This window comes from Actinophytocola sp., assembly GCF_050699935.1.
GTDB lineage: Bacteria > Actinomycetota > Actinomycetes > Mycobacteriales > Pseudonocardiaceae > Actinophytocola.
This window is the reverse complement of record NZ_JBOHGB010000017.1, coordinates 1-57,671: the sequence shown is the minus strand read 5'-3', so window position 1 is coordinate 57,671 and position 57,671 is coordinate 1. Positions and strand designations below refer to the sequence as shown.

The window sequence follows — 57,671 nt, the reverse complement described above, 5'->3', positions numbered from 1 at the left end:
GTTCGGCTGCGGGCTCGGCTACCGGCCGGTCGAGTTCGACATGTTCGAGACCAGCCTGCGCCACCGCGCGGCCAGGTTCACCGAGGCGCTCGAGGTGATGCGTCGACTGTGGACCGAGGACACGGTCACCCACCACGGCCGGTTCTTCCACCTCGACGAGGTGCGCCCGGGAGTCCGGCCGGTGCAGGACCCGCACCCGCCGGTCTGGATCGCCACCAACTCCGAGCCGGCCACCCGGCGCGCGGCCACGGTCGGCGACGCCCCGTTCTGGAGCCCGTTCCTCGGCGGCGAGGCGCTGCGCCGCCACCACGAGCTGCACGAGCGGACCCGGCGCGAGCACGGCCGACCGGCACCGGCCGAGGTGCCGATCGCCAGGGAGTTCTCCATCGGGCGGACCAGAGCCCAGGCGATCGAGGACGGCCGGGCCGGCATGATCCGCAAGTGGGAGGTCTACGCCGAGCACGGCCTGCAGGGCTCGCTGTCGGAGAAGGACAAGCAGCTGACCGGCGACTTCGAGGAGATGGCCAGGGAGACGTTCGTCCTCGGCGATCCCGGTGAGTGCGCCGAGGAGATCGCCAGGTACGGCGAGGAGTTCGGGATCACCCACATGAAGCTGCGGGTGCAGTACCCGGGCATGCCGCACGACAAGGTGATGGAACGCATCGCGCTGACCGGCGCGGTCATCGAGCGGCTGCGTTGAGGAGGCGTGAGCGAGAGCGACGGAGCGTTCGCCGTCTGGACTGACGCTCGCGCGCAGGCGCGCCAGCGCCGAGCACGGAGGAGGGAAGCCGGCGAGTAGCGGAGGAGCGAAGCGAACTTAGGAGGCGGTATGCGGATCGCGGTGGTGCTCTCCGACGGCCATCGAACCGGCGTCGACCCCGATGCCGCGCTGGCCGCCGACCTGGCGCTGCTGGCCGCGGCGCGGGACCGGCTGGACGGTGTCACCCTGCGGCACGGATGGGGCACCGCGCCGCGGTGGAACCCGCAGGCGCTGACCACCGGCGCGTACCTGTCCGCGACCGCCGGACAGCTCGCGGTCACCGTGCGCGGGCTACCGCTGGGCGTGCGCAACCCGATCGAGCTGGCCGAGCAACTCGCCACGGTCGACCACGCCTGGGGCGGTCGGTCCCGGGCCGGCCTGGCGATCGGCACACCGGCCGAGTGCGCCGGCCACGGCATCGACCCGGCGCACGCGGCCGACCGGTTCACCGAAGGCCTGCGGCTGCTCCGTTCCATGTGGACGGACGACACCGTGCGCGGGACCGGGCCTGGTTACGTGTTCGACGAGGTGCGCCCGACGCTGCGTCCGGTACAGCCGGGCGGGCCGCCGCTGTCGCTGACCGCGAAGGACGGCACCGACGCCGAGACCGCCGCCCGGCTCGGGCTCGGCCTGCACGCCGAGCGCGGCCCGGACGGCGAGTGGGCCGATCTGGTCGCCCGGTACCGGTCCGCCGGCGGATCCGGCGAGCTGAGCCTGACCATGGGCTTCGACGCGACCGGCACCGGCGAGCTGGCCCGGCTGGCGGCGGCCGGGGTGGACCAGGTGGACGTCCGCGTGCGAGCGCCCGGCACCGACCCCGCCCTAGTCATGTCCACTGTGGACGAACTGGCCGCGCGCGGCGAATCGGTCCGGCAGGCCTGAGGCCGCGGACCGCCGCCAATGATTCGACACGAATTCGCGACGGTGGACAAATGACGGTGGACAAATGAAGGACATGCCCGTCCGGTTCTCCCGAAACGATCTCTGGCCTGGATACCATTGCCCGGTCACGAGACTGGGGGTCGGATGGGCAAGCCGGATCAACCGAGAGGGCCGGACGGCAAGTGGGTACCGCGGGGTTCGGGTGTCGTGGTCATCGGGGCGGCCATCGCGCTGGGTGCCGGCGGTCTCGGCGGTGTCGGCGCAGGAGCGGGAGGCGCGGCGACCGAGTCGGTAGGCGCGGCGAACGTCTCGGTCGCCAGGGTGACACAGAGCCGCCAAGCGGCCCGGAAAGGTCGTGCCGACGACGCATGGCGCGGGCTGAACCTGCGCAGGACCCGTCAAGCGGCCGAACCGGCGATCAACTGCGTGGTGAACTCATACGGTCGGGTACAGGACTTCTTCCGGCACAATCCCTGCAAGTCACTGGACCGGACCCTGTTCACGCTGGCCGATCCGACAGGTAACACGTTCGTGGTGTCGGTTTCCTGGGTAAGAATGCGCCAGCGAAACGACGTCGGGAAACTCAAGCGTCTTATCGACGTCGACGGCACCGGAAGCGTCACCCAACTCGGCGCAGGTCTACTCCGCGAGCAGGGCGTCCGGTTCACCGGCACGCCCTTCCGATCGCGTCCGCGCCCGGGCATGCTGGTGGTGGCGGAGGGAGCAGTGGTCTCCGGCCGCCCGGACCCCCAGCTCTTCTCGCTCGTCGTGGACGTCGCCGCGGAGTTGCCCGGATAGATCAGGCGCCCTTGATGCCGATGGCGCGCGCCCAGACCGAGGTCAGTGCCTCCACGACCGCGTCGGCGTCGAACTCCTTGCCGAGGAAGAACCAGAGATAGCAGATCTGGTCCACCATCGCACCGAGCACCTCGGCGAACATCTCCGGATCCGCCGACCGGTCGGCGAGACCCTCCTCCTGCTGGCGCCGGATACCCTGCGCCGTACGGTCCACAAAGGACTCACGGAGACTGAGGCGGAGGCGCCGCATCTCCGGGGTGAAGGTGCCGACCTGCTCGATGAGCCCGATCATCACCGCGTTGGGGCGGAACGCGTCGATGAACCGCACCATCGCACGGCGAACGCGCTCGACCGGGTCCATGTCGGGCACGTACTCGGCGTGCAGGTCGTCCATCATCGTCTCGATGACCTGCTGGGCGACCTCGACGAAGACCGCGTCCTTCGAGTCGAAGTACGTGTAGAAGGTGCCCTGCGCGACGTCCGCGGCGGCGACGATGTCGGCCACCCGGGTGTCCAGGAAACCCCGCTCCTCGAACACCGTCCGCGCCGCGCGCAGGATCTCCGAGCGCCGCTCGCGCCCCTTGGGTGTCACCGGGCCCGCACCGCGCCGCTCCCTCTGCGACGCGGAGACACTGATGACCGCCCGCCGCTTGGGGCGACTGCCCCCGCGTGGACTCATGTATGGATCCTCCGCCTGCCAGAACATCGGCTCCGGCTGTTCTGACGATGATGTCACAGGTCCAGGCGCGCACGGTCGGGTTTCGGCTCAGGACTCCACGACACCGACACCTCGGGCCCATACGGTCGTGAGCGCCTCCACGACCGCCGGCGCGTCGAACTCCTTGCCGAGGAAGAACCAGAGATAGCAGGTCTGGTCGACCATCGCCCCGAGAACCTCGGCGATCATCACCGCGTTCACGCTCGGGTCGGCGACCCCGTCCTTCTGCATTCGACGGATCCCCTGGGCCGACCTCGCCACGAACGACTCCCGCAGGCGCAGCCGAAGCTGTCGCATCGCGGGCGTGAAGGTGCCGACCTGTTCGATCAGGCCGATCATCACGGCGTTCGGGCGGTACGCGTCGACGAAGCGCACCATCGCGCGCCGAATCCGTTCCACCGACCCCATGCCCGAGACGTAGTCGGTGTGCAGGTTGTCCAGCATCGTCTCGATGACGCTCTCGGCGACCTCGACGAAGACCGCTTCCTTCGAGTCGAAGTACGTGTAGAAGGTGCCCTGCGAGACGTCGGCCAGGGCGACGATGTCGGCGACTCTGGTTTCGAGGAACCCGCGTTCCTCGAACACGGTCCGTGCCGCGCGGAGGATGTCGGTGCGCCGCTCCCGACCCTTGGAGGTGGTCGGCCCCACGTCACGCCGCTTCTTCTGCGACGCCGACACGCTGATTACCGCCTTTCCCCGCGGACTTCCCCCTCGTTTCATCTGCGACTCCTCGGTCCGCCGACGCCCACCCGGGCCGCCCTGTCCATCCCCGGTTCACGTTGGTTCCAGCTAGTCCTCCACGAGTCGGCGGTGCCATCCGGCCACATCAGCGAGATGCCGGTCAGTGATTGACATCGACGTCAATATTAAGTCGCGACCCGACCGATTTCAACGAGTCGACATTGACGTCGGCATCATCTGTACTCTCGGGATGGCGGTTCCGCCCGGGGACGACAACGGAGGGTCACGTGACGATTCGCATCGCGGGTGGACAGGCGGGGTACGGCGACAGCCTCGAGCCGCTGCCGGCGTTGCTGGCCGATGGCGTCGACTACCTCGTGTGCGATGCCCTCGCCGAGTCGACGCTGGCGGTGCTGTCCAAGGACCGCCGCCGCGACCCGGCGCTCGGCTACACCCGCGACATCGTCGACTATGTGGAGGCCGCCCTGCCCTACCTGCGGTCGGGTCGGACGCGCTTCCTCACCAACGCGGGAGGACTCAACCCCCGGGCCGCGGCGGCCGCGGTCACGAAGCACCTCGCGGAGCGAGGGCTGCACGGCGTGAAGATCGCCACCGTGACCGGCGACGAGCTGACCTCGCGACACACGGTGTTCGGCATCCCCGGCGACACCGAGTTCGCCGTCTGCTACCTCGGCGCCCGCCCGATCGTGGCCGCGCTGGCTTCGGGCGCACAGATCGTCATCACCGGCCGGGTGGCCGATGCCAGCCTCTTCCTGGCCCCGCTGGTACACGAGTTCGCGTGGGACCTCGGCGACGCCGACCGCGTGGCGGCGGGCGTCACCGTGGGGCACCTGCTCGAATGCAGTGCGCAGGTCTCGGGTTCGGTCTACAGCGGTGACTGGTGGACCGACCCGGACCCGAGCCGTCCCGGATTCCCGATCGCCGAGGTCGAGGCCGACGGCTCGGCGGTCATCACGAAGCCGGCGGGCACGGGCGGGCAGGTCACCTTCGACACCGTCCGCGAGCAGCTCATGTACGAGGTCCACGATCCGAGCCGCTACCTGAACCCGGACGTGACCGCCGACTTCACCGCCGTGTCCGTGGAACCGGTCGGTGCGGACAGAGTGCGTGTGTCCGGCGCACGCGGCACCTCCGCGCCACCGGCGTACAAAGGGCTGTACTGCGAGACCGCGGGGTGGGGCCTCGACTTCACGCACACCTACTCGTGGCCCGACGCCTTGCAGAAGGCCCAGCTGGTGGCCGGCGTCGTCCAGGAGCGGGCACGCAGGCTCGGCGTCGAGGTCCAGGACTGGTGCGTCGAGTACTTCGGCGCGGGCGCGCACCACGGTCCGACGGCCGAGGCGGACCTGGCCGCCGCGTACGCGCTGGGAGTCGAGCCGGCCGAGATCGTGCTGCGCGTGGCCTGGCGATGCGCCACCCGCGAGGCGGCCGAGGCCGTCGGGGGCAGAGTCGGAGGCACGGTGCCGGCCATGTCGACGCCGTTCGGTCGCCCCAAGCGGCGCCAGGCGACGCGGTTGCTGAAGCTCACCGGTTTCGCCGCCGACCGGCACCTCGTCGACGGCGGCGTCGAAGTCGAGTACGTCGAGAGCTAGTGCGGTGGCCGGGAACGTTGGTGGGTCTATCGGCGGATCCAGGTTTCCGCTGGGCCGTCGAGAGACCCGGCGAACGTTTCCGGCCACCGCACTAGCCCTGGTACTTGTCGTTGAGCACGTGCCGTGCGGTCACCATCCGGTGCACCTCGGACGGCCCTTCGCCGATCCGCTTGATGCGCAGCTCGCGGTACCACCGCTCGAGTGGCAGCTCCTGCGTCACGCCCATTCCGCCGAGTATCTGAATGCAGCGGTCGACGATGCGCCCGGCGGCCTCGGTCGCGTACACCTTCGCGATCGAGGCCTCGACCTTGAACGGCTTTCCCTGGTCGGCCTTCGCCGCGGCGTCGTAGACCAGGAGCCGGGCGGCCCGCAGCTCGATCTCGGAGTCCGCCAGCATCCATTGGATGGCCTGCTTGTCCGCGAGCCGGGAGTTGAACGCCTCGCGCTCCTTCGCCCACGCCACGGCGATCTCCATCGCCGCTTCCGCGACGCCGATGCATCCCGCGGCATACGGAATCCGGAAGTGGGCCAGGTAGCGCTGGGAGAGCTGGAATCCGAGCCCTTCCTCGCCGAGCAGGGCGTCGTGCGGAACCTCGACGTTCTCGTAGCGCACCTCGTACGGGTACCACGACCGGATCACGGGGATGGGCGTCACGGACAGGCCGGGAACGTCGCGTTCGATGATGAAGCAGCTGATTCCTTTGCGGCCCGGGCTCGTGCGCGCGAACGTGATGCCCCACCGCGACTCGTTGGTGGCGGACACGAAGATCTTGTTGCCGTTGATCAGCCAGCCGGCGCTGGTGCGGGTCGCGGTCGTCTTGATCGCACGGGCCGGGTCCGAACCACCACTGGGCTCGGTGAGGTGCATGAACGTCTTCTCGCCGCGCTCGATCGTCGGCACGGCGTACTTCTGGATCTGGTCCTCGGTACCGCCGAAGATCGCGTTCGGCGGATCCCATCCGAACGCGCCCAGGGCCGGGTTGTAGGCGCCCATCCGGCACTTCGACGCCTCTTCCACGACGATCACCTGCTGGAGGACGGACATCCCGGCGCCGCCGTACTTCTCGGGCGACGCGATGCACCAGAGGCCGGCCGCACGCGCTGTTCGCTGCAGCCGCTCCAGGTCGGCCGCGCCGGGGAGGTTCGCGTCGTGGGGCAACGGGTCCTCGACGGGCCGCACCTCCTTGCGCATGAAGTCGGACACGACCTCGCGCAGGGCCTCGAGATCCTTGTCGATGAAGACTTCCTTGGCACCCACGACGACCTCCGGCTCCGAACTGTCAGGACTTTGCGATCTGGAGAAGGCGAGCACCCGCGGCGACCACGATTTTCAGTATTGACGTCAATGTCATACGGTGTCAAGGTGACACCTGGCCCCACGACCTTTCGACGACGCGGGCAGAGGACGGGCGAGTTGACGTGGACGGAATACCCGAGTTGATCAATGTCCAGCTCCGGGAGCTGTGCGGCGTCCGTGCCGGCGACAAGGGCGACACGGCCGACGTCACGCTCTTCGCCGACTCCAGGCAGGTGTTCGACTTCCTGGTCGACGAGGTCAGCGCGCGGCGGGTCGAGGCACACTACAGACGCCTGGTGACCGGGCCGGTCGAGCGGTACCTCGCGCCGAACGTGCTGGCGGTGAAGTTCGTGCTGCACGGTGCCCTCGGGGGCGGTGGGCCGCTGTCCCTGCGCAGCGACAACCTCGGCAAGACCCTGGGCGCCGCGCTGCTTCGGTACCGGGTCGACGTGCCGCTCGCGCTGGCGAGCTCCTCGCCACGCTTCGGGCGTCGGGCGCCCCTTGCGCAAGGCTGGCCCATCGGCACACCGACCCCCCACCTAGGGACGTAGCCACCATGCCCGTGGACTTCCACGTCGAGGACGGCGTCGCGACCCTGGTCATCAACCGGCCGGACCGGCACAACGCGATGGACCCGGAGACCTACGACCAGCTCTCGTCGGCCTGGACGGCGGTGCGGGACGATCCCGCCATCCGCGTCGCGGTGGTCACGGGCGCGGGCGACCGGGCGTTCTCGGTCGGCGCCGACCTCAAGAGCCCGCAGATGCTCGGCGACGGCGCGGCGGAGTTCTGGCGTACGCAGGAGCGGATGCTGCTCAACCGCGGGCTCGAGATCTGGAAGCCGGTCATCGCCGCCGTCAACGGGTACTGCCTGGGCGGAGGGATGACCCTGCTGCTGGCCACGGACCTGCGACTGGCGGCGCCGCACGCCACCTTCGGCCTGCCGGAGGTCAAGCGCGGGCTGCTGCCGGGCAACGGCGGCACGCAGCGACTCGCCGCCCAGCTACCCCACGCGCGTGCGATGAGGCTGCTCCTGCTGGGCGACGCGATCGACGCCCGGACCGCGCTCGACTGGGGACTCATCACCGAGATCGTTCCGGCCGCGGAGCTGCTCGACACGGCGATGGGTTACGCCAGGAGGATCGCGGCCCACGCGCCACTGTCCATGCAGGCGGTGAAGGAGCTGGTGATCCGCAGCAGGTCACTGGCGATCCAGGACGGCCTTCGCATGGAGCAGGGCCTGCTGCACGTGCTGCAGTACAGCGCGGACGTCAAGGAGGGACTCCGCGCCTTCGCCGAGAAGCGCGAGCCCGAGTTCGAGGGAAGGTGACCATGCCCCGCCAACCGTTGGAGGGCGTCCTGGTCGTGGACTTCGGCCAGATCTATGCGGGTGCCTACGCCTCGTTCCTCCTGGCGATGTCGGGGGCGACCGTGGTGAAGGTCGAGCCCCTCGGCGGTGAGCCGCTGCGCAACCGCGACGAGCTCGCCACCTCGGGCGCCGACCTTCCGTTCCAGATGCTCAACGCCAACAAGCTCGGCCTGTCGGTGAACCTCAAGTCCGCCGAGGGGCGCGACCTGATCCGCACGTTGATCCGGTCGGCGAACGTCGTCGTCGAGAACTTCCGGCCCGGCGTGCTGGAGGGTCTCGGGCTGGGCACGGAGACTCTGCGTGCCGACAAACCCGAGCTGGTGGTGGCGTCGAGCTCCGGCTACGGCAAGGCGGGCGCCTACGCCGACCTGGCCGCGATGGACCTCACGATCCAGGCGATGTCCGGCGTCATGAGCAGCACGGGCTTCCCCGAGCATCCGCCGGTCAAGAGCGGCCCCGCGCTCGCCGACTTCTTCGGCGGCATCCATCTGCACTCGGCGGTCGTCACGGCGCTCTACCGGCAAGCCGTCGCGGGCGAGGGAGCGACGATCGACGTGTCCATGCTCGAGGCGGTCCTGCCCTCGCTGATGTCGAACATCGGGCTGGCCATCTCGCGTCCCGACGCGCCACCACGCACCGGGAACCGCCACGGAGGCATGGCGAGCGCACCGTACAACGTCTACCCGACCGCCGACGGATACCTGGCCGTCATCAGCGTGACCGATGCCCACTGGAGTGCGATCCTGCGGCTCGCCGACCCGCATCGGGACGTGGAGGCGGCGAACTTCGTCACGCTCAGCCAGCGCGTCGCGCGGATCGACGAGGTCGACAAGATCATCTCATCGTGGACGTCGACGGTGACGACGGCCCAGGCCCATGCCCAGTTGCGCGGACGCGGCATCCCCTGCGCTCCGGTGCGGACCCTGCCCGAGGTCCTCTCCGACGAGTACCTGCGCGAGCGCCGCTTCGTGCTCGACGTCGAGTTGCCCCAGCGGGGACCCGTGCCGATGCTGAGGAGCCCGTTGCACTTCGTGCACGAGCCCGCGACCGACTTCGTCCCCGCTCCGCGACTCGGCGAGCACAACTTCCCGGTACTGCACGACATGTTGGGCATGAGCCGTGCGGAGTACGAGCGCCTCGTCGAGGCGGGCGTGCTCAACTGAGGCGGGCGTGCTCGGCGTCCCGAGAGACCGACATCAGTCGGGTGCGACCCGCGCGGCGCCGTCGACCACGAGCGCGTCGATCTGCTCCGCCGACAGTCCCGCCTCGGTGAGCACCCGCACCGTGTGCTCGCCCAGCAGCGGCGGCGGAGTGGTGATGCGGGGCGGGCTGTCCGACATCGCGATGGGGGACGCCAACTGCTTGATCGCCCCCTTCCGGGGATGGTCGACGACCTGGACGATCCCCGACTCGACGACATGGTCGAGCTCGAACAGTTCGTTCAGGCCGTACGCGGGACCGAACATCGCGTTGGCCGCCCGCAGCCGCGGGGCCCAGTACCCGTTGGTCCGGGTGCGGAACGTGTCGGACAGCTCCCGGGTCACGACGTCCCGGTGTTCGACCCTTCCGGCATTGGTGCGGTAGCGCGGATCCGAGCCGAGATCGGGACGCCCGATGGCCTCGCAGAAGCGCGGCCAGCCGGAGTCGTCCCAGATCCCCGCGCAGGCGTAGCCGTCCGCCGTGCGGAACACCTGGTACGGAAGGACGACGCTGTGCGCGCCCCCCAACCGCCGCGGCTCCTCCCCCGTCCCCCAGAAGGTGGCGAGCCTCGTGGTCAACGTCGACATCAGACCGAACATGAGCGACACGTCGACGTGCTGTCCCCGCCCGGTGCGCTCGCGGTGCAGGAGCGCGAGCGTCGCCGCCTGCACGCCGAGCATCGCGGCCATGACGTCGGCGATCGGAACCCCGATCAGGACCGGGTCAGCGTCGGGTGGCCCGGTCAGGGCCAGCACACCCGACATGGCCTGCCCGATGGGGTCGGTGGCCGGGAGGTCGGCGAACGGACCCGAGCGCCCGAACCCGGTGATCGAGCAGTACACCAGCCGTGGGTTGATCGCGGACAGCGCGTCGTAGCCGATGCCGATGCGCTCGGCGACACCGGGCCGGAAGTTCTCGACGACGACGTCCGAGGTCGCCACGAGCGCACGCACCGCCTCGAGCACGGTGGCGTCGCGAAGGTCGACCGCGACGCTGCGCTTGCCCCGGTTCCAGCCGAGGAAGAGCGGGCCGTCCCCGTCAGCGGCATCGCCCGTGCCGGCGGCACGGACCGGGTCCCCTTCCACGGCCTCGATCTTGATGACGTCCGCACCGTGGTCGGCGAGCATCATCGTCATGTACGGGCCGGCGAGGTGCCGAGAGAAGTCGAGCACCCTGATGCCGTCGAGCGCGCGAGCGGTCACGCGGTGCCTCCCCAGCCTCCGCTTCCCAAACTGTGGCCACGAGCGTATATGACATAGACGTCGATCTCATATATCTGCGATCATGTCGTCCTGGTTCGTTCCGGAGGGCCGGCCGATGATCGTCTACCGGGCACTGCCCGAACTGCTCCACCGTGCCGGCCTGCCGGTCGTCTTCGGACTGACCGGCAGTTCGAACGTCGCGTGGCTGGGCTACGGTGTCCAAAAAGGACTAATCGAGTTCCGTCGTACCCGGCACGAGGGGACCGCGGTGGCGGCCGCGGCGGGCTACGCGCGAGCCTCGGGACGCGTGGGCGTCGCCTCCGTGACCCTCGGACCGGGCTTCGCCAACGCCGTCAATGCCCTGGCCGCCGCCGTACACCAGCACGCCGCCGTCCTCCTCATGGTCGGCGAGTCGCCGAGCCAACAGCACTTCGGGCTGCAGAACGTCGAGCAACGCCGGATCGCCGAGGCGCTGGGCGCCGGGTACCACCTGGTCGGCTCGGCGGCCGAGCTGGCACCCGAATTCGAGCGGGCGCTGGACGCGGTCAGCCGCGACGGAACGCCACAGGTACTGAGCATCCCCGACGACATCCTGGGCTCGGAGACACCATTGCCCGACGGGCGCCGCACACCACTTCCCGACCTCCCGGCTCCAGAACCCGCCGCGGTCGCGGCCGCGGTCGACGTGCTCGCGGCCGCCCGGCGCCCGCTCGTGCTGGCCGGCCAGGGTGCGTCCCTGGCCGGATGCCGGAACGAGCTGGTCGAGCTGAGCCGGCTCTGCGGCGCCCGGCTGGCCACGACCCTGAACGTTCATCGCTTCTTCGCGGGCGAGCCGAACGATCTCGGAGCCTGCGGCCACTCGTCACCGGCCGAGGTGCTCGAGCAGCTTCACCACACCGACGCGGTCCTGTCCGTCGGCGCGTCGATGAACGAGTTCACCACGGGCAACGGATCGATCTTCCCCAAGGCCACGATCGTGCAATGCGAGATCGACGAGGACCAGCGCTTCGTCGCCTCCGCACCGGAGTTGGGCCTGCTGGGTGACGCCGCGGTGACACTCCGCCGGCTCATCGCCGAGTGGCGAGGTCGAGGACTCGGACCGCCCCCGCCGGTGACCGGTCTTCCGAGGCGAGTCGACATCCGCCGCCGGCTCCTGACTGTCGACCTTGGACATGATCCGGCACGCGGTCTCGACCCGCGCGCCGTTCTCGCCACGATGGACGACGTCCTTCCCGAAGACCGGATCGTCGTGGCCGACGGGGGCCGTTCGGGAGCCCTGCTCTCCGCCATCGTGGACGCGCGCGACGGCCGGAGTTGGATCTCCAGTCGGGGGCACGGTTCGATCGGGCTCGGCCTCGGCGCGGCACTGGGCGCGGCCGCGGCGCACCCCGACCGGTTGGTGACGCTCTTCTGCGGCGACGCCGGTTTCCTGATGACGGCGCAGGAACTGGATGCCGTGCGGCTGAACCGCGCGTACCTCCTGATCGTCGTGCTCGATGACGGCCAACACGGGTCCGAGCTCGCATTCCTGGACGCGTACGGCCTGCCGCATGACATCGCTCGCCAGGACACCCCCGATCTCGTCGCCCTGGCGCGCGCCTACGGAGGCGACGGCTGCGAACTCCGCGACGAGGGCGACCTCGAGGCCTTCTCGCCGCCGACGTCAGGCCTGTTCATCGCCCGCGCCGTGATCGACCCGCTCGTGAACGGGCGACACGTGTAGTGCCGCTCGCGTCACGCAAGGACATGTAAACGACCGGAAACAGGCGGATGTCGAATCGAGCCTTGACATCCACCAGGGGCTCCCCCACTGTTGACGTTGATGTCAACGTCCCGTCCACTGGGGATGGTGAAAGGCCCAAATGATGAGAAGGTTTCACGCGAGAACCCCGCTGCGTATCACCGTCCTCGCGGCCGCGGCGAGTATCGCGCTGGCTGGGTGTGGCGGCGGCTCCGGATCCGGCACCGGTGAGCAGACAGGCGGCGCGGCACAGATCACGGACGAGTGCGGCGAAGGCGGGTGTGACTCGAACGCGGTGGCGTCATGGGCCTACAGCACGCTCCCGAGCACTCTCGTTCCGTACCGAAGCTCGGACGCGCTCGACATCCCCTTCCTCTTCGCGGCGTACGACCGGCTCACCTACACCGACACCAAGGGCGAGATCCAGCCGATGCTCGCGAAGTCGTGGGAGACCCCGGACGACGAGACGCTGGTCATGACCATCCGCGACGGTGTCACGTTCCACGACGGCGCGGCGCTCAACGCCGGCGCGGTGAAGGCGAACCTCGACAACACGCGAAGCGCGAAGAGCACCCTCGCGTCCTCCCTCGCGTCGATCACGTCGGTGGAGGTCACCGGTGACATGGAGGTCACCGTCAAGGTGAGTGGCGGGCTCGGCTCCGTGCTCACGACACTGTCCGACCGACCGGGCATCATCATCTCGCCGAAGGCGATCGGCGACGACTCGGGCGCGCTGGAACGCAAGTCCGTCGGCGCCGGCCCCTACGTGCTCGTGGAGAACCGACCCGGCGACCGACTCGTCTACGAGCGCTTCGAGGACTACTGGAACCCGCAGACCCAGCACGCCGCCGGGCTCGAGCTGCGGATGATCGCCGACGACGAAGCCAGGTACCGCGCCCTGCAGAGCGGCGACGTGCACATCGCGCACCTGCGCGAGGAGGCGGTCGACCGGGTCGAGGGATTCCCCGGGGTGACCGTCCTCAAGGAGTCGGCGCCGCGGTCGTACTTCATGGCCATCAACCGCAGCCACCCGGGACTCGACAAGGTCGAGGTCCGGCGCGCCATCAACCAGGCGATCAACCGGGACGGCATCGCCAACGGCCTCCTCCAGGGACAGTGCGTCCCCTCCACGCAGCTCTTCCAGGAAGGGCACCCCGCCTACAACGAGAACCTCGACGACGAGGCGCTCCAGTACGACGTGGACGCGGCGAAGAAGAGCCTGGCGGATGCGGGCGAGACGGGATTCCGGTTCCAGATGGACGTGCCGAACATCCCCTCGGTGACCATCCTCGCCGAGGCGGTCCAGGCCGACCTCAAGGCGGCGGGAATCACCCTGGATCTCAACATCGTCGAGGTTCCCGCGCTCGTCGAGCGGTGGGACCGGGGCGAGTCCGACTCCTACCTGGGCGGCTTCCTCGCGGACTTCGACCCGAGCACCGTGTTCGCGTCGTGGTTCACCGCGAAGGGTGCCTCGAACCCGAGCGGGCAGGAGCCCTCCGGTCTGACCGAGTTGGTGCGCCAGAGCCAGCAACCGAGCTCGATGGCCGAGCGGGCGCCGATGTTCGAACAGATCACGCAGGCGATCGCGGATGACGCGGCTGCCCCGCTGGTGCTGTGCACGCGGTACTTCCTGCAGGGCGTCCGGGAGGAGGTCCGCAACATCCAGGTATTCCCGCACGGGCAACCGGACTGGCGCTCCGTCGGGCTCGCGACGGGGGCCTGATACCGGAGACGGCCGGGATTCCCTGTCCGACGCGCAGCGGTCGGGCGGGGAATCCCGTTCCATACAACGATTCCCCGAGCGTCCGGCTACGCGGAAGAGGGACGAATGGCACGGATGATCCTTCGTCGGCTGTTGTTGGCCGTGCCCACGCTGGTGATCGTGTCGGCGTTGACGTTCGGGTTGCTGCACATGACGCCCGGGGACCCGGCCCGGGTGATAGCCGGGCCGGGCGCGAGCGCGGAACAGCTCGCGAGTGTTCGCGAACGGCTCGGCCTGGACCGGCCGCTGATCGAGCAGTTCTCCACGTGGGTCGCCGACTCCTTCAGTGGCCATCTTGGACAGTCGCTCTACAACCGGCTGCCGGTGAGCGAGCTGATCGTGCAACGCCTGCCGGTCACGTTGTCCCTGGTGGTGCTGGCGATGCTCATCGCGGTCGCCATCGGCGTGCCGCTGGGCCTGCTGGCCGGTATGCGCAAGGACCGTGCCCTCGACAGGGCGTTGACCATCTTCGCGGTCAGCGGCGTGGCGGTGCCGAGCTTCTTCCTCGGCCTGGTGCTGCTCGCGTTGCTCACCGGCGACGGCAGCATCTTCCCGGTCGGCGGATACACGTCGTTCACGGAGGATCCGTGGCAGTGGTTCATGCACCTGGTGCTCCCGGCGTTCACCCTCTCGCTGCCGCCGATGGCGGAGATCGCCCGCCAGATGCGGTCGGGTGTCGTCGACGTGTCCGCCCGGGAGTATGTCCGCAGTGCCGAGGCGAAGGGCCTGCGGCCGGTCACTGTCGCGGTCAAACACATCGCACGCAACGCCTCGATGCCCGTCGTGACCGTCTTCGGGTTGCAGCTGAGCCACATCATCGGATCCGCGGTGATCGTCGAGACGGTGTTCAACATGCCGGGCGTCGGGACCCTGCTCATCCATTCCGTGTTCCAGCGCGACATGCCGGTCGTGCAGGGCACCGTCCTGTTCACGACGCTGGTCGTCGTCCTGGTCAACCTGGCGGTGGACATGTGGTACGGCTGGCTCGACCCCCGCGTCCGGGCGGCGGGAGGAACATCATGAGTATCGCGGAGTCCCCTCGTCCGGCCACGACGTCACCCCGTCCACGCCGTCCACGCCGTCGCTGGGTTCGCGCGGTGTTGCGCGAACCGCTCGCCGCCGTGTCGGTTCTGGTTCTGGTCCTCATGGCGGTCGTGGCGATCGTGGCGCCATGGCTGGTCGGCACCGACCCGGACGTCACGTCGGACCAGCGCCTGGCCGGCCCGTCGAACGCGCATCCCTTCGGCACCGACGAGCTCGGACGCGACCTGTTCAGCCGGACGCTCATCGCCAGCCGGACGACGTTGAGCGCACCCGTCATCGCGGTCGGCATCGCCTTGGTGGTCGGGGTCCCGCTCGGAATGCTGGGTGGCTACTTCCGGGGTTGGGTCGACGCGATCCTCAGCCGTGTGGCCGACGCGCTCATGAGCGTCCCGTCGCTCGTGGTGGCCATCGCCGTCATCGCGGCGCTCGGCACGTCGATGACGAACGCCATGATCGGCATCGGCGTGGTCTTCGCGCCTCGCATGTTCCGCGTCGTGCGGGCCGCGACGTTGTCGGTGCGCGAAGAGGTGTTCATCGAGGGGCAGCAGGTCATCGGCGCGTCGACCCGGCGCATCATCTTCGTCAACATCCTCCCCAACATCAGCTCCCCGGTGATCGTCCAGGCGTCGCTCATGTCGGGTTTCGCGCTGGTGGCCGAAGCCAGCCTGAGCTTCGTCGGTCTGGGCGTGCAGCCGCCGGACGCCAGCTGGGGACTCATGCTCAGGCGCGCCACCTCGTACCTGCACGACTCGGCGAACCTGTACCTGCTGCTGCCGGGCGTGCTGATCGTGGTGATCGTGCTGGCCTTCAACATCCTCGGCGACTGGCTGCGGGACACCACCGGCGGCTCGCGTGAGATCCGATAGGAGGCGAGGGATGACCGAGACCGACGAGTCGCCCGGCGCGGCCACCCCGCCCGCCGGTCCGCTCCTGAGCGTTCGTGAGCTCGTCGTGCAGTTGGCCGGCACCAAGACCCGACTCGTCGACGGCGTCACGTTCGACATCCGCGAGGGAGAACGGATGGGCCTGGTCGGCGAGTCCGGCTCGGGCAAGACGATGACCGCGCTCGCCCTTCTCGGGCTGCTCACCAGGGTGCCGGCCAAGGTGACCGGAGGCTCGATCGTCTTCGACGGCGTGGAGTACGTCGGCGCCGCCCCCCGCGAGGTTCGCCGGCTCCGGGGGCGGGAGATCGCCATGATCTTCCAGGAGCCGATGACGAGCCTGAACCCCTCCTACACGGTGGGCGAGCAGATCGCCGAGGGCATTCGCCGGCACCGGCGGCTGTCCCGGAAGGCGGCCTGGGCCGAGGCGGTCGAGCTCCTGGACTCCGTGCGAATCCCCTCGGCCGCCCGGCGAGCCAACGACTACCCGCACGTGTTGAGCGGGGGCATGCGGCAGCGGGTCATGATCGCGAGCGCGCTCGCCTGCCGGCCCCGGCTGCTGATCGCGGACGAACCGACGACGGCGCTGGACGTCACCGTCCAGTCCGAGATCCTGCAGCTTCTCCGCGAGCTCCAGGACATGCACGGCATGGGTGTCCTGTTCGTCACCCACGACCTGTCGCTGGTTTCGGAGTTCTGCACCGGCGTCACCGTGATGTACGCGGGCCAGACCGCCCAGTCCGGCCCGGTCGGGGACGTGTTCCACCGGCCGGAGCACCCCTACGTTGAGGCGCTCTTCCGTTCGATCCCGAGCATGCTTCCGGACAGCACGCTGCGTCCGATTCCGGGCGAGGTGCCCGGTCCCGACGACTGGAGTGCCGGGTGCCGCTACTTCTCCCGGTGCGACTACGCGGTGCCCGGACGATGCGATGACCCGTCCCTGCAACGACTCCTGGCCACGGGCCCGACCTCGACTCGCTGCGTCCGCCACGACGAGCTGCGCCTGGAAGGAGTTCGGCTTGAGCACGCCTCTGCTTGAGATCGACGACGTGTCGAAGGTGTTCGTCGCACCCAGGCGGCTGGGCCAGCGTCGACCGCGACCCGTGCACGCACTGCGGAACGTGACCCTGACCCTCGGCGCCCGGGAGGTCCTCGGCGTGGTGGGCGAGTCCGGTTCCGGCAAGTCCACACTGGCCCGGACCATCGTCGGGTTGGTCAAGCCCACCAGTGGCGAGGTCCGCCTCGACGGCCGGCCGGTCGACCGAATGGACCGGCGGGAGCGCAGCCGCATCGTCCAGCTGGTGTTCCAGGACCCGTACTCCTCGCTGGATCCCACGAAGACGGTGCGCAGCCTCATCGAGGAGCCGCTGAAACTGCACACCGACCAGACCAGGACCGAGCGGCTGGCCACCGTGCACGACCTCATGGCCTCGGTCGCGCTGCCCGACCGGATGATGCACGTCAGGCCCCGCCAGCTCTCCGGCGGCCAGCGCCAACGCGTGGCCATCGCACGCGCGCTCGCACTCGAGCCGAAGGTGCTCATCGCCGACGAAGCCGTCTCCGCGCTCGACGTGTCGACGCAGGCGCAGGTGATCAACCTGCTGATCAAGATCGCCGAGACTCGGGACATCAGTTACCTGTTCGTGTCCCACGACCTCAGGGTGGTGCGGCACATCGCCGATCGGGTGGCGGTGATGAGCTCGGGCCGCGTCGTGGAAGCGGCCGACACGGAGTCGATCTACACCGACCCGCGCGAGGAGTACACCAGGAAGCTCCTGGCGGCGGTGCCGACCCTGGCTCCGCCACCGCCCACGGCCCGGCCCGCCGAGGTCCACGACGGCGCACCGGAGTTCTCGGCGGGTGGTGCGCAATGACCGACGGGCGTCCGGCCGAGCCGCGCACCGCCAGTTCGCTGCTCGACCTCACCGGGCGGGTCGCACTCGTCACGGGAGGCACGCGCAACATCGGCCGGTGCATCGCCGCCCGGCTCGCGTCGATGGGCGCCGCGGTGGCGGTGTTCGGCAACCGGGACCGCGCCGCCCTCGACGAGACCGTCGCGTTCCTCGGTGACACCTATGGCGTGCCGTGCGTCGGAAGGCTCGCCGATCTCGCGGATCCGGACGGGCTCGCGGCCGCCCTGGACGACGCGACGGCCTCCCTGGGACCGGTCGACGTCCTGGTCAACAACGCGGCGGTCCGGCCGAAGGCGGAGCTCGCGACGCTGGACGCGGCCTCGTGGGACGCCGTGCAGGCCGTGAACCTGCGTGCGCCGTTCCTGCTGTCGCGCGCGGTCGTCCCGCACATGACGGAGGCCGGGTGGGGACGGATCGTCAACCTGTCCGGGCTCGACGCGCAGTGGGGCTCCAGGAACCGATTCCACGCGACCACCGCCAAGACTGCGCTCCTCGGTCTCACCCAGACGCTGGCTCTCGAGGTCGCGGAGCACGGCGTGACCGTGAACGCGGTCGTGCCCGGCGTGATCGACACCGACCGGCGGGAGGAAGGCACCTGGTACCCCGAGCTGCGGGCGTTCAACGACCGCTACCGAGAACTCATCCCCATGCATCGCCTCGGCACACCGGAGGAGGTCGCGAACGCGGTGACGTTCCTCGCGTCGGACCTGGCGAGCTACGTCACCGGCCACACGCTCTATGTCACCGGTGGCGCGTTCCCGATGATCCGCCACCCCGAGTTCACCGAGGCACCGGTCCGATGAACGAGGCGACCGCCGGCGAGGTGATCCACCGTCGCGAAGGGTCGACGCTGCGCCTGGAGCTCTGCCAGCCGCGGCGCCGCAACGCCCTGAGCCCGTTCATGCTGCGGTCGTTGCGCGCGGCGCTGGGCACCGCCGAGACGGATCAGGACGTGCGCCTGGTCGTCATCTCCGGCGCGGGCGAGGGTCCGTTCTCGTCCGGCTACGACATCGGCGCGCTGCACCAGGAGACGCCCGACGACATCGGCGCGACGGCGGTGGCCACGGCCGAGCACGAGATCGACGCCACGGTCCAGGCGATTCGGCGGCTGCCGGTACCCGTCGCGGCGTTCGTCCGGAGGTACAGCATCGGCGCGAGTCTGGAGATCCTCGCCGCCTGCGACCTGAGGTTCTGTGCGCCCGGGTGCTACTTCACCCTGCCGGCGCTGCGGGTCGGCGTGGCGTACGGCGTGACCGGGATCCGCCGCCTGAGCCGAGCATTCTCCGAGCCGGCGCTCAGCGAGCTGATCTGGTCACCCCGAGGGGTCGACGCCGAGCGCGCACGCCAGTTGGGCATCGTCCACGACGTGGTCCCGGAGCCGCCGACCTCGTTCCTGGACGCGCGCCTCGAGCACCTGTCGAACAGCCCGCGCGCGGTGGTCGGCCAGCTGAAGCGGAACCTCGCCGCCGCGCGAGCCTGTCACGAGGAGCGGGACCGGTGAACACGACCGCGTCCGCGACACGGTCGGTCGCCGAGTTCGTGGCAACCGGGCACACGTCGGTTCCCGCCGCCGAGGTCGAACACGCGGTGAGCCGGCTCGTGTTCGACACGCTGGTGGTCATGCTGTGCGGCAGGGACGAGCCACTGCCGCGGCTGGTCGCGAAGCACCAACGCTCGACCGGCGGACCGGGCCGGGCATCGGCCGCGGAGCGCGCGCACCTGCTGGGCGTCATGGCCCACATCCACGACTTCGACGACTACCGCGCGCTGGTCGGCCATCCCAGTGCGGTCCTCGTGCCGACCATGCTGGCGATGCACGAGAAGCGACCGGCGAGCACGCCAGACCTGGTCGCCGCGTACACCGTCGGCTTCGAGGTCCTGAGCCGGCTCGCCCGGTACAGCCGCGGCCACTACGAGCACGGGTTCCACACCTCGGCGACGTTGGGCGCGCTCGGTGCGGCGTGCGTGGCGAGCCGCCTGCGCTCGTTCACCGCACCACAGGTCGCCTCGGCGCTCGGAATCGCGGCGTCGCAGGCGAGCGGGTTGCGCGGCGCGTTCGGCTCCGACCTGAAGGCCTACCAGCTCGGTCGAGCCGCCGCCGTGGGAGTCGACGCGGTCGGGCTCACCACGACGGGCGTGGTCGGGCCCGGGGACACCTTGGACGGCGAGAGCGGGTTTCTCGGCGCCTTCTTCGACGACGAGTCGGCGGCTCTGGCACGACGTCACCTCGCCGAGATCCGCGAGACGCCGACCGACGAGCTCGCCGTCATCACGACACCTCCGATGGCCAAGCCGTATCCCAGCTGCGGCGGCTCCCACGGCGCGATCGACGCGGCGCTCGAGCTGCACGCGGCCCTGGGGCAGGCGGACATCGACTCGATCACCTCGGTTCGCGCCACGGTGCCGCCCTACTACCGCAACGCGTTGCGCCACCGGATACCCACGACGGGCCTCGCCGGGAAGTTCTCGCTCGAGTACTGCGTCGCCACGGCTCTCGTCCGCGGGAGTGCCGGCCTGACGGACTTCACCGACGAGGCCGTCACCGATCCGCGGGTCCTGCGCGTGGCCGACCGGGTCGTCCGCGACTACCGGCCCGAAATGGACGACCAGGTCATGCGGGACCTCATGCCGGCGACGCTCGAGTGCGCGTACGACGGCGGCACGGTCACGCGGTCGGTGGTGCGCCAGTCCGGCGGGCCAGGGGCGCTCCTGTCGGACGAGCAGCTGATCACGAAGGCCCGGAGCAACGTCGAGCCGAACCTGTCGACGCTGGTGGACAGGGTGTCGGCCGCCTTCGCCGCGGACGACGTCGCCGCGATGCTCGAGGCCGCCATGCCGGCGTTGAGACGGACATGAGTCATCGCCGTACACCGTAGGAGGTTTGCTCCGTGCCGAGACAATATTATGATGTCGACGTCAAATTCACACATTTGCGGACGGACCGCGCTCATGCCTGACCAACAGCATCCGCCGCTGCTCGACGGACTTCGCGTCCTCGACTTCTCCCGGCACGTCTCCGGCCCCTACGGCACGATGCTGCTCGCCGACCTCGGCGCCGACGTCATCAAGGTGGAGTCGCTCACCGGCGATCCCCAACGCGCGCTGTCCCCCAAGCTCAACGACCTGAGCGTGCTGTTCGCCAGCCTCAACAGGAACAAGCGAAGCATCGCCGTGGACCTTCGGAACAGGCAGGGAAAGACCGTTCTCCGGCGCCTCGCGGCGGGTGCGGACGTCATCTGTCACAACTTCCGACCCGGCGTGCTCGACGCCGCCGGACTGTCGTTCGAGGACGCGCGCACGGCCAACCCCGCGATCGTGTACGCGTCGCTCACCGGCTACGGGCTGGACGGCCCCCGCCGCGACGCGCCCGCGTACGACCTGGCGCTGCAGGCGCTGAGCGGCGGCATGAGCCTCACCGGCCATCCCGGGGACGATCCGGTGCGCGCGGGGATACCGATCGCGGACCTCTGCGGCGGCATGATGGCCTCGCTGGCCATCACCTCCACGCTGGCGCGTGGCAACGGCGAGGCCGTCGAGCTGGACTGCTCGTTGTTCGACACCCAGATCTCACTGCTCGCCTACTGGGCGGGCATCGTCCTCAACACGCGGGAGGTGCCCGGGCCACAGGCCAGCGGCAACTCCAACATCGTCCCCTACGGCGCCGTCCGGGCGTCGGACGGCCATCTCGTCATCGCGCCCTACCGGCAAAGCTTCTGGATCAAGCTGTGCGAGGCGATGGAGCTCACCGACCTCCTCCCCGACCCTCGTTTCGTCACCAACGACGACCGGATCGCGCACCGGGACGAGCTCGACAAGCTGCTCGCGCCGGAGTTCGCCCGGCGGACCGTTTCCGAGTGGCTCGCGATCCTGGAGGAGCACGACGTGCCCTGCGCCCCGGTCCAAGGAGTGGACGCGGCGCTGAGCGATCCCCAGGTGGCCGCCCGCGACATGCGGATCCGAACGCCACGCGACGGAGTCGACTGGGAGTTCGCCGGCAACCCGATCAAGACCCGCCCGTCGCGGCCCACGCCCGCGGGTCCGCCTCCCCTCCTCGGCGAACACACCGACGCGGTCCTCGCCGAAGCGGGTTATCCCGAGGACGAGATCCAGCGGCTCAAGGAGGAGTCCGTGGTCGCCTGAGCACATGTCAACCGCGTCCCAGGGAAAGGAGAGGTCGATGGAGCCCAAGCACGTGACCGAATCGGGGATCACCATCCACCCGGTCTACGAGCCCGACAACGTCGACCCCCGGATCGGTCGACCGGGCAGCCCGCCGTTCACACGAGGCATTCACGCGAACATGTATCGCGGGAAGGTCTGGACGATGCGTCAGTACGCCGGGTTCGGCGACCCGGAGTCCACCAACGAGCGGTTCCGCGCCCTCATGGCGGCCGGACAGCGGGGCCTGAGCGTCGCGTTCGACCTCCCGACGCAGCTGGGATACGACTCGGACGACCCGGTCGCGCGTCCGGAGGTGGGCCGCGTCGGGGTCGCCATCGACACGCTCGCCGACTTCGAGGCCGTCTTCGACGGGATCGAGCTCGACGCCGCGACACCGAGCTTCACCATCAACGCACCCGCCGTGGTGATCGCCGCGATGTACGTGGCCATGGCGCGCAGACGAGGGCTGGACCTCGCCCGGCTGCGTGCGACGCTTCAGAACGACATCCTCAAGGAGTACCTCTCCCGCGGGACGTACATCTTCCCGCCGGCGGCGTCGATGCGGCTCACCACGGACCTCATCGAGTACTGCACCAAGGAGGCACCGTCGATCTACCCGATCAGCATCTCGGGAGCGCACACGCGCGACACGGGAGCCAACGGGGTCGAGGCGATGGCCATCATGCTCGCCGCCGGGCTCGCCTACCTGCAGGGCGCCATCGACCGCGGGCTCGATCCGGTCCGCGTGGCCGGCCGCTTCAGCTTCCTGTTCAACACGCGGCAGGACCCGTTGGTGGAGGCGGCACACCTTCGTGCCGCCAGGCGGATATGGGCGACCATCCTCCAGGAGCGATGGGGGATCACCGACCCCGGTGCACTCAAGTTCCGGTTCTACGCCGGCACCTCGAACCAGATGTTCACCCGCAGAGAGCCACTCAACAACATCGTGCGTGCGACGCTCGGAACCCTGGGCATGGTGCTCGGCGGCGCCCAGGCGATCCACGTGCTGTCCTATGACGAGGCCTTCGACATACCGAGCCCCGAGTCCGCCAGGATAGCGCTGCGTACCCAGCAGATCATGGCGTACGAGACACACTTGACGTCCACAGTGGACCCACTGGCCGGGTCGTACTACGTGGAGGCGATGACCGACGCGATCGAGGAACACGCCCGGGAGTTCATCGACACGCTGGACGAGAAGGGTGGTGTCGCGACCGCGATCGAGTCCGGCTGGTTGCAGTCGCGGGTGGCCCAGGGTGCCTACGACTTCGAACGAGCGGTGGCCGACGGCGACCAACCGCAGGTCGGCGTCAACGTGTTCGTGGACCCCGCCGTCGACGCGGAGGAACAGTTCGCCGACGAGTCCCAACTGCACCATGTCGACTCCGCTGTCGTCGACCGCCGGGTCGAAGCACTGCGGCGGCACCGCGCGAGCAGGGACTCCGACGGGGTCGCCACCGCCTTGGCCGCCGTGCGGCGGGCGGCGAGCTCGGACGAGAACGTCGTCTGGCCGATCGAGCAGGCCATCACGCGTGGCGCGACCGTCGGAGAGTGTGTCGGTGTGCTGCGGGAGACGTTCGGCGAGTTCCACGAGGGCGGTCGGGTCTGATGGCGCGCCGGCCACGGGTCCTCGTCGCGAAGGCGGGCATGGACGGTCACGACCGCGGAGCGAAGGTCATCTCGATGGCCCTGCGCGACGCCGGCATGGAGGTCATCTACACCGGCCGGCACGTCTCGATGGAGTTCATCGCCGGCACCGCCGTCCAGGAGGACGTGGACGTGGTCGGGTTGAGCATCCTGTCGGGCGCCCACCTGGCGCTGACCGCCGACGTCATCGAGCACCTGGACCGGGCCGGGCTCCTGGGCAATGTCGGACTCGTCGTGGGTGGCACGGTCGCCGTGAAGTCCGACCGGGACGCGCTGCTGGCGATGGGAGTCCACGACGTGATGCCCGGCGGCACGCCGCTGCCCGACGCGGTGCGACGGATCCGGCTCCTGGCCGAGCACTTCAACCCCGACTGCGTCGCCACGGCACGCTGATCACCTGATCATTCTCGCCAGCCGCGGACCTCCTCATTTGGCGGCGCCGCGTGCGCTCAGGACTCGTACGGCGAGCACGGTTCCGGCGGACACCACGAGGAAGGCCACCCCACCGGCGAGAACGTCCCCGGCGCTCAGGGCGTTCTCGGGATATGAGGCGTCGCGGGCCGACGCCTCGGCGAACTGACCCGTGTGACCGCGCACGTATCCCGTCGCCTCCAGCAGCTGCATGTGCTTCATGACGACGTTGTTGGCCTGGGTGGCGAAGTCACGGATGGTCGAGTTGCCGGTCCCCGCCCGCACCTCGGCGATCAGGTTGAACACGCTGCCGTGCGCGGCGCGCAGCCGGTTGGCGAAGATCCGGTCGAAGTCCTCACCGCTCTTGCTGCTGATCTCCACCATCCAGCCCTGGTGCGTGGACTTGGGCTTGCCCGGCAGCCGCACGCCGAACTTGTCCGCGAGCTGTTCGACTGTGGTGTTCAACTTCGTGTGGTCGGCGAGCATGACCGAGCCGGCGGTCTTCACCTCCTTGGTCGTGCCCCGCTCGGACGCGAGCTCACCCATCGGGATCTCCCACAGGTTCGCGAACCGGATCACGGTGAGAAACTCGCGATCGAGGGCATCGAGAGACTGCGAGCTCGCCACCTTGCCTGGCTGAGCGGTCTGACCGGCCTGGCCGGCGACCGCGAAGCCGGCCGCGGGGAACGCCGATCCCAACACCACCAGAAGCCCGGCCACGATCCATCGAACTGTTCCGCGTCGCATTCCTTCCCCAACTCCTTGGCAACCGTCGAACACACCCAGCTACGTGGTGCCGCGAATCGCTCGTTCAGGGCCGCCGAGGATCGTCAGACAATCGCAAGGTTTGCTCGGGCTTGGTCGAGCGGGCACCCGGCGGACGACGCCGGGTGCCCGTCGGTCGGCGCGTTCAGCGGTTGCGCTCCTTGGCGTACAGCGACTTCGACCACGCGTAGCCGACCGCCGCGAGCAGCACGCACCAGCCGACCGCGAGCAGCGCGCTGTGACCGATCGGGGTGCCGAGCAGCAACCCTCTGATCGTCTCGATCATCGGGGTGAACGGCTGGTACTCGGCGAACCAGCGCAGCCACGCCGGCAGGGAGTCGGTCGGCACGAACCCGCTGCCGAGGAAGGGGAACATCATGAAGATCATCGGTGTGTTGCTCGCCGTCTCCACGCTCTTCGCCACGAGGCCGAGCGCCACCGACATCCAGGTGAGCGCGACGGTCAGCAGTGACAGCACGCCCGCGACCGCGACCCACTCACCGAACCCGGCGGTCGGTGAGAACCCGACGAGCAGCGCGACCCCGATCACGACCGCGAGCCCGAAGACGGTCTGGATGACCGTGCCGATGACGTGCCCGGTCAGCACCGACGCCCTGCTGATCGCCATGGTGCGGAACCGGGCGATGATGCCCTCGGTCATGTCCATGGCGACGGAGATGGCCGTGCCCATCACGGCACTGACCACCGTGATCAGCAGGATGGCGGGCGTGACGTAGCCGATGTACTCCGCGCGGCCGCCCACGCCGCCCAGCCCGTCGCCGAGGGTACCGCCGAAGATGTAGACGAACAGCAGCAGGAGCACGATCGGCTGGCCGATCAGCATGATGGTCAGCGAGGGATAGCGCTGCATGTGCCGCAGGTTGCGGCGCAGCATGGTCATCGAGTCGCGCATCGCGTAGGTCATCGGGTAGGACGCGGTGGTCATGACGCCAACTCCTTGGTGGCTTCGGTCCGGTGGCCGGTGAGGCTGAGGAACACGTCGTCGAGGTCGGGGGTGTGCACGGTGAGGCTGTCGACCGCGACCGCTTCGGCGTCGAGCCGGTCCAGCACTGCGCGCAGTGCGACTACGGAGCCGTCGGTCGGCACCCGCAGCGTGAGCGTTTCCTCGTCCTGAGTGGACTCCCGGAGTGCCTGGGTCGCTCGGTGCAGCGCGCCGGTGTCGGGAAACCGCAGCTGCAGGTGTCCGCCGGGAACGCGGCGTTTCAGCTCGTCGGAGGTGCCCGCCGCGACGAGCCTGCCGTGGTCGAGCACGGCGATCCGGTCGGCGAGCTGGTCGGCCTCCTCCAGGTACTGGGTGGTGAGGAGGATCGTCACGCCGTTCGCCACCAGGTCGCGGATGATCTCCCACATGGTGCGGCGGCTGCGCGGGTCGAGCCCGGTCGTCGGCTCGTCGAGAAAGATCACCTCGGGGTCGCCGACCAGCGTCATCGCCAGGTCGAGCTTGCGCCGCATGCCACCGGAGTAGGTGGCCGGGGTCGTCTTCGCGACCTCGGCGAGGTCGAACCGGTCGAGCAGCTCGGCGGCCCGCCTGCGCCCCTCGCGGCGCCGCAGGTGGTGCAGGTCGGCCATGAGCAACAGGTTCTCCTCGCCGGTGAGCAGGTTGTCGACCGCGGAGAACTGACCGGTGAGGCCGATGGCGGCGCGGACCGCGTCCGGCTCGCCGACCAGGTCGTGCCCGGCGACGGTCGCGGTGCCGCCATCCGCACCGACCAGAGTGGACAGGATGTTGACGGCGGTGGTCTTGCCCGCGCCGTTGGGGCCGAGCAACGCGAAGACGGTGCCGGGCGCGACGTCCAGGTCGATGCCGTCGAGCACCACCTTGTCGCCGTAGGACTTGCGCAGTCCGGTCGCCGAGATGGCCGGGACGCTCATGGGGATCTCCCTTTCGTGGTCAGGATCGGTGGACGTGGATGTCGCCGAAGGAGGTCATCGCGCGCACCTCGACGGTGTCGGTCGACGCGTTCGGCGCCTCGGCGGCATCCATGTCGTTGCGCACGCGGCCGAAGCGCGTCTTCACGTCGAGCCAGGCCGCACTGCCTTCGCGGATGCCGATCTCGATGTCGCCCATGGCGGTCTCGAGCGCGAGAGTGCCGCGCACGGCCTCGAGCACGCGGACCGAACCGTTGGCCGTCTTGGCCTCGACCGCGTCGGCCGCCCGCTCGACGGTGATGTCACCGTTGGCCGCGCGCACCCGCACCGAACCGGTGGCCGAGCCGATCGTGGTCGTGCCGTTGGAGTTCTTGACGACGCCGGTGCCGCCGAGCTCACCGACGTGCACGCGACCGGAGCTGGTGCTGATCTCGGTGTTGCCGTCGACCCGATCGACGACGACGTTGCCGGTCGCGGTGTGCAGGTGCAGCTCGCCGGTGTGGTCGAGCTGGATGTGCCCCGTGCCCGACTTGTACCGGCACGAGCCGAGCCGGCCGGTGCCGTGCAGGTCGCCGAGGCCGGTGCTGCCGTGCACCCGCGAGCCCGCGGGCAGCTCGACGGTCACCTCGATCGACCGGGTCTTCTTGGAGAAGTCCAACGGCCACATCCGCGGCGCCGTGATCGACAGCGTGCCGCCGGAGAACTCGACGCGGGTCTGCTCGGCGGCCCGCACGTCGGAGGCGTTGGACTCATCGCTCGGCCGGATGTCGACGACCGTGTCGGCGCGGTCGCTCGCGATGACGCGGACGTTGCCGACGACGGGCTCGACGCTCACCGAGATGGGCTCGGGCGTGTCGAAAGTAGGCATGGCTATCCCCTCGGAGGTGGTGTGCTCGGTGTCTGTGCTCGGTGTCTGTGCTCGGTGTCTGTGCTGGGTCTGTGCCGGTCGTGGGTGGGTCAGCCGACCCAGCCGGTGTAGTGCTGCGGGGAGCGGCCCCCGCCGGCCGACGTTGGCGGGGTGGGCCGGCTCACCGGCCGCAGCGCGGCGGACGTGGCACGCACGAGCCAGGCGTTGACCGAGCGTCCCTGCGCGGCGGCCGCCTCCTCGATGCGAGCCTTGAGGTGTTCGGGCAGCCGGAAGTTGATGCGTGCCATGGCACCGTCCTCGTCCGGCGCCGGGTCCTCCTCGGGTTCCGCTACGCCATGGCCGACATCGGCCCCGGAGTCGGCGGCCGCCGGTGGTTCGACGGCCGGCGGCGAGACGGCGAAGGTCGGCTCGCCCGCACGCAGCCGGACCTCCACCGAGCCGGGCGCCAGGTCCCTGGTGATCTCGTCGGCCGCGGCCGACAGCGCGTCCAGCAGCGCGAGGCGAATGGCCGACGCCAGCGGCGCGGTCAGGCGCTCGGCGAGCGCCCGGGCGTCCTCGCCGCCCGCCTCGGCGGCGACGGCCAGTTCCCGGCGAACGTTGTCCACATGCGGCGTCAAGTCCATGGCACCACTATGGCACATTCATGGCGCCATAACAAGCCACTGTGGCGTCATGTGATGCCATGGGTGGCGCCAATACGCTGACCTGCGACTTCGTACCCACGCATGCCACGAGCACGCGAGGCGACCCGCGTCAGTGAGGGATGGCAGGTGGGCCGGCGAGGGTGGCCAGTTGGGCGACCATGTCGGTCAGTGGCGTCCGGGTGTCGATCTCGACAGTGGCCGACGATCGGAGCAGCGGCTCGACCTGGGTCGTGTCCACCACGATCCGATCGCGTTCTTCGGCCGTCTTCCCAAAGGGATTCGTGTCGCGGTCGTCGATGCGTTCGAGCATCACTTCCAGGGGCGCGCTGAGCAGGGACGACCTCGTCGAACCGGGGTAGAACGTGCCCTGGTTGCGCACCGTGCCCGCGACGACCAGCGGCGCCCGAACGCTCATGCTCGGTGATCAGCGCATCGATCCGTTCCTCGCGCCACAGCGGCTCCAAGCCGGCGCCGTCCGGAAGCGGGACGTCTTCGATCCATTCCCCGTGGTCGGTGTCCACCACCCGGTATCCCAGCTTCGCCAACCGGTTCAAGGCCGTGGATTTCCCAACGCCGGACATGCCGGTCACCAAGATCACCGCCATCGGCTCATCGTATGGGACCCGTGGCGCAGCGCCGGCACCTGTTCTCGCGTGTTGTCACGTGTTGTCATTGTCGCTGCCCCGGTACCGGCCACCAGAGAGGCAGGTTCGTGACCGATGCCCTTGATGCGCATCGAGTTGGACACCGACAAGCAGACGGCACGCCAGATCATGGAGCTGCACAAGGCGGGCAGGGTTCATCGTGAATCGCGGGACGCCGCCCGGGAGGAGGTATGGCGACGCGGCCGCACCCCGGCCGCGGAACCCACCTTCGTGGGCATCACCAACGGCGAGCCGGCCCGACTCATCTATGACGTCGACGTCTACCCCGACACCACCGCCTGATCAGCTTTGCGCGGGTGCCTTGACCGCGATGAACGCGCGGATACCCGCCACGATGCCGTCGATCGGCACGGGCATCGTGGTGCGGGCGGCGATCTCACCGAGGGCCTTGGCCGGCAGCTCCGGCGTCCCGGTCAGGCCGGTCGCGACCCAGGCGATCGTCCGGCTGGCCACCTTGGGCAGCTTCGCCAGCCCCTCGGCGATGGCGCCCAGCTCCACACTCGCCAACGCGACGCCCGAACACGCCTCCGCGGGCTCATCCGGCACCGGCCGGCTGACCCGCTCCTCGGCGCGCTTGCGCAGGACGACGCTCTTCGCCGCCGGCAGGGCCACGAGCGGATCGGCGCACACGGTGCACTCGACGTCGTGCCGGCCGAACGGCCCGCGCACCACGCTGCTCGCCCGGTCGGGCGCGGTGCTCAGGAACCAGAACGCCCAGCAGGACTGGCAGCAGAACACGTCCGTGATCGCACCGTGCCACTGCCGGGCCGTGGCGGCCTCCTGCTCTCGCACCAGCTGCTGCGCGAACGCCTCCCGCTCCGCGACCTCCCGCCGCGCCGCCTCCTCAAGCTCGCCCACGGTCGCACGCAGCGAGGAGTTGTCCTGCCGCAGCTCGGTGTTGGCCGTGGTGAGCTCCTCGACTCGGACGCGGAGATCGGCGAGCCGCCGCTCGGTCCGGCCCAGCGCCGCTCGATGACGTTCCCGCTGCCGGGCCTGCGCCTCCTCGGTGGCGTCCATCACGAGGTCGACGGCGACCTTCACCTCCCGCCGCACCGCGTCCTGAGCCGGCGCGAGCTCGAGTAGCCATGACCACACCCGCCCACCCATACCCAAACGGTAGCGACCCCGGCGCATGATCGACTAGCCACCACCGGGCCACCACGGCGCCTCCCCCGCCACTCGTGTGGCTACCTGGTGTGGCGAGCGGTGAGCAGGGCGATGTCGTCGGTGGCGGCCTTCGCGCCGACCATGGTCGCCATGATTCGCGCGCACACCGTCCCCGCCGGTGCGGGTTCCACGGTGGACAGCAGCCGGGCCAGGCCCTCGTCCAGGGTGGCGCCGCGGCGCTCGACGAGGCCGTCGGTGAACAGCGCGACCAGAGTGCCCGGCGGCAGGTCGATCGTGCTGCTGCGCCGGCCATGGACCGCCAGCGACCGGCCGACGGGCGGCCCCGGCGCGACGTCGGCCAACGCCGCCGGCCGGCCGGGGAAAGCGACGACCGGCGGCAGATGACCGGCCAAGGCCATCCGCAGGCTGGCGGAGACCGTGTCGACCACGGCGTACCCCACCGTGGCCATCGTGTTCTGCTCGAAGTGGCTCACCTTGCGGTCCAGCTTGCCGAGCACGTCGGCCGGATCGGGGAACTCCAGCGCGTACGCACGCAGGGCGCTGCGCAGCCGGCCCATCACCACCGCGGCGGCCAGCCCCTTGCCCACGACGTCGCCGATGACGAGCCCCAGCCGCCGGTCCGGCAGGGGCAGCACGTCGTACCAGTCGCCGCCGACGCCGGTGTCCGCGCCCGGCACGTACCGCGCGGCCAGCTCCCAGCCGGGGACGGTCGGCAGCCGGGTGGGGAGCAGGCTGTCCTGCAGCATGGTCGCCGCCGCGCGTTCCGAACGGGATCGGTACGCGTGCGCTGCCAGCGCCAGCCGGTCCGCCACCAGCTGCAGTGACTCGACCTCGGCATCGGTGAAGCGGCGAGTCGACCTGCTGCCGACGTGCACCACGCCGGTCAGCTGGCCGCCGGCGATCATCGGCACGCCGAGGAGCACCCGGAGCCCGTGCTCCCACAGCAGCGGGTTGACCACCGTGGACGGGTTGACGTCGGCTATCACCGTCGGCTCCCGACGTGCGGCGACCCGTCCGGCGAAGCCGACGCCGACCGGCACCCGCACGCCCTGGTAGACCTCCTCCTCCAGGCCGACCGCCGCGGTGGCCACCAACCGCTCGTCGGTGGCGTCCAGCAACAGCACCGTCACCGTGTCGACGGCGAACAGCTCACGCACCCGCCCGAGCAGGACGTCGAGGAGCTTGTCGAGCCCAAACTCGGCCAACGCGCCGTCCGTAACCGCCTCGAGCACGCGCTGTCGGAGCTCGCCGTGCTGTTCCTCCACCATCACCTCACCTTATGTCCTCGTGATTGGCGGGTTCTGGGGCGAGGAACCCGCGCCACATGGAGTCGGAGGACGCACGTCTGGCTGGGGCCCTGATCGTGCTGCGGGAGGGACTCGCGCCCGCCGTGGACCAGTTGCTGTTCGGGTTGCTGGACAACGAGGACCGGCGCCGCCTCGCCCGGTCTTCTCGTAACGTGGCCGAGGTGCTGGCACCGGTCTCGCACGACGAGCCGACACCCCACGCGCCTGGCCCACCCCGCGCGGGCTGAGGTCGCCACTCCGTTTCGGCGCGCGGCGGACCGGCCAGCCGTCGCCGCGACACTCTCGTGCCAGAGTTCGAACCGAACACACCCGGCCGCACGGGACGGTCAGCGCAGCTCGTCGGCTCTGGCATGACGGGCGAGGCGCCGAGCAGCGGGCCGCGAGCGCCGCGCTGGTCGGGTGGCCAGTCGCCGCGGCGAGCAGCGGGCGGTGCGTGACCCCGATGGGGGGGACGTGCGGCACGGCGCCCAGGTGGGTGGCGAGCCCCGACACCCCGGGGACGATCATCTCCGGTGGCGTCCACCAGCAGGACGTCCGGCGTCGCCGGCAGCGCGCGGACGACATCCGCAAGCACGTGTCCGGGCCGCAGGGCGAGCAGGCCCGGCCGGTACGGTGCGCCCGCCGCGCCGAGGGTCGTGGCCCGGCCGACACCGCTGTGCACACCTCGTACACCGCCGCGCCGGCCCACAACGGATCGCCTGTCGTGCCGGTCCCGGCCGGCCCGCGTGCCGGCACGGCGAAGCAGCCGGCCACCGCGCCCTCCCCCACGGGTCGCCACGGCCGCGGGCGTTGGGCGGCCAGGGCTTCCTGCGCGGAGATCAACTCGTCGTCGGTACGCGGCGAAGCCGGCGAGCTCAGGCACGACCACACTCCTCATCCCCGCGGGTGCCCGGACGGCCGGGATTGCTCCGCCCAGCCCCCGCGACCGTCCGCCGCTCCGAACGGTCGAACGCTCGCCGGGACGACCTCGCGGACCCGTTCATGCACAGCCACGATCACACACCGAACGAGCAGCCGCGTCGCGGTGGACGCGACATGAGTCCGTCTGATCCCGGCTTGGGTCGCGGGCGGTTTGGCCGTCTGTTGGGATGGGTAGGCGTTGGGCCGCGCGGACGGCGGTGATCGGGAGGTCGCATGAGCGAGGCAGCGACGGTCGGCCTCGACGAGGACGTGCTTCGACGGGTCGACGCGTACTGGCGGGCGGCGAACTACCTCTCGGTCGGGCAGATCTACCTGCTGGACAACCCGATGCTGCGCGAACCCCTCCGGACCGAGCACATCAAGCCGCGGCTGCTCGGGCACTGGGGCACCACGCCGGGGCTGAATTTCGTGTACGCCCATCTCAACCGGCTGATCCGGCAGCGCGACCTGAACCTCATGTACGTCATCGGCCCGGGCCACGGCGGGCCCGCGCTGCTCGCGAACACGTGGCTGGAGGGCAGCTACTCCGAGGCGTATCCGGAGGTGTCGCGCGACGAGGACGGCATGCGCACGCTGTTCCGCCAGTTCTCCTTCCCGGGCGGGGTGCCCAGCCACGTGGCGCCGGAGGTTCCCGGGTCGATCCACGAGGGCGGCGAGCTCGGCTACTCCCTCGCCCACGCCTACGGCGCCGCGTTCGACAACCCGGACCTCGTCGTGGCCTGCGTGGTCGGGGACGGCGAGGCGGAGACCGGCCCGCTCGCGACCAGCTGGCACGCGAACAAGTTCCTCGACCCGGTGCACGACGGCGCGGTGCTGCCGATCCTGCACCTCAACGGCTACAAGATCGCCAACCCGGCGGTGCTGGCACGCATTCCGCACAACGAGCTCGACGCGCTGCTGCGCGGCTACGGCTACGCGCCGCACTACGTCACCGGTTCCGACCCGGCGCGGATGCACCAGGACATGGCCGGCGCTCTCGAGACGGCGTTCGACGAGATCGGCGCCATCCAGGGCGCGGCACGCGGCGGCGGGGCCGGCGAGCGGCCGCGCTGGCCGATGATCGTGCTGCGCTCGCCGAAGGGCTGGACCGGTCCATCCGAAGTGGACGGTGTGCCGATCGCGGACACCTGGCGCGCGCACCAGGTGCCGCTGGCCACGGTCCGGGAGAATCCCGAGCACCTGGCGATGCTCGAGGCGTGGCTGCGCTCCTACGATCCGGCGGAGCTGTTCGACGAGCGCGGGCGGCCCGTGCCGGACCTGGTCGCGTGGGCGCCGGCCGGCGCCCGGAGGATGGGAAGCAACCCGCACGCCAACGGCGGGCTGTTGCTGCGACCGCTGAGCCTGCCCGACTTCACCCGGTTCGCCGTGGCGGTGTCGAAGCACGGCGCGTCGACGTCCGAGCCGACCAGGGTGCTCGGCCGGTTCCTGCGCGACGTGGTGAACCAGAACGCCGAGGCACGCAACTTCCGCGTCTTCGGCCCGGACGAGACCGCGTCCAACCGGCTCGACGCGGTGTACGAGGCCACCGGCAAGCAGTGGCATGCCGGCGTGCTCCCCGTCGACGAGCACCTGGTCCCGGACGGCCGCGTGGTCGAGGTCCTCTCCGAGCACCTGTGCCAGGGCTGGCTGGAGGGCTACCTGCTCACGGGCCGGCACGGCCTGTTCGCCTGCTACGAGGCGTTCATCCACATCGTCGACTCGATGTTCAACCAGCACGCCAAGTGGCTCAAGACCAGCGGGCAACTACCGTGGCGGCGGCCGATCGCCTCGCTGAACTACCTGCTCACCTCCCACGTGTGGCGCCAGGACCACAACGGCTTCTCCCACCAGGACCCCGGGTTCATCGACCACGTGATGAACAAGAAGGCCGAGGTGATCCGGGTCTACCTGCCGCCGGACACCAACACGCTGCTCTCGGTCGCCGACCACTGCCTGCGCAGCCGCAACTACGTCAACGTGATGGTGGCCGGCAAGAACGAGGCGCCGGACTGGCTGCCCATGGACGAGGCGATCGTGCACTGCACCCGCGGCGCCGGAATCTGGGAGTGGGCGGGCAACGAGCGTGGCGGCGAGCCCGACGTGGTCCTGGGGTGCGCCGGTGACGCACCGACGCTGGAGGTCATGGCCGCGGTGTCGCTGCTGCGTGAACACCTGCCGGAGCTGGCGGTGCGAGTGGTCAACGTCGTCGACCTCATGCGCCTGCAACCGCGCACCGAACACCCGCACGGCATGACCGACCGCGAGTTCGACGCGATGTTCACCACGGACCGACCGGTGATCTTCGCCTACCACGGCTACCCGTGGCTGATCCACCGGCTGACCTACCGCCGCGCCAACCACCACAACATCCACGTCCGCGGCTACAAGGAGGAGGGCACGACGACCACGCCGTTCGACATGCTGGTGATGAACGACCTGGACCGCTTCCAGCTCGTCACCGACGTGCTCGACCGCGTGCCCGCCGTCGGCGCGAAGACCGCGCTGCTCCGCCAACGGATGCAGGACCTGCGCACGCGGCACCAGCAGTGGACCCGCGCCCACGGCGAGGACCTTCCCGAGGTCCGCGACTGGTCCTGGCCGTACTGATGCACGTCCTGGTGGTCAACGCCGGATCGTCCAGCCTCAAGGTCCGCCTCCTCGACCCGGACGACGAGGTCGTCGCGCGCTTCGACCTCGGCGAGTGGGGCGGCGCCCACGAAACCGAGGAGCTCACGGAGTTCATCGGCGGCCTGGCGCGGGTGGACGCGGTCGGGCACCGCATCGTGCACGGGGGCGCGGAGTTCACCGCCCCCGCCATGCTCGACGGCGACACCCGGCACCGGATCGCGGCCCTGGCCGAGCTGGCGCCACTGCACCAGCCACGCGGGGTGGCCGGCATCGACACCGTCGCCGGGGCCCTACCGGACACGCCGGCCGTGGCGTGCTTCGACACCGCGTTCCACCACGACCTGCCCGCCGCGGCCGCGACCTACGCGCTGCCCCGCGAGTGGAACCGGCGATGGCGGTTGCGCCGCTACGGGTTCCACGGCCTGTCCCACGCCTACGCCGCCCGCCGCGCGGCGTCGATGCTGGACCGGGCGGACCTGCGGATGGTCAGCTGCCACCTCGGCGCCGGCGCCTCGCTGGCCGCCGTCCACAGTGGACGGTCCGTGGACACCACCATGGGCTTCACCCCGCTCGATGGCCTGGTGATGGCGACCCGGCCGGGCAGCGTCGACCCGGGTCTGCTGCTGTGGCTGCTCCGGCACGCGGGCGTGGACGGCGAGCGGCTCGCCGACGTCCTCGATCACCGGTCCGGTCTGGCGGGGTTGACCGGCGGCTCCGGCGACATGCGCGATGTGGTGCGCTCCCTCGGCGCCGACGGCACGGACACCGGCACCACCGCCGCGGCTGCGTTCGGCGTGTACGTGCACCGGCTCCGCCGCGAGATCGCCGCCATGGCGGCCGCGATGGACGGCATCGACGTCCTGGTGTTCACCGGAGGCGTCGGCGAACACCAACCCCGGGTCCGGGCCGCGGCGGTCGCCGGCCTCGGCTTCCTCGGCATCCGGCTCGACCACGCCGCGAACGACAGCGCCAACGACACCGCCACCACGGACGCGGACATCACCGCCGCGGGCGTACCGGTACGCACACTCGTGATCAACGCCCGCGAGGACCGCGAGATCGCCCGGCAAACCCGTGCCACGATCAAGGCGGGATGAGCTCCTCGGCCGGTGGAACCGGCCAGGCGTCAGGTGCTCGGCTCGGCGCTGAGCTTCGCTCTGCGAGATGCCCAGGTGGCCACGGTCGGGGCGGCGAGGCCCGCGCCGAGCAGCACGGCCGCCAGGATCAGCCAACCTGGCCAGCCGGTGCCCATCACCACCGCGGTGCCCAACACCGGGGCTATCACGCCGCCGAGCTGGATGGACATGTTGAACACACCCTGGTACTGGCCGTGCGCGTGCTCGGGGGCCAGGTCGAACGCCAGTGCCCACGAGCCGGCACTGTGCAGGAGCTCGCCGAACACGTGGATCGTGCCGCCGACCAGCAGGATCGTCACGGCCAGCCACGGTGGTTGGCCCGCGGCGACGGCGTACAGCGCGCAGCAACCGGCCAGCAGCACGCCACTGGTGCGCAGTGCCCGGACCCCGCCGGCCACGTCCGAGCTGTTGCGGGTGGCCCGGACCTGGAACAGCACGACGATGATGGTGTTGAGCAGCAGGATCGCCGCGTACACGGTCACCGGCGCGTCGGTCCGTTCCGCGATCCACAGTGGTAGCACCACGGTCAGCACGCTGTCGTGCATCACCAGTAGCGCGTTCAGCGCGACGAACAGCGTGAACGGACGGTCGCGCAGCACCTCCCAGCGAGGCCCGCCGGCCGGGTGCGGCACCGGCTCCGGGCTTGACAACCTCAGGTACACCAGGCCGGATCCGGCGAAGAGCACGCCGCACGCGAGGAGCATGCCGACGTACACGGCCCGGGTGTCGAAGTGCAGTGCCACGCCGCCGGCGACCGCGCCCAGCGACAGGCCGATGTTGGTGACCGAGTGCAGCAGCGCTCGGGTGGCGACCCGCCGTTCCGGCTCCACCACGCCGGCGACCAACGCGCCGCGGGCGGCCTCCGCCGACGAGTGGAAGCTGATCACCGTGCTGACCGCGATCACGAACGGCACGAACCCGCCGACCAGCGCGTAGCACGACACGGCGACGCCCTGCACGGTCACCAGCACGATCGCCGCGTCCCGTGCGCCGAACCGGTCCGCGGCACGGCCCGCGAGGGGGCTCGCCACCATCCCGCACAGCGCCGCGATCGTCATGCCGAGCCCGACCCGCTCGGGCGGGATGTCCACGGCGCGGGTGAAGTACAGGACGGCGACCGCCACCATGGTGCCGAACCCGGTGGTCCTGGCCAGCCCGCTCGCCGCGAGCACCCGCACCGGGCCCGGCGGCGGGATCAGGTCACGAAGCATCAGCGTGCTCCCTCCATCAGTTCCGCCGCCAACGCCCGTCGGTCGGCCTTTCCGTTGGCGTTCAACGGCAACGCGTCCAGGCGCAGGTAGCGGCGCGGCACCATGTGCACGGGAATCCGCTTGCGCAGCCACAACATGAACTCCGCGGCGGGGATCTCCGCGCCGGTGTGCACGCCGACCAGCTCGACCTCCTCGTCCCGCCGCAGGGCCACCGCCACCGCCTCCAAGACGTCCGGGTGGCGCAGCATCGCCGCCTCCACCTCGCCGAGCTCGACCCGGTAGCCACGCACCTTCACCTGGTTGTCCGACCGTCCCAAGTGGACCCACAGGCCATGCTCGATCCGCACCCGGTCGCCGGTGCGGTAGTAGTGCTCGCCGGTCAGCTCGCCCCTTGCGGCATAGCTCTCCACCCCGTCCCGGTAGCGCAGGAACCGCCCGACGTTCTCGGCCGGGTCCAGGTAGCCGTCGAACCGCTGGCGGCCGCGGATGCACAGCTCCCCCTCGGTCGCCGGACGGCCATGCTCGTCGAGGATCAGGTACTCCAGGGACTCGTCCACCGCACCGATCGGAACGGTGTCGTTGGAGGTGACCGGCCACCGCTCCGGCTCGGCCGGCAGCGCGTAGGCCGTACACGTCACACTCAGCTCGGTCGGCCCGTAGACGTTCTCGACCACCGTGTTCGGTGCGACCGCCCGCCACGCCCGGCACTGTCGCTGGGTCAGCGGCTCGCCGACGAAGATGCTGTACCGCAACGAGGTCACGACCGCGTCCGGACGGTTGCCCAGCGTCGCGCTGATCGACAGCACCGACGGGACCGAGTACCAGTGGGTGATCCGCCGGTCGATGATGTAGTCCACCGGCCGAAGCAGTTCGGCACGCTGCGGCACGACCAGCGTGCCACCGCCGCCCCAGGTGACGAACAGGTCGAACAGCGACGGGTCGAACGTCAGGTCGAAGGTGTGCGACGTCCGGGCGCCGGGTCCGACCTCGTACCGCTGGATCTGCCGCTCCAGGTAGGGGAAGACCTGGTGGTGGCGGATCGGCACCCCCTTGGGCACCCCGGTCGAGCCGGAGGTGAACAGGATGTAGGCGAGCCCGTCCGGATCCGGCTCGTACGGCGGCGGCCCGGCGGAGCCGGAGACGTCCACATCAGACAGCTGGAGCACCGTGGGCCCGGTTGGCAGGTCGGCGAGCTGGGCGGCGCCCGCGTCGTCGGCGACCAGCACGTCCGGGACGACCTGGTCGCACACCATGGCGTTGCGCGCGGCCGGATACCCCGGGTTGAGCGGGACGACCGTGGCACCAAGGCGTTGCACCGCAAGGTATCCCGCGTACGCAACGAGACTGCGGGACGCCAGCAGCGCCACCCGTCGGACGGGCCCGCCGTGCTCGCGGAGGATCCGGGCGGCCAGCGACTCCGCCCGCTCGCGCAGCTCGCGGTAACTCAGTACGAGGTCCCCCACCTCCAGGGCCGGCTCCTCGCCCACCCGCTCCGCGGAGTCTGCGAACCACTGGTACAGCGTCCGGACGTGCAGCGTCGGCGCTACCACCCGCATGGTGACCGGCGGCTCGTGCCGGGACGGCGTCAGATGCAGGTGCTGGCCGCCCTCCGCTGCCGGCGGCAGCGAGCCACGGCAGTCACACGGCGCGTCGTCGAAGCCCGCGAACCGGTACGCGACCTCCATCATCCGGTTGCGCTCGGTCCGCCGGAAGTCCGCCACGAGGTGCGTGCCCGCGGCGGCCGCCTGGTCGGCGAGCCAGTGCAGGATGACCGTGCCGACCCCGAACGAGACCACCCGGCAGGACGTGGCGAGCAGCTTCAGCCGCCAGACCGGCTCGTGCTTCTCCAGCAACAGCACGCCGATCGCGCCGTGCGGGCCGAACCGGTCGGTCAGCGTGGCCACCAGCACCTCGTGCGCCGGGTCGGCCAGCAGCGCCCGAAGGTCGGCGTCCGAATAATGCACCCCGGTGGCGTTCAGCTGGCTGGTCCGCAGGGTGAGCTCCTCGACCCTGGCCAGCTCGGCCTCGCCGGCCCGCTGAACGCGCAGCACCATGCCGAGCGAGCGCAGGAACTCCTCGTCCGCGCCGGTGAACTCGGCCCGCTCGGCGTCCCGGCGGAACCCGGCCTGGTACATGGCCCGGCGCTGCCTGGCGTCCTCGGTGACGGTGGCCGGGCTGAACTCCGGCAGGTCCAGAAAGGACCCGACGGCCTCGGCCGGATAGCAGCGGATGTCCGGCAGGTGGTAGGCCACCTCCGCCCGCTCGGCCGGCTGGTCGTCCACGAACGCGACGACCCCGTGGGCGAACCCGAGCCGCTCGGCGATCTCGGCCACCGAGTCCGACTTGCGCCCCCAGCCGATCATCGGTAGCACGAAGTACTCGGCGAGGCCGAGCTTCTCCAGTCGCTCCCACGCGTGGTCGTGGTCGTTGCGGCTGGCCACGGACTGCAGCACGCCGCGGGCGTCCAGCTCGGTGATCGTGGCCCGCACCGAGTCCGGGACGGTCACCTCGCCGTCCTCGAGCAGCACGCCGCGCCACAGGGTCTGGTCGAGATCCCAGATCAGGCACTTGATCGTCTGGCTCACGGTGCCGCTCACGCTCATACCTCCCACAGGGTCGCCGCCCAGGCCGCGACCGGGCTGTTGTTGAGCACCAGCACGAGGTCCCCGCCCGACACGTCGCCGCTCGCGAGCAGCCTGTCCAGGTTCAGCACCACGTCCATCGCGCCGAGGTGCCCGTAGCTCGCCAGGTGCTCGCCGCACACCGGGTGGATCGGCAGTCCCAACAGGGACTCGTAGAACGAGTACGCGCTCGCGGTGACGTTCTGCATCACGGTGGCGGTGACCGCGTCCTTGGCGACACCCGCGTCGGTGAGGACCAGGTCGACCAGCGCGCCGAGCTCGAGCCGGCTGCGCATGGCCAGCTCGAACCGGTACCGGTCGGGCGAGTCGCACTCCTCGCGCCACTCGTACCAGGGCACCCGCTTGTAGTCCACTGAGAACAGATCGTGGAACTCGCCGTCGGTGCGCACCCGATGTGCCCGCAGCACGGGCCGGCCGCCACGCTCCACGGTCATGGCGTACGCGCCGTCGCCGATCACCGTGACCGGGTACCTGACCCGGTCCACCCCGGTCGGCCTGCTGGCGTGCGCGATCAGCACGCGCTCCCGGCTCGGGTCGGCCGCCAGCAGGTCGGCGGCCAGCCCCCAGGCCACACTCGATCCAGCGCAACCCAGACCGTCCACAGTGAACGCGAACGACGGTCCGAACCCGCACGCGGCCTGCACCCGGCAGACGTCCGAGCCCAGCAGCACGTCCGGGGCCCTCGGCGCGACCAGGAGCAGGATGTCCGCCCGCTCACCGGGTCGGCCGCCAGCCGGCTCGCGGCAGGCCATGGCGGCCAGCTCGGCGGTCGGCGTATCCGGGAACACGCCGACCGTGCGCACGCCGCTGCCGCCGGCGAACTCCGCCTCCTCCCGGCCGAGCAAGGGAACTTCCGGCAGCTCGCCGACCTCGACGAGCTTGTCCGGCAGTACACAATGGATGAACCCGATACCTGCGCTCACGGTGCTCATGGTTCGCTCCGCTCCTCCGCTACCCGCCGCCTTCCCCCCTCACGTGCCCAGCGCTGACACGCCCGCGCACGCTCCTCGGCCCAGACGACGAACACTCCGTCACTCCCGCTCACAGTGCTCATGTCCACTCCGCCACGGCGTGCCTGGCGAGGGCGAGCTGGCAGATCTCCGAGCTGCCCTCGATGATCTCCATCAGCTTGGCGTCCCGGTAGGCCCTGGCGACCGGGTGGCCGTCCCGCGCACCCGCGGATCCCAGGACCTGCACGGCGGAGGCGGCACCGCGTACGGCACTCGTCGCGGCGAGATGCTTGGCCAGCATGGCCGCCGACGCGACCTCCGGTGCGCCGTCGTCCCAGCACCGGCTGGCGTGCGCGCAGGTGTGCGTGGCGGATCGCTCGGCCACGAGCAACTCGGCGAGATGCCGAGCCACCAGCTGGTGCTCGGCGATCGGCACGCCGAACTGCTCGCGGGTGCTCGCATGCCGGGTGGCCTCGGCCAGGCAGGCCCGCAGGATGCCGACGCACCCCCACGCGACCGACAGCCGGCCGTAGCCGAGCGTGGTGGTGGCCAGCAGGCCGACCGGCAGGCCTGCGGCGCCGAGCAGCGCGTCGGCCGGCAGTCGAACTTCGTCCAGGTGGACGTCGGCGTGCCCGGCCGCTCGGCAACCGACCGGGTCGGCCACCGGCTCGACGCGTACGCCGGGCGCGGTGGCCGGCACCACGACCACGGCCGCGCCGTCGCCGTAACGACCGAACACCACCAGCAGCTCGGCGTAGGCGGCACCGGTGACCCACACCTTGTGCCCGGCCACCACGACCGATCGTCCGTCGTCGACGATCGTGGTGGTCAGCGCGGACAGGTCGCTGCCCGCGCCCGGCTCGCTGAACGCCACGCCGGCGAGTGCGCCCGCGGTCATCCGGGGCAGGTAGCTCGCCTTCTGCTCGGCGGAGCCGAACCGGAGCAGCGTCCACGCGGCCATGCCGTGCGAGGTCAGCAGGCTGCGCAGCGAACCGCAGTGGCGGCCCACCGCCGCGGTCAGCTCGCCGCCCACCACACTGGACAGACCCATCCCGCCGTACTCGACCGGCACCTCGGCACACAGCACGCCCTTGCCGGCGAGCTCGCCGACCACGTCCGCCGGCAGCCGGCCGGCGAGGTCCCACTCGCCGGCGTGCTCTCCGGCCAGCTCGGCCACCATGGCGGCGGCGTCGTGCTCATTCACCGTTGGCCCGCAACCTAAGCACCAGCTCGGTCATCGTGGCGACGGTGCGGAAGTGCTCCAGGCGCAGGTCTTCCGCGCCGATCGCGATGCCGAACGCGCTCTCCAGGTGCATCACCAGCTCCAGCGCGAACAGCGAGGAGAACGACCCGGACGCGAACAGGTCCTGGTCGGGCTCCCAGGTGGTCTTGGCGCGCTTGCCGAGGAACGCCAGCAGGTTCTCGCGCACCGCCTCGGCGGTGACCGATGTCTGTGTCACAGCGTGCTCCCGTGCTCGAAGAATCCCCGGCCCGCCTTGCGACCGTGCTCGCCGGCGGCCACCTTGGCCAGCAGCGACTCGCATGGCCGGTACCCGTCGTCGCCGGTCCGCTCGTGCAGTACCCGCAGCGAGTCGGCGACGTTGTCCAGCCCGATGAGGTCGGCCGTGGCCAGCGGGCCGGTCTGGTGACCGAGGCAGCCGCGGAACAGCTCGTCCACCTGCGCCGGCGTGGCCAGGCCCTCCTCGACGATCCGGGCGGCCTCGTTGATCATCCGCTGCAGCACCCGGTTGATCACGAAACCCGGCCCGTCACCCACCACCACGGCCGCCATGTCCAGTGCGGCGAGCAGCTCGGTCGCCGCGGCCATCGCCGCGTCGCCGGTGCGCGGGCCCCGAATCACCTCGACCGTCCGGATCAGGTACGGCGGGTTCATGAAGTGGATGCCGACCAGGTCGGCCGGACGGGCGACGGCCCCGGCCAGCTCGTCGATCGGGATCGCCGAGGTGTTGGACACCAGCAGCGTCCCGGGCGCCACCGCGGCGGAGATCTCGGCGAGCGTCTTGACCTTGGTCTCCGCGTTCTCGGTGACCGACTCGATCACGGCGGTCACCGACGGAAGGTCCACAGTGGATCCCTCGGTCGTCAGCTCGCCGGTCGGCCCGGTGCGTGGCAGCGAACCCATCAGCTGGGCGAGCCGGAGCTGCTGGCGCACGGACTCGCCGGCCCTGCCGGCCTTCTCCGCGTCGATGTCGACCAGGTGCACGGGCAGGCCGCGGCCGACGGCGAGCGTCGCGATGGCGGTGCCCATCACGCCCGCGCCGACGACCGCCAGCCGGTGGGCCGTCTGGGAGTTCGTCACCTGACCTCCAGGGGTTGGGACAGCAACCTGGCGAAGTCCGCCTCGCGTGCGGCGAGATGGTCGAGGCAGCGGCGCAGCAGCTCCCCGCTGGGGTTCGGGTCGAGCCCGTGCCCGGCGAGCCATGGCCGCCAGGCCACCGCCTCGAGGTCGTGCGGGCCGAGCCAGTGATCATCCACTTCGTACAGTGCCATGGTGGACAGCACCTGGTGGCCGGTGACCAGCGCGCGCTCGGCGACCAGCCGCTGCCAGCGTTCGAGGGCCACCGGCGCGGTGGCCAGGCCAGTACCGGCCAGCAGCTCGAACATCCGGCGCGGGCTCACGGCCGTCTCGGCGGCGAGATGGTAGGCCCGCCCGGCGGACGTGGGGTCCGTGGTCAGCTCGGCGATGGCGGCGGCCACCACGTCCACGGGCGCCATGGGCCATGCCCGGTCATCCTCCGGGTGGGCGCCGACCTCGAGACCGCTGGCCATCAGGTGCCAGATCAGGTCCCTCGGGTTGCACGCCCCCGTCGCGGTGGCGCCGAGGATGAAGCCGGGACGGAACACCCGCACCCGCAGGCCGTCCCGCTCGGCCCGTTCGAGGATCCGCTCGCCGACCCACTTGCTGACGCCGTAACCGCCCTGGAGCGGGTCGAGCGGCTGCTGGCGGGTCTCGGTGATCCGGTAGGCACCGCCGAGTGACTCACCCGTGGCTCCGATGCTCGACACGAAGCCGAGGTCGCGGATGCCGGCGCCGCGCATCCAGCGCACCAGGTCGACCAGCGTGTGCACATTGTCCGCACGCAGCACCCGGTAGGGCTCGGTGAACACCACCCGCGCCGCGCAGTGCAGCACGTACCCGACCGCCGCGGCGTCGACCCGTTCGAGGTCGGTCACGGGCACCACGCGCGCGGAGTCCGGCTCGGGCAGCTCGTAGCGGGCCGCCGCGGCCCGGATCCGTTGCCGGGCATGGGCTTCGCCGTCCGCACGCACGAGGCAGTGGACTCGCCGGGCCGGCACCCGCAGCAACGCGTGCAGCAGAAACGCGCCGAGAAACCCGGTGGCGCCGGTGAGCAGCACGTCCTGGCCGGCTGTGGATGGTGCGGAGGCGACTGGACCGAGCGGCAGCTCGATGTCGGCGTCGACCAGTGCGCCGTCCCCGTCCGCCGCCGCGCCGGCACCCCGCCCGCCACGCACCAGCTCGGCGACTCGGCGCACGGTCGCCCGGCTGCCGCCGGCGCGGTGCACGTTGACCAGGACGTCGTGGCGGCGCTGGATCTCGAGGGCCATGCGCACCGACAGCAGCGACGTGCCGCCGAGCGCGCCGAACTCGTCGTCCGGGCCGATCGCGGCGACGCCGAACAGCTCACGCCACACCGAAAGCAGGTCGGCCTCGAGGTCATCGGCCGTGCCGGTGTCCGATGTGGACCGCAGGACCGGGGCGGCCGCGGGCGCGGCGACGGGGTCGAGCCGGTCCAGCGCCCAGTAGCGGCGGCGCGAGAACGGGTAGGTGGGCAGGGTGACCCGCCGGCCGGTGCCGGGGAGCGCGGCCCAGTCCACGTCGGCACCACCCAGCCACGCCTCGACCGCCGCCTCCTCGGTGTCCCCGCGGAAAGTACCGGTGGGCGTGACGTGCGCGGTGCGGACCAGTGGCGGGCGGGGCAGCCGGAGCGCGGCGACGACCTGGTCCGGCGTCGCCGTGACCACCCGGCGCTCGTCGAACGACGCCCGGCCGACCCGCAGGGTGTGCGCGACGTCCGCGAGCGAGTGCTCGTCGCGCACGAGCTCGTCGGCCAGCGCCCGGGACATGGCGTCCAGCTCGCCCCTCGTGCGGGCGGAGAGCAGCAGGCGAACCCGTCCGCCAGCCGTCGCCGGTGGCCGGGTGGGCGCCGGTGGCGGCGCGAGCACGGCGGTGGCGATCGTGCCACCGAGACCCATCGAGTTGACCAGCACCCGCCGGTCCGGATCGGCGCACCGGCCGGGCTCCGGCGAGATCGCGAACGGGCTGCCCGCGAGCACGCCGGGGTCACGAGCGTGCGCGAACAGCGGGTGCGGCGGCAGCGAGCCGGTCGCGGCGACGTGCACCGCCTTGATGAACCCGGCGATGCCGGCCGCCGGTCCACAGTGGCCGATGTTCGCCTTCACCGAGCCGAGGCCGCAGAAGCCGGTGCCGGTCGCGCTCAGCCCGTCGGTCAGGCCTCGCAGCTCGATCTGGTCGCCGAGCGGCGTACCGGACCCGTGTGCCTCCACGTAACGCAACTCGGTGCCGGAAACGCCGGCCACGCCCAGCGCCGCACGTACCACCGCGGCCAGCCCACCGGGGCTCGGCGCGGTGAACCCGGTGCGCTCGGCGCCGTCGTTGCCGACCGCGCTGCCCAGCACGACGGCGCGCACCGGGTCGCCGTCGGCCAGCGCGTCGGCGAGCCGGCGCAGTGCCACCACGCCGACGCCGGAGCTGAACGAGGTGCCGGTGGACCGAGCGTCGAACGCGCGGCACAGGCCGTCGGCGGAGGCCAGACCGCCGGGCCGGTAGCGGTAGCCGGCGTGCGGCTCGTTCACCGCGGCGCCGCCGGCCAGCGCCAGGTCGCACTCGCCGGACAGCAAACCGAGCACGGCGTAGTGCACCGCGGACAGCGAGGAGGAGCACGCGGTGCCCACGCTGACCGACGGCCCGCGCAGGTCGAGCTTGTAGGCGGCCCGCGAGGTCAGGAAGTCCGGCGCCGAGCCGAGGTAGAGGTCGGCGTCGTCGTTCACCGCGGCCACGCCGTGCTCGCGTGCCGCGGCGACCTGCAGCGCGAGCGAGTAGTTGCTCGGGCCGGCGCCAGCGAAGACCCCGGTGAGCGGGGCGGGCGGGCCGGGCGGGTGTCCGGCCGCCTCCATGGCCTCCCAACAGGTCTCCAGGAACAGCCGCTGTGCCGGGTCGATGAGCTCGGCCTCGCGCGGCGGGTAGCCGAAGAACTCGGCGGCGAACCCGGCCGGGTCGGGCAGCGTGCCGGCCACTCCCACGAAGTCCGGCGCGGCGAGGGTTCGCGCCGACACGCCGGCCGCGCGCAACGTCTCCGCCGACAGTCTCCTGGTGGAAACCGTTCCGTCATCGAGATTGCCCCAGAACCGTCGTGGGTCGGACGCGTCCGGGAACCGGCAGGCCACGCCGACCACCGCGATGGCGGTTTCCATCTCAGCGTCCCGGCTGGGTGCGCTCGGCCCGGCGCAGCAGACCCGCCCGGCTGGGTGCCGGGGTTTCCGGTGTGCTGGCGTGCTCGCCGGCGAGCAGTGCGGCCTGGGCACGGATCGTCGTGTGCTGGAACAGATCTGGAGGCTCCAGCTCCAGGTCGGTCAGCGCGTTGAGCCGCTCGAGCAGGACGATGAGCAGGATGGAGTCCCCACCCACGTCGAAGAAGTTCACATCGGCCGGTACGGACCCGGTGTCCAGCACCTCGACCCACGCCGCGGTGACCTGCTCGATCAGGTCCTGTTCACTCATCTCGCACTCCTGTCAGGACGGCTGCGTCCGGATCGGCCACCAGGTCGGCGGCCACGTCCACAATGGACGCCAACAGACCGGCCGCGGTGGCGGCCGACCACAGCTCGGTCGGGTAGGTCGCGGTGAGCACCAGCTCGTCACCCTGGTCGGTGACCGTGAGGTCCAGCTCGTACTTGACGGTCGTCCCGGGCAGCGGCAGGTAGCGCGCGGCCGTCCCGGGACCGAGGTCGGGGACCGTGTGTTCGCCGTCGAACACCCCGAGGTAGACCGGGGTGAGCGGCGGGCGGCTCAGGTCGCGGCCGGGGTGCAGCGCGGCGACCACCTCGTCGAAGGGCACGTCGGCCGTGCGGTAGCAGGCACGGACGTCGTCCCGGACCCGTTCGAGGAGTCGCCGCCAGGTCGGCTCGTCACGCAGGTCCGCCCGGAGCACCAGCGTGTTGACGAACATCCCGACCGCGTGCGTGGTGTCCGCCCGGTCCCGGCCGGCCCACGGGAAGGCGATCAGGAAGTCGCGCTGCCGGCTCGTCCGGGCGAGGGTGGCGGCGAGCAGCGCTGCGCTGGTGACGAAGGTGGAGCAGCCGAGCGGGCCGGCCACGGCACGCAGCCGACCGGTGAGGTCCTTGTCTACAGTGGACGACGTGGTGCTCGCCACGACCGGCTGCACCTCGCGCCGTGGCCCGGCCAGCGGGAGCGCGACGTCGGTCGGGGCACCACGCAACCGCTCGATCACCTCGGCGGCGCCGGTACCGGTTGTCGGGGTGATCTCGACCGGGTGTACGGCCGGCGGAAGACTCTCGTTCCGGTACGCCCGGCCGATCTGGTCGAACAGGACGTCGAAGGACCAGCCGTCGAACACGATGTGGTGCGTGACGACCGCCAGTACCGTGCGGTCCCCGTCGGCGATGACTCGCGCCCTGGCCGGCGCGTCGGCGGCGAGGTCGAAGGACGTCCAGCAGAACTCGGCGAGATCCGCGGTCCCGTGGGTGATCTCGACCTCGGGCGGCGGGCCGTCGGTGCGGTAGTGGATGCGACGCCGGCCGGGGCCGAGCTCGAACCGCGAGCGGAGCGCCGGGTGGCGGCCGAGCACGGCGGCCGTCGCGTCCCGCAGCCGCGCGTGGTCCACCGGGCCGGTCAGCTCGATGAGGATGGGGATCAGGTAGGCGGTGCGCAGGGCATTCACCCGGTCGATGAACCAGAGGCGCTGCTGGACCGAGGTCGCCGGAAACCGTTGGCCGGGAGTCGCGGCGGCCGGGATCCCGTCGCACGGCGCGGGTGCGGCCGAGTCGCCGAGCGTGCGGGTGAGCAGGCCGCCCAGGCCGGCGACGGTGGGGTCGGTCAGGAACTCGCGCAGGGTGAGTACGACGCCATGCCGGCGTTCGGCCTCGCGGACGATCTCGATCGCGCCGAGGGAGTGCCCGCCGATGCTGAAGAAGCTGGCGTCGGGGCCCAGTACCTCGTCGACACCCAGCAGCGCTGTCATGATCTCCGCGGCGTGCCGCTCGCCCGGGGTCAGCGCGACGGTGCGCTCGCCGGCCGGTAGCGGCACCGACCGCATCGCCCGCAGTGCGCGGAAGTCGGTCTTGTCGTTGGTGTTGAGCGGGATCTCGTCGACCACGTACAGCCGCGCCGGCAACACGGGCGAGGGCAGCCAGCGCAGCAACGGCGTCACCAGCTCGTCGCGGGTCGGTAGCGTGTCCTTTTCGGACAACACGACGTAGGCGACGAGCCGCTCGGGCTCTCCCTCGGGAACGACCGCGGCCGACCGTACACCCGGCTGCTCCTCGAGCAGGGCACGTACCTCGTCCGGCTCGATCCGGTTGCCCAGGATCTTCACCTGGTGGTCGAACCGGCCGAGGTAGTCCAGCCGCCCGTCGGGGCGGACGGCGACCCGGTCGCCGGTGCGGTACATCCGGCGCCCCGGCTCGACCGGATCCGGCACGTACGCCGTCGCGGTTCGGCCCGGCTGTGCGAGGTAGCCGATGCTCACCCCGACGCCCGCCACGTACAGCTCACCGGGCACGCCCTCCGGCAGATCCTCGCCCTCCGGGCCGAGCACAAGGCAGCGGTAGTTCGGCAGTGGCCGACCGATGGTCGGATGCTCGTCGTCCGGGTCGACGAAGCCGCCCGTGGTCGCGCAGGACACCTCGGCCGGGCCGTACATGTTCTGCGTCGGCACGCCCCACCGTTCCAGGCAGGCGCGGACGATCTGCTGGGTCACGACCTCGCCGGCCGCGGTGATCGCACGCATCGTCGAGCCGGCCGGTGCGCCTTCGTCGGCGACCAGCATCGTGCGCAGCAGGCTCGGTGTCGCGGACATCACGGTCGCGCCGGCCGGGCCGCGGATCAGCCGAACCAGCGCGTGCGGGTCCCGCCGCTCGACGTCGTCGGCGTACACCAGCTGCGCGCCGGCCACCAGGCACCGGAAGGTGTCGAACGTGGCCACGTCGAACTGGGTGGACCAGGTGCACAGCACCCGGTCCGCGGTGGAGAGCCCGAACTCCTCCGCCCACCAGATCACCGTGTTGAGCAGGCCGCGATGCGGGATCATGATGCCCTTGGGCCGGCCGGTGGTGCCGGAGGTGTACAGCAGCACGGCGGGCGACTCGGGATGGGGTGTGACGGGCGGTCCGGGCGGGGCGGGTGCGTGCCGCGACTCGTCGATGCGGATCACCCGCGGCGTGACGTCGAGCCCGGCCAGCAGCTTGACGCCCTCGGCGTCGGCGAGCACGACGTCGGCGCCGACCTCGCGCAGGATGTGCTCGGCGCGGCTCGGCGGGATGTCCACGCCGAGCGGGACGTAGGCGGCGCCGGTGCGCAGCACGCCGAGCCACGCGGCGGTCATGCCGCCACCGCGCGCGGCCGCCACCGGCACGTAGTGCGCGTCGCGCGGCAACCCGGAGGCGATGGCGCGGGCCCAGCCGTCCAGCTCCCGCCAGGTCACCGTTTCGCCGCTCGCGGTCACCGCGGGAGCGTCCGGGTCGACCGAGGCGAGCCGGCCGGCGATGGCGTCGACCACCGTGGTGACGTCGTGCCGCCGCTCCGGTCCACAGAGGACACTCCCGGCATCGCTTCCAGCACCGCGCGCGGTGACCGGCAGGGTGGCCACCGGGCGGTCCGGGCCGGCGAGCGCGGCCTGGAGCAGGACGGTGACGTTCTCGGCCAGCCGGGCGGCGAGCTCCGCCGGGTAGCGGCCGGTGTCGACCTCGACGGTGCCGGTGAGCTCTCCACTGTCCTCTTCGAACAGCACGAGCAGCTCGTACTTGGCGGTGCCGGTGGGCAGCAGCCTCGGCGCGGTCCACGGCGGTGGGACCGGGTAGTCCGGCGCCGGCATGTTCTGCAGTCCGAACGCGACCGTGACCAGGTTCTCCGCTCCCCTCGCCCGAGCGGCCGCCAGCAGCTTCTCGTACGGCAGGCGCTGGTGGGTCAGCGCGGCGAAGGACTCCCGGCGTGCCAGCCCGCACAAGCCCCGGAAGGACACCCCGGCCGGCACCGCGCACAGCAGCGGCACCGTGTTGACGAAGAACCCGACCAGGCGCTCGAACTCCGGGTCGGACCGGTTCGCGGCGACCATGCCGACCAGGAACTCGTCGCGCTCGGTCCAGCGTTTCAGCACGGCCTGGAACGCGGCGAACAGCACCACGAACGGCGTGGCGCGGACCTCGGCGGCGAGCTGCCCGACCCGGTTCCAGACCGGCGCCGGCAGGGTGAACACGTGCTGCTCGCCGGGCCGGCCGCCGCCCGCGTCGGGTACCGCCCGGCGCCCCGCCAGCGCGAGGTCGCCGTCCACGCGCAGCAGTTCACCCACCCTGCGGTCGAGGTGCGCGGCGACCGCAGGCTCGGTGAACGCGGCGCGGTCGCGAGCCGCGAAGTCGGTGTACCGCACCGGCAACGGGTCGAGCTCCGGCACCCGGCCGGCCCGTCCGGCGGCGTACGCGGAGGCGAGCTCGGCGAACAGCGGGCCCGACGACCAGCCATCGATCGCGATGTGGTGGGCGCACAGCAGCATCGCGTCGCCGGCCGGGCCGCCCTGCCAGACCACGCAACGAACCGGCGGCGCCGTGGTGAGGTCGAACGGCTCGCGGGCGACCCGCAGTGCCTCCTCGTGGACCCACGCCCAGTCGCCGCGCGCGGGCCGCACCTCCAGGGGCACCGGACCCGGCGGACGCACCACCTGCACCGGGCTTCCCTCGCACAGCTCATAGGTGGTGCGCAGCACGTCGTGCCGCTCGGTGACCGCCGCCAGCGCGGTGGCCAACGCGGGCACGTCCACCGGCTCGGTCCAGCGCAGCAGCAGCGGGACGTTGTAGGTGGCCCCACCGCCGGCCGCGTCGATGAACCACAGGCGTTCCTGCGCGAAGGAGAGCGGCGCGATCTTCTCGAGCTGGAGCACGTCAGGTGGTCCTCGCTCGCCGCAGCTGGTCGACGAGGTCGGCGAAGGTGTCGGCGAGCAGCACGTCGGCCGGCTCCAGCTCGATCGACAGCCGGTCCCGCAGCCGCGCCGCCGCCTGCACCGCGAGCAGCGAGTTGCCGCCCAGGTCGAGGAAGTTGTCACCGTCGGCCACCGAGGTGACGCCCAGCAGCTCCCGCCACACGGCGCCGACCTGGCCGGCGAGACCACCGTCCACCCCGCCGTCCACCCCGCCGGTCACACCATCGGCCGACGCCAGCTTCGCCAGCCGGGTGCGGTCGATCTTGCCGGTCGGCCGCACCGGAAGCTCCGGCAACCGGACCCAGCGGGCGGGCAGCATGTAGTCGGGCAGCCGCTCGGCGAGCCTGGCCGCGAGTGCGGCGGTGTCGGCGGTATCCGGGAGCACGAACCCGACCAGGGTGGACGCCGGTCCGTCGCCGACCTTCTCCACCACGGCGGTGTCCACCAGCCCGGTGGCGGTCGCGGCCAGCTCGATCTCGTCCAGCTCGACCCGGAACCCACGCACCTTCACCTGCCGGTCCCGCCGCCCGATCACCTCCAGCGCACCACCCGCGCCCTCCCGGACCAGGTCCCCGGTCCGGTACACGGTGGCCGATCCGCCGGCCGGGTCCGGCACGAACCGCTCCGCGGTCAGCTCGGGCAGGCCCAGATAGCCGAGCGCGACCCCCGGCCCACCGACGCACAGCTCGCCGACCCCGCCCGGCGGCACCGGCCGAAGCTCGCCGTCCGCCCGCTCGTCCACGACGGAGAGCGTGGTGTCCTGGATCGGGAAGCCGATCGGCACCCGGCCGTGCTCCGGCACGCCGTCCAGCGTGCAGTCGAAGTAGCTCGCGAGCATGGTCGTCTCGGTCGGGCCGTAGAGGTTGACCATCCGGTCCGGCGGCGCGTCCGCCAGCACGCGCCGGACCATGGCCGGGTCTGCCTGCTCCCCGCCGAACAGCAGTGTCCGTAGTGGACCGAACACCGCCGGCCGCTCCCGGGCCACCAGGTTGAACACCGACGTGGTGAGGTGCAGGACCGTCAGCCGCTCCGCCGAGACCAGCTCCACCCAGCGGTCCAGCCCGCCATCGGTGACGTCCGGGAACATCACGACCGTCGCTCCGGCGGCCAGGCCGCCCCAGACCTCGAAGGTGATCGCGTCGAACGCCGGGTTGGCCGTGCACGCCAGCCGGTCGCCGGGGGCGATCGTGCAGAACCACGGCTTGCGCACCAGCCGGACCACCCCGCGGTGGGGTACCAGCACGCCCTTGGGCCGGCCGGTCGAGCCGGACGTGTAGACCAGGTAGCACGGGTCGTCCCCGCCGGCGGCGACCTCGGCGGCGACGTCGGTGGCGGCGTCGGCCTCCGGCCCACCAGCCGCGGGAACCGGCACGCACCGCACCGTCTCGGGCAGCTGGACGGCGTGCCGCCCGAGAGCCGTCAGTACACAGTGGACATCCGCGTCGGCGACGAGCTCCGCGACGCGTCCGGGTGGCGTCGCGGAGTCGAGCGTCAGGTAGGCCGCGCCGGCGCGGACCACGCCGAGCAGCCCGACGACCAGCTCGACCGACCGGTCCAGCGCGACCGCGACCACCTCGCCAGGACGGACTCCGCCCGCCACCAGCTCGGCGGCCAACCGGCCGGCACGCTCCCACACCTCCCGGTAGGTCACCGCGACCCCGGTGCCCGCGACCGCCACCGCCGGCGCGTCCGGCGTCCGTGCGCACCACTCGGCCACCAGCGCGGCCACCCCCGCGTTCGGTCGACTGTTCTCCCGGGTCACCGGCACGGGTGGCGCCTGCCCCAGATCCTCCCCGGCCACCCGGCTACTCCGACACCTTCGAGCTCTCCAGCTCCACCGCCTCATAGAGAGCCTTGATGTTGCCGCTGCCGAACGTGGTCGCCCCGCACCGCTCGATGACTTCGAAGAAGAACGTCCGGCGCGGGTGCGTGGAGCGAGCGAATATCTGGAACAACTGGCCGTCATGATCCTCGTCGACCAGAATGTTGAGCCGCCGCAGGTCGCCGACCGAATGCTTTGACAAATCAATTCGGCCGGGCAGCCGGTCGTAGTAGGAATCCGGGGTGATCAGCAACTCCACGCCCCGATTTCGCAGCTCGTCGATAGAGGTGACGATGTGCTCGGAGGTGAAGGCGATGTGCTGGACCCCCGACCCACCGTGGCTTTTCAGGAACTCATCGATCTGGCCCGGGTCACGGTCCGGGTCCGGCTCGAGTACGGTGAGCGTGACCGTGCCGCTCCGGCTTTGCACGACCTTCGAGTTCATCGCCTGCGCGCCGACCGTGATGCGTTCCTCGAACACCACCTCGAAGCCGAGCGTCCGCTCATAGCACGAGACGGTCGGATCGAGCCAGCCGGCCTCGACGCACACCGCGAAGTGGTCCACCTCGTGCAGCCCGACCCCGGTCGCCGTGCCCGGCCGGTCGAGGATCGCGAAACCGGGCAACGACCGGGGGTCCACGTCGAGTGGCCGCTGCACCAGCGTGTGCACCACATCGCCGAAGCCACCGATGGTCGCGGTGACGATGCCGTCCCGCGCCACCGGCTCGGCCACCGGGCGGGCGCCCCGCCGTACCGCCTCGGCGAAGGTGGCCCGCACGTCGTCGGCTCGCATGGCGATGTCGCACACGCCGTCGCCGTGCGCCGCGACGTAGGCGCGGCCGGGGTGGTCGTCGGTCTGCGGCGCGCACAGCACCAACCGGATCCGGTCCGTACCGAGAGCGACGGAACACGCGTCGGACACCCGGCCGTCCGGAAAACCAGACGCCGCGTAGCTGTCGAACCCGTACGCGTCCGACAGCTCCACGGCCGTGCTGGACACGTCTGCTACATAGCATTTCACGTGATCCAACGTGAGATCACGGAAATCATAGTCCGGCATTTCGCTCCTCGCCGCCCAGTCACCGGACCCCGCTTCGACAACCCCCAGACTCACGATGAGTTACAGTTAACCGCCGTTCGCTACACGTAGCGTTTCCGGTTAACAGATTGCCGCCGGTCCACGATACGCGCCAACGATAGATCCTATTTGCGCACATATCACGGCTCCATTCGGCCTATATCGACATTGCCCCAACGGCCGAGCGGGCTCGTTCGAGCTGACCAACCGCCGCCCGGCGGCGTTAGGCCGAAGGGACGATGGTGTCGTCGACCGCGAGCGGCAGGCCGACCCTCCAGACACCGTGCGCGAAGGACGTTCTCACTACCAGCGCACCCTCAGCTGCGGCATCAGCGCCAGCTCGGTCAACTGGTCGAACGTCAGCAACGGCTGGATGGACGTCGGGATGGACGTCCCGGTTTCCAGGACGAAGACACTCGTACCGTCTGGGCGGCTGGCCACCACGCTCCGCAGGGTGGGGGTGCTCCCGTCGGGTGGTCCCTCGGTGAGAGTGCGTATCGAGGCGCCGTTCTCGAGCTTCTTGGTCGCGCAGCCGGACATCTGTTCGCCGCTCTGCGCGCCGGTGCAGTTCAGTTCCCCTCTGGTCTCGGTCGGCCAGACGTCGATCAGGAGGCTTCGGTCGCTGTCGGTGGTTTCGAGGTCGTATATGACATGCCAGCCGCCGTCGACCACCGACATCCCGATCGGCTGGACCGAGATGTCCTCCGGCAGCCGCGGCGGGCGGGCGGAGAGCAGGCCGGCCAACCTTTTCGCCTCCGCCTCGGTGCGCGGCTCGCCCGGTCGAGGAATGTCGGCACCGGGCACCGGGAAGCCGGGCGCGACCCCACCCTTGGACGGCAGGACCGGAACGGCCGGCGTCGTGGTCACCTCGCTATGACTGACCGGTGGAGGTGCGGGCACGGCGGCTCCGGCCGGGGCGCCCGACGAACCATTCGGGCCGGCCAAGCTGGTCAGCGCAACCGCGCCGACCAGGACCGCCACCACACCGGTGGCCACCCCACCGGAGATGGCCAGCCTGCGCCTACGAACCACGCGCCTGCCGCGCCGCAGCACCTCGTCGCGGGCCATCCACAGTGGCGGCTCGTCACCGAGGGCCCGGCCGAGCAGCCGCTTGCCGTCTCGTAGGTCCTGCTCGTTCACGCACGACCTCCCGCAGCGTCATGGTTTGCGCCAAGCACCGTGCGCAGCATCGCCATCCCCTTCGCGGCCTGGCTCTTCACGGTGCCCTCGCTCCTGCCGAGTATCGCGGCGGTCTCCGCCACGGACATGTCCTCCCAGTACCGCAGCACCACCACGGCTCGCTGCCCAGCCGGGAGGGTGGCGAGCGCACGTCGCACATCCAGCACGTCCTCCACCGGCCTCGCCGCGACGCCGACCTCGGGTAGCTGATCGACCAGGTTCTCCCGCCGGCGAAACCCCTTGCGCGACTCGTCGATCGCCGCCCTCACCATCACCGTGCGGGCATAGCCGTCCAGGCCGCCACTGCGGCGCAGCCGTGGCCAGGCAGCGTAGATCTTGATCAGGGTGGTCTGGACGAGGTCCTCCGCACGGTGCCAGTCGCCATTGCACAGCAGGTACGCGGTCCGGCGCATGACGACGGCACGGCTGTCGAAATACTCCCCGAACTCCGCATCTCGATCAGTCACGGACTCAGTTCCTCCCGGTTACCCGTGATACGGATGCCGACCGCGCCAGGTTGCCTCGAGGCGCGCGAAAGGTTGGAAACGATCGATCCCGGCATCGGGTATCGGGGCGTCACACCCAGGGCAGGTCGTCGCCCGGGAGCTGGCGGACGTGCCGGTCGAGGAACCGGCGCAGGGTTCGGTACCAGGTTTCCAGGTTGCCGGGTCGGCGGATGCTGTGCCCCTCGTCCGGGAAGTACAGGAACTGGTGTCCCCGCTCCCCCGCCAGGGCGTCGGCGTTGAGCTCCTGCCACAGATGCAGAGCCTGGCTGACCGGCACCCGGCGGTCGCGGGCGCCGTGCACTAGCAGGACCGGGGGCAGGTCGGCCAGGTCTCCGGTCCGCTCTCCGTCCACATCGGACAGCTCACGCCGGAAGTAGTGACCGGCGTCGGAGCTCGCGACGAAGCTCGGCAGGTCGAACGGCGCCGCCTGCACCACCCCGCACCGGAACCGGTCGCGGTGCCGCCGCAGCAGCCGCAGGGCGAGGTAGCCGCCGAACGAGCCGCCGGCGGCCGCGACCCGGGCCGGGTCGAGCGCGGGGAACTCGGCGAGCGCCGCGTCCAGCAGCGCCAGCGTGTCCGTCACGGGCGCGCGGTCCCACGCGCCCCAGCCGCGGTCGAGGTGCGCCTGCCCGTAGCCGGACGACAGGGCCGGGTCGGGCAGCAGCACCGCCCACCCCTGGTCGGTGAGCACAGTCGGGTTCCATCCCCACAGCCAGCCGGTCCACGAGGCGATGGGCCCGCCGTGCAGGAACACCGCGAGCGGCAGCGGTCCGGCGGCATCGCCCGGCAGCGCGAGCCATGCGCCGAGCCGGACACCGTCGACCTCGCGGCCGACCCGGTGCAGGTTCGTGCCGGCGCCCTCCGGCGTCTCCTCGTGCAACACCCGCACGCGAGCGCCGAGCCTGATCACGCGCGGCGGGCTCACCGGGGTGCTGAGGATCGCGAGCACGCCCCGGCCGGTGACCTCGTGGCGCACCACGGCGCCGGTGCGGGTCAGCGCCCTCGGTTCGCCGTCGCGGCCGGCCGAGAACAGCTTGCGGTGACCGTCCTGGTCGGCGACGAAGAGGATGCGGCCGTTCGGGTCGACGCGCACCTGGCCGGGGATCAGCTCGGCGTCGTTGGGGAGGTCGGTGCGCGCGCCGGTCGCGACGTCGACGACGGTGAGCCGATGGCGGGCGGGCGAGCGCGCGGTGCTGCGCTCGGCCACCACGCACACCACCTCCGGCGCATCCGGGGAGAACGCCGGCTCGAGGAAGTCGACGCCGGGCTCGGCGGCGAGCGTCCGGTGCGCGCCGGTCGCGGTGTCGACGAGCACGAGGTCGTGTGCGAACACCGGGCCTGGCCACTCCCGCAGCACGATGACCGCGACGTGCCGGCCGTCGGGCGACACCGCGTACGCCTGGTCCCGCAGGCCGCGCCCGGCCCATGGCGTCAGGTCGGTGGCGGCCGGCTCGCCGCGCAGGTCGAGCAGCACGAGCCGCGGCTCGTCCGGACCGAGGTCGAGGTCGTGCTGGTGGATCCGCGGGCCCTCGTGGAGGATCGCCGACGTCCCGGCGGCGCGCCGGGACACGCGCAACCGCACGTCGTCGGCGAGGTCGGCCGCGTCGCGCATGACCTTCACCTTGAGCACCGCGACCCGCGCGCGGGCCGCGGCGGTCACGGACAGCACGCTGCCGGGACAGCGCCACACCTCGGTGACCGTGCCGCTGGCCGGGTCGAGGGTGGCGACGGTGGTGCCGGTGGCGCCGGCGCGCCCGTCCCGGCCGAGCAGCACGAGCGTGCCGTCGGCGAGCAGGGCGTGCGCGTAGCAGCCGAGCTCGGGCGGCACGGGCACCTCGCCGCCGCCGACCCGGTTCAGCCGGGTGACCCGGAACGAGCCGTCGAACACCTGGGTCTGGAAGTACGCCGCGTCGACCGACGGGCTGGCGACGAGACCGCTGATCCGCGGGCCGCGCAAGGTGAACGACAGCGCCGACCACTGGTCGGGCCCGGCCTGTGGCGGCGTGACGGTCATGGCGCGAGCCGGACCGCGGTCACCGCCGGCGCGGCGCGCGTGCCGGC

At 71.1% G+C, this 57,671-nt stretch carries 49 protein-coding genes and 1 pseudogene (1 of these 50 running past the window's edge); 23 read left to right on the top strand and 27 right to left on the bottom strand.

Features of this window, described 5'->3' with window-relative positions; genetic code table 11:
• The 3 genes from ACRDTB_RS09040 to ACRDTB_RS09030 all read left to right on the top strand — a co-directional run.
• A protein-coding gene (locus tag ACRDTB_RS09040) for an LLM class flavin-dependent oxidoreductase (protein ID WP_431429569.1) crosses the window boundary here: on the top strand, positions 1-700 show its 3' portion. The gene continues 278 nt to the left of window position 1, outside the view; only the last 700 of its 978 coding nucleotides appear in the window; the start codon falls outside the window, past its left edge; the stop codon is at positions 698-700.
• A gap of 129 nt (positions 701-829) precedes the next feature.
• Positions 830-1,642, top strand: coding sequence for an LLM class flavin-dependent oxidoreductase (locus ACRDTB_RS09035; protein WP_431429568.1), 813 nt, complete (start codon positions 830-832; stop codon positions 1,640-1,642).
• 207 nt (positions 1,643-1,849) lie between these two features.
• Positions 1,850-2,440 (top strand): hypothetical protein, encoded by a 591-nt coding sequence (locus ACRDTB_RS09030; RefSeq protein ID WP_431429567.1) that lies wholly within the window; start codon positions 1,850-1,852, stop codon positions 2,438-2,440.
• Between the two features lies 1 nt (position 2,441).
• On the opposite strand, the gene ACRDTB_RS09025 is transcribed toward ACRDTB_RS09030, so the two are convergent.
• Both ACRDTB_RS09025 and ACRDTB_RS09020 read right to left on the bottom strand, forming a co-directional pair.
• Positions 2,442-3,119 carry a TetR/AcrR family transcriptional regulator gene (locus tag ACRDTB_RS09025; protein ID WP_431429566.1) on the bottom strand — a complete coding sequence of 226 codons (678 nt, stop codon included), beginning with the start codon at positions 3,117-3,119 and terminating at the stop codon, positions 2,442-2,444.
• An 87-nt stretch (positions 3,120-3,206) separates the two neighbouring features.
• Complete coding sequence (locus ACRDTB_RS09020) at positions 3,207-3,878, bottom strand: TetR/AcrR family transcriptional regulator (protein ID WP_431429565.1); 672 nt, start codon at positions 3,876-3,878, stop codon at positions 3,207-3,209.
• Between the two features lie 248 nt (positions 3,879-4,126).
• Between ACRDTB_RS09020 and ACRDTB_RS09015 the strand changes: the two genes are divergently transcribed.
• A complete protein-coding gene (locus ACRDTB_RS09015; RefSeq protein ID WP_431429564.1) occupies positions 4,127-5,452 on the top strand; it encodes an acyclic terpene utilization AtuA family protein in 1,326 nt (441 codons plus the stop codon).
• A gap of 91 nt (positions 5,453-5,543) precedes the next feature.
• Here ACRDTB_RS09015 and ACRDTB_RS09010 read toward each other — a convergent pair whose 3' ends face one another.
• Positions 5,544-6,710 carry an acyl-CoA dehydrogenase family protein gene (locus tag ACRDTB_RS09010; protein ID WP_431429563.1) on the bottom strand — a complete coding sequence of 389 codons (1,167 nt, stop codon included), beginning with the start codon at positions 6,708-6,710 and terminating at the stop codon, positions 5,544-5,546.
• Positions 6,711-6,871: 161 nt separating this feature from the next.
• Here ACRDTB_RS09010 and ACRDTB_RS09005 point away from each other — a divergent pair, with 161 nt between their 5' ends.
• The 3 genes from ACRDTB_RS09005 to ACRDTB_RS08995 are packed head-to-tail and all read left to right on the top strand — an operon-like array spanning position 6,872 to position 9,281.
• A complete protein-coding gene (locus ACRDTB_RS09005; RefSeq protein ID WP_431429562.1) occupies positions 6,872-7,300 on the top strand; it encodes an AtuA-related protein in 429 nt (142 codons plus the stop codon).
• A 5-nt stretch (positions 7,301-7,305) separates the two neighbouring features.
• Entirely contained in the window at positions 7,306-8,079 is a 774-nt protein-coding gene (locus tag ACRDTB_RS09000) for an enoyl-CoA hydratase/isomerase family protein (RefSeq protein WP_431429561.1), read from the top strand.
• 2 nt (positions 8,080-8,081) lie between these two features.
• Complete coding sequence (locus ACRDTB_RS08995) at positions 8,082-9,281, top strand: CaiB/BaiF CoA transferase family protein (RefSeq protein ID WP_431429560.1); 1,200 nt, start codon at positions 8,082-8,084, stop codon at positions 9,279-9,281.
• 33 nt (positions 9,282-9,314) lie between these two features.
• Here ACRDTB_RS08995 and ACRDTB_RS08990 read toward each other — a convergent pair whose 3' ends face one another.
• Complete coding sequence (locus tag ACRDTB_RS08990) at positions 9,315-10,520, bottom strand: CaiB/BaiF CoA transferase family protein (RefSeq protein WP_431429559.1); 1,206 nt, start codon at positions 10,518-10,520, stop codon at positions 9,315-9,317.
• A gap of 82 nt (positions 10,521-10,602) precedes the next feature.
• Between ACRDTB_RS08990 and ACRDTB_RS08985 the strand changes: the two genes are divergently transcribed.
• From ACRDTB_RS08985 to ACRDTB_RS08930, 12 genes are all read left to right on the top strand, one after another.
• A complete protein-coding gene (locus ACRDTB_RS08985; protein WP_431429558.1) occupies positions 10,603-12,243 on the top strand; it encodes a thiamine pyrophosphate-dependent enzyme in 1,641 nt (546 codons plus the stop codon).
• 139 nt (positions 12,244-12,382) lie between these two features.
• Positions 12,383-13,984, top strand: coding sequence for an ABC transporter substrate-binding protein (locus ACRDTB_RS08980; RefSeq protein ID WP_431429557.1), 1,602 nt, complete (start codon positions 12,383-12,385; stop codon positions 13,982-13,984).
• A 105-nt stretch (positions 13,985-14,089) separates the two neighbouring features.
• Positions 14,090-15,046: an ABC transporter permease gene (locus tag ACRDTB_RS08975; RefSeq protein ID WP_431429556.1), complete on the top strand. Its 957-nt coding sequence runs from the start codon at positions 14,090-14,092 to the stop codon at positions 15,044-15,046.
• A complete protein-coding gene (locus tag ACRDTB_RS08970; protein WP_431429555.1) occupies positions 15,043-15,933 on the top strand; it encodes an ABC transporter permease in 891 nt (296 codons plus the stop codon). Before ACRDTB_RS08975 ends, ACRDTB_RS08970 begins: the two co-directional genes overlap by 4 nt.
• 10 nt (positions 15,934-15,943) lie before the next feature.
• Positions 15,944-16,987: an ABC transporter ATP-binding protein gene (locus ACRDTB_RS08965; protein WP_431429554.1), complete on the top strand. Its 1,044-nt coding sequence runs from the start codon at positions 15,944-15,946 to the stop codon at positions 16,985-16,987.
• A complete protein-coding gene (locus tag ACRDTB_RS08960; RefSeq protein ID WP_431429553.1) occupies positions 16,968-17,822 on the top strand; it encodes an ATP-binding cassette domain-containing protein in 855 nt (284 codons plus the stop codon). Before ACRDTB_RS08965 ends, ACRDTB_RS08960 begins: the two co-directional genes overlap by 20 nt.
• Positions 17,819-18,664, top strand: coding sequence for an SDR family NAD(P)-dependent oxidoreductase (locus ACRDTB_RS08955; RefSeq protein WP_431429552.1), 846 nt, complete (start codon positions 17,819-17,821; stop codon positions 18,662-18,664). Before ACRDTB_RS08960 ends, ACRDTB_RS08955 begins: the two co-directional genes overlap by 4 nt.
• Positions 18,661-19,362 carry an enoyl-CoA hydratase/isomerase family protein gene (locus ACRDTB_RS08950; protein WP_431429551.1) on the top strand — a complete coding sequence of 234 codons (702 nt, stop codon included), beginning with the start codon at positions 18,661-18,663 and terminating at the stop codon, positions 19,360-19,362. The genes ACRDTB_RS08955 and ACRDTB_RS08950 overlap by 4 nt, the downstream gene beginning before the upstream one ends.
• A complete protein-coding gene (locus ACRDTB_RS08945; protein WP_431429550.1) occupies positions 19,359-20,717 on the top strand; it encodes an MmgE/PrpD family protein in 1,359 nt (452 codons plus the stop codon). Before ACRDTB_RS08950 ends, ACRDTB_RS08945 begins: the two co-directional genes overlap by 4 nt.
• 93 nt (positions 20,718-20,810) lie before the next feature.
• Positions 20,811-22,001 (top strand): CaiB/BaiF CoA transferase family protein, encoded by a 1,191-nt coding sequence (locus ACRDTB_RS08940; protein WP_431429549.1) that lies wholly within the window; start codon positions 20,811-20,813, stop codon positions 21,999-22,001.
• 37 nt (positions 22,002-22,038) lie between these two features.
• Positions 22,039-23,631: an acyl-CoA mutase large subunit family protein gene (locus ACRDTB_RS08935; protein WP_431429548.1), complete on the top strand. Its 1,593-nt coding sequence runs from the start codon at positions 22,039-22,041 to the stop codon at positions 23,629-23,631.
• Positions 23,631-24,062: a cobalamin B12-binding domain-containing protein gene (locus ACRDTB_RS08930; RefSeq protein ID WP_431429547.1), complete on the top strand. Its 432-nt coding sequence runs from the start codon at positions 23,631-23,633 to the stop codon at positions 24,060-24,062. Before ACRDTB_RS08935 ends, ACRDTB_RS08930 begins: the two co-directional genes overlap by 1 nt.
• Positions 24,063-24,095: 33 nt before the next feature.
• Here the strand turns inward: ACRDTB_RS08930 and ACRDTB_RS08925 are convergent, their stop codons facing one another.
• The 6 genes from ACRDTB_RS08925 to ACRDTB_RS08900 all read right to left on the bottom strand — a co-directional run bounded on the left by ACRDTB_RS08925 (position 24,096) and on the right by ACRDTB_RS08900 (position 28,662).
• On the bottom strand, positions 24,096-24,800 hold the full coding sequence (locus ACRDTB_RS08925) for a DUF4142 domain-containing protein (protein WP_431429546.1): 705 nt from the start codon (positions 24,798-24,800) through the stop codon (positions 24,096-24,098).
• 190 nt (positions 24,801-24,990) lie between these two features.
• Positions 24,991-25,791 carry an ABC transporter permease gene (locus tag ACRDTB_RS08920; RefSeq protein ID WP_431429545.1) on the bottom strand — a complete coding sequence of 267 codons (801 nt, stop codon included), beginning with the start codon at positions 25,789-25,791 and terminating at the stop codon, positions 24,991-24,993.
• Positions 25,788-26,738, bottom strand: coding sequence for an ATP-binding cassette domain-containing protein (locus tag ACRDTB_RS08915; RefSeq protein WP_431429544.1), 951 nt, complete (start codon positions 26,736-26,738; stop codon positions 25,788-25,790). Before ACRDTB_RS08915 ends, ACRDTB_RS08920 begins: the two co-directional genes overlap by 4 nt.
• Positions 26,739-26,757: 19 nt before the next feature.
• On the bottom strand, positions 26,758-27,603 hold the full coding sequence (locus tag ACRDTB_RS08910; RefSeq protein WP_431429543.1) for a DUF4097 family beta strand repeat-containing protein: 846 nt from the start codon (positions 27,601-27,603) through the stop codon (positions 26,758-26,760).
• Between the two features lie 89 nt (positions 27,604-27,692).
• Positions 27,693-28,226, bottom strand: coding sequence for a toxin-antitoxin system HicB family antitoxin (locus tag ACRDTB_RS08905; RefSeq protein WP_431429542.1), 534 nt, complete (start codon positions 28,224-28,226; stop codon positions 27,693-27,695).
• Between the two features lie 130 nt (positions 28,227-28,356).
• The gene (locus tag ACRDTB_RS08900; protein WP_431429541.1) at positions 28,357-28,662 is read right to left on the bottom strand and encodes a hypothetical protein; all 306 of its coding nucleotides are present in this window, start codon (positions 28,660-28,662) and stop codon (positions 28,357-28,359) included.
• A 304-nt stretch (positions 28,663-28,966) separates the two neighbouring features.
• Between ACRDTB_RS08900 and ACRDTB_RS08895 the strand changes: the two genes are divergently transcribed.
• Complete coding sequence (locus ACRDTB_RS08895) at positions 28,967-29,194, top strand: hypothetical protein (RefSeq protein WP_431429540.1); 228 nt, start codon at positions 28,967-28,969, stop codon at positions 29,192-29,194.
• Here the strand turns inward: ACRDTB_RS08895 and ACRDTB_RS08890 are convergent, their stop codons facing one another.
• Positions 29,195-30,019 (bottom strand): hypothetical protein, encoded by an 825-nt coding sequence (locus ACRDTB_RS08890; RefSeq protein WP_431429539.1) that lies wholly within the window; start codon positions 30,017-30,019, stop codon positions 29,195-29,197.
• Between the two features lie 80 nt (positions 30,020-30,099).
• Positions 30,100-31,308 carry a PP2C family protein-serine/threonine phosphatase gene (locus ACRDTB_RS08885; RefSeq protein ID WP_431429538.1) on the bottom strand — a complete coding sequence of 403 codons (1,209 nt, stop codon included), beginning with the start codon at positions 31,306-31,308 and terminating at the stop codon, positions 30,100-30,102.
• A 56-nt stretch (positions 31,309-31,364) separates the two neighbouring features.
• Here ACRDTB_RS08885 and ACRDTB_RS08880 point away from each other — a divergent pair, with 56 nt between their 5' ends.
• Positions 31,365-31,574: a hypothetical protein gene (locus ACRDTB_RS08880; RefSeq protein WP_431429595.1), complete on the top strand. Its 210-nt coding sequence runs from the start codon at positions 31,365-31,367 to the stop codon at positions 31,572-31,574.
• 269 nt (positions 31,575-31,843) lie between these two features.
• On the opposite strand, the pseudogene ACRDTB_RS08875 reads toward ACRDTB_RS08880, so the two are convergent.
• Positions 31,844-32,224 (bottom strand): annotated as a pseudogene (locus tag ACRDTB_RS08875) (endonuclease V); the annotation flags it as partial.
• Positions 32,225-32,481: 257 nt separating this feature from the next.
• On the opposite strand from ACRDTB_RS08875, the gene ACRDTB_RS08870 reads away from it, so the two are divergent.
• Positions 32,482-34,854, top strand: coding sequence for a phosphoketolase family protein (locus ACRDTB_RS08870; protein WP_431429537.1), 2,373 nt, complete (start codon positions 32,482-32,484; stop codon positions 34,852-34,854).
• On the top strand, positions 34,854-35,972 hold the full coding sequence (locus tag ACRDTB_RS08865; protein WP_431429536.1) for an acetate/propionate family kinase: 1,119 nt from the start codon (positions 34,854-34,856) through the stop codon (positions 35,970-35,972). The genes ACRDTB_RS08870 and ACRDTB_RS08865 overlap by 1 nt, the downstream gene beginning before the upstream one ends.
• Positions 35,973-36,001: 29 nt before the next feature.
• Here the strand turns inward: ACRDTB_RS08865 and ACRDTB_RS08860 are convergent, their stop codons facing one another.
• The 14 genes from ACRDTB_RS08860 to ACRDTB_RS08795 form a co-directional block, all read right to left on the bottom strand.
• Positions 36,002-37,222, bottom strand: a complete 1,221-nt coding sequence (locus ACRDTB_RS08860) for an MFS transporter (protein WP_431429535.1) — start codon at positions 37,220-37,222, stop codon at positions 36,002-36,004.
• Positions 37,222-39,819, bottom strand: a complete 2,598-nt coding sequence (locus tag ACRDTB_RS08855) for an amino acid adenylation domain-containing protein (RefSeq protein ID WP_431429534.1) — start codon at positions 39,817-39,819, stop codon at positions 37,222-37,224. Before ACRDTB_RS08855 ends, ACRDTB_RS08860 begins: the two co-directional genes overlap by 1 nt.
• A gap of 2 nt (positions 39,820-39,821) precedes the next feature.
• Entirely contained in the window at positions 39,822-40,796 is a 975-nt protein-coding gene (locus ACRDTB_RS08850) for a 3-oxoacyl-[acyl-carrier-protein] synthase III C-terminal domain-containing protein (protein ID WP_431429533.1), read from the bottom strand.
• A gap of 118 nt (positions 40,797-40,914) precedes the next feature.
• Positions 40,915-41,994 (bottom strand): acyl-CoA dehydrogenase family protein, encoded by a 1,080-nt coding sequence (locus ACRDTB_RS08845; RefSeq protein WP_431429594.1) that lies wholly within the window; start codon positions 41,992-41,994, stop codon positions 40,915-40,917.
• Between the two features lie 16 nt (positions 41,995-42,010).
• Entirely contained in the window at positions 42,011-42,274 is a 264-nt protein-coding gene (locus ACRDTB_RS08840; RefSeq protein WP_431429532.1) for an acyl carrier protein, read from the bottom strand.
• A complete protein-coding gene (locus ACRDTB_RS08835; RefSeq protein WP_431429531.1) occupies positions 42,271-43,134 on the bottom strand; it encodes a 3-hydroxyacyl-CoA dehydrogenase family protein in 864 nt (287 codons plus the stop codon). Before ACRDTB_RS08835 ends, ACRDTB_RS08840 begins: the two co-directional genes overlap by 4 nt.
• A complete protein-coding gene (locus ACRDTB_RS08830) occupies positions 43,131-46,289 on the bottom strand; it encodes a beta-ketoacyl synthase N-terminal-like domain-containing protein (protein WP_431429530.1) in 3,159 nt (1,052 codons plus the stop codon). Before ACRDTB_RS08830 ends, ACRDTB_RS08835 begins: the two co-directional genes overlap by 4 nt.
• Before the next feature lies 1 nt (position 46,290).
• Positions 46,291-46,596: an acyl carrier protein gene (locus ACRDTB_RS08825; protein WP_431429529.1), complete on the bottom strand. Its 306-nt coding sequence runs from the start codon at positions 46,594-46,596 to the stop codon at positions 46,291-46,293.
• Entirely contained in the window at positions 46,589-50,986 is a 4,398-nt protein-coding gene (locus ACRDTB_RS08820) for an amino acid adenylation domain-containing protein (RefSeq protein ID WP_431429528.1), read from the bottom strand. The genes ACRDTB_RS08825 and ACRDTB_RS08820 overlap by 8 nt, the downstream gene beginning before the upstream one ends.
• Before the next feature lies 1 nt (position 50,987).
• Entirely contained in the window at positions 50,988-52,826 is a 1,839-nt protein-coding gene (locus ACRDTB_RS08815) for a non-ribosomal peptide synthetase (RefSeq protein WP_431429527.1), read from the bottom strand.
• Positions 52,827-52,830: 4 nt separating this feature from the next.
• A complete protein-coding gene (hppD, locus tag ACRDTB_RS08810; protein WP_431429526.1) occupies positions 52,831-53,907 on the bottom strand; it encodes a 4-hydroxyphenylpyruvate dioxygenase in 1,077 nt (358 codons plus the stop codon).
• A gap of 321 nt (positions 53,908-54,228) precedes the next feature.
• The gene (locus ACRDTB_RS08805) at positions 54,229-55,065 is read right to left on the bottom strand and encodes a hypothetical protein (RefSeq protein WP_431429525.1); all 837 of its coding nucleotides are present in this window, start codon (positions 55,063-55,065) and stop codon (positions 54,229-54,231) included.
• Positions 55,062-55,571 (bottom strand): SigE family RNA polymerase sigma factor, encoded by a 510-nt coding sequence (locus ACRDTB_RS08800; protein WP_431429524.1) that lies wholly within the window; start codon positions 55,569-55,571, stop codon positions 55,062-55,064. Before ACRDTB_RS08800 ends, ACRDTB_RS08805 begins: the two co-directional genes overlap by 4 nt.
• A gap of 109 nt (positions 55,572-55,680) precedes the next feature.
• A partial coding sequence (locus tag ACRDTB_RS08795) for a S9 family peptidase (RefSeq protein ID WP_431429523.1) occupies positions 55,681-57,671 on the bottom strand: 1,991 nt, incomplete at its 5' end.

Bases quoted from the DNA above. Each gene is read 5' to 3' on its own strand.
- ACRDTB_RS08845 (WP_431429594.1), bottom strand. From the start codon at position 41,994: ATGGTGGCCGAGCTGGCCGGAGAGCACGCCGGCGAGTGGGACCTCGCC.
- ACRDTB_RS08885 (WP_431429538.1), bottom strand. From the start codon at position 31,308: ATGGTGGAGGAACAGCACGGCGAGCTCCGACAGCGCGTGCTCGAGGCG.
- ACRDTB_RS08890 (WP_431429539.1), bottom strand. From the start codon at position 30,019: ATGGGTGGGCGGGTGTGGTCATGGCTACTCGAGCTCGCGCCGGCTCAG.
- ACRDTB_RS09035 (WP_431429568.1), top strand. From the start codon at position 830: ATGCGGATCGCGGTGGTGCTCTCCGACGGCCATCGAACCGGCGTCGAC.
- ACRDTB_RS08930 (WP_431429547.1), top strand. From the start codon at position 23,631: ATGGCGCGCCGGCCACGGGTCCTCGTCGCGAAGGCGGGCATGGACGGT.
- ACRDTB_RS08975 (WP_431429556.1), top strand. From the start codon at position 14,090: ATGGCACGGATGATCCTTCGTCGGCTGTTGTTGGCCGTGCCCACGCTG.
- ACRDTB_RS08950 (WP_431429551.1), top strand. From the start codon at position 18,661: ATGAACGAGGCGACCGCCGGCGAGGTGATCCACCGTCGCGAAGGGTCG.
- ACRDTB_RS09000 (WP_431429561.1), top strand. From the start codon at position 7,306: ATGCCCGTGGACTTCCACGTCGAGGACGGCGTCGCGACCCTGGTCATC.
- ACRDTB_RS08980 (WP_431429557.1), top strand. From the start codon at position 12,383: ATGATGAGAAGGTTTCACGCGAGAACCCCGCTGCGTATCACCGTCCTC.
- ACRDTB_RS08935 (WP_431429548.1), top strand. From the start codon at position 22,039: ATGGAGCCCAAGCACGTGACCGAATCGGGGATCACCATCCACCCGGTC.
- ACRDTB_RS09020 (WP_431429565.1), bottom strand. From the start codon at position 3,878: ATGAAACGAGGGGGAAGTCCGCGGGGAAAGGCGGTAATCAGCGTGTCG.
- ACRDTB_RS08970 (WP_431429555.1), top strand. From the start codon at position 15,043: ATGAGTATCGCGGAGTCCCCTCGTCCGGCCACGACGTCACCCCGTCCA.
- ACRDTB_RS08895 (WP_431429540.1), top strand. From the start codon at position 28,967: ATGCCCTTGATGCGCATCGAGTTGGACACCGACAAGCAGACGGCACGC.
- ACRDTB_RS08900 (WP_431429541.1), bottom strand. From the start codon at position 28,662: ATGAGCGTTCGGGCGCCGCTGGTCGTCGCGGGCACGGTGCGCAACCAG.
- ACRDTB_RS08905 (WP_431429542.1), bottom strand. From the start codon at position 28,226: ATGGACTTGACGCCGCATGTGGACAACGTTCGCCGGGAACTGGCCGTC.
- ACRDTB_RS08880 (WP_431429595.1), top strand. From the start codon at position 31,365: ATGGAGTCGGAGGACGCACGTCTGGCTGGGGCCCTGATCGTGCTGCGG.
- ACRDTB_RS08865 (WP_431429536.1), top strand. From the start codon at position 34,854: ATGCACGTCCTGGTGGTCAACGCCGGATCGTCCAGCCTCAAGGTCCGC.
- hppD (WP_431429526.1), bottom strand. From the start codon at position 53,907: ATGCCGGACTATGATTTCCGTGATCTCACGTTGGATCACGTGAAATGC.
- ACRDTB_RS08920 (WP_431429545.1), bottom strand. From the start codon at position 25,791: ATGACCACCGCGTCCTACCCGATGACCTACGCGATGCGCGACTCGATG.
- ACRDTB_RS09025 (WP_431429566.1), bottom strand. From the start codon at position 3,119: ATGAGTCCACGCGGGGGCAGTCGCCCCAAGCGGCGGGCGGTCATCAGT.
- ACRDTB_RS08940 (WP_431429549.1), top strand. From the start codon at position 20,811: ATGCCTGACCAACAGCATCCGCCGCTGCTCGACGGACTTCGCGTCCTC.
- ACRDTB_RS08995 (WP_431429560.1), top strand. From the start codon at position 8,082: ATGCCCCGCCAACCGTTGGAGGGCGTCCTGGTCGTGGACTTCGGCCAG.
- ACRDTB_RS08850 (WP_431429533.1), bottom strand. From the start codon at position 40,796: ATGAGCACCGTGAGCGCAGGTATCGGGTTCATCCATTGTGTACTGCCG.
- ACRDTB_RS08955 (WP_431429552.1), top strand. From the start codon at position 17,819: ATGACCGACGGGCGTCCGGCCGAGCCGCGCACCGCCAGTTCGCTGCTC.
- ACRDTB_RS08910 (WP_431429543.1), bottom strand. From the start codon at position 27,603: ATGCCTACTTTCGACACGCCCGAGCCCATCTCGGTGAGCGTCGAGCCC.
- ACRDTB_RS08825 (WP_431429529.1), bottom strand. From the start codon at position 46,596: ATGAGTGAACAGGACCTGATCGAGCAGGTCACCGCGGCGTGGGTCGAG.
- ACRDTB_RS08870 (WP_431429537.1), top strand. From the start codon at position 32,482: ATGAGCGAGGCAGCGACGGTCGGCCTCGACGAGGACGTGCTTCGACGG.
- ACRDTB_RS08965 (WP_431429554.1), top strand. From the start codon at position 15,944: ATGACCGAGACCGACGAGTCGCCCGGCGCGGCCACCCCGCCCGCCGGT.
- ACRDTB_RS08915 (WP_431429544.1), bottom strand. From the start codon at position 26,738: ATGAGCGTCCCGGCCATCTCGGCGACCGGACTGCGCAAGTCCTACGGC.
- ACRDTB_RS08860 (WP_431429535.1), bottom strand. From the start codon at position 37,222: ATGCTTCGTGACCTGATCCCGCCGCCGGGCCCGGTGCGGGTGCTCGCG.
- ACRDTB_RS08985 (WP_431429558.1), top strand. From the start codon at position 10,603: ATGTCGTCCTGGTTCGTTCCGGAGGGCCGGCCGATGATCGTCTACCGG.
- ACRDTB_RS08830 (WP_431429530.1), bottom strand. From the start codon at position 46,289: ATGGAAACCGCCATCGCGGTGGTCGGCGTGGCCTGCCGGTTCCCGGAC.